The organism is Convivina praedatoris (genome assembly GCF_933208495.1).
Taxonomy (GTDB): domain Bacteria; phylum Bacillota; class Bacilli; order Lactobacillales; family Lactobacillaceae; genus Convivina; species Convivina praedatoris.
On the sequence record NZ_CAKOET010000007.1, the window covers coordinates 1 to 57671 of the forward strand.

50 protein-coding genes, 2 tRNA genes, 1 pseudogene and 1 riboswitch (1 of these 54 running past the window's edge) are annotated in these 57671 nt (G+C 40.4%); of the genes and pseudogenes, 18 read left to right on the forward strand and 35 right to left on the reverse strand.

Annotation, left to right across the window (positions count from 1 at the left end; genetic code table 11):
* Positions 1-110: 110 nt before the first annotated feature.
* The 4 genes from cysS to M4974_RS06600 form a co-directional block, all read right to left on the reverse strand.
* A complete protein-coding gene (gene cysS, locus M4974_RS06585) occupies positions 111-1526 on the reverse strand; it encodes a cysteine--tRNA ligase (RefSeq protein WP_248706563.1) in 1416 nt (471 codons plus the stop codon).
* Between the two features lie 77 nt (positions 1527-1603).
* Positions 1604-3100, reverse strand: coding sequence for a glutamate--tRNA ligase (gene gltX, locus M4974_RS06590; protein WP_248706564.1), 1497 nt, complete (start codon positions 3098-3100; stop codon positions 1604-1606).
* Between the two features lie 73 nt (positions 3101-3173).
* Complete coding sequence (gene radA, locus M4974_RS06595; protein WP_248706565.1) at positions 3174-4541, reverse strand: DNA repair protein RadA; 1368 nt, start codon at positions 4539-4541, stop codon at positions 3174-3176.
* Positions 4541-5086 carry a dCTP deaminase/dUTPase family protein gene (locus M4974_RS06600; RefSeq protein ID WP_248706566.1) on the reverse strand — a complete coding sequence of 182 codons (546 nt, stop codon included), beginning with the start codon at positions 5084-5086 and terminating at the stop codon, positions 4541-4543. The genes radA and M4974_RS06600 overlap by 1 nt, the downstream gene beginning before the upstream one ends.
* A gap of 102 nt (positions 5087-5188) precedes the next feature.
* On the opposite strand from M4974_RS06600, the gene M4974_RS06605 reads away from it, so the two are divergent.
* Complete coding sequence (locus M4974_RS06605) at positions 5189-5464, forward strand: GNAT family N-acetyltransferase (RefSeq protein WP_248706567.1); 276 nt, start codon at positions 5189-5191, stop codon at positions 5462-5464.
* Positions 5465-5514: 50 nt separating this feature from the next.
* Here M4974_RS06605 and M4974_RS06610 read toward each other — a convergent pair whose 3' ends face one another.
* Together M4974_RS06610 and M4974_RS06615 are read right to left on the reverse strand one after the other, a co-directional pair.
* Positions 5515-7653: an ATP-dependent Clp protease ATP-binding subunit gene (locus M4974_RS06610; RefSeq protein ID WP_248706568.1), complete on the reverse strand. Its 2139-nt coding sequence runs from the start codon at positions 7651-7653 to the stop codon at positions 5515-5517.
* Positions 7654-7701: 48 nt separating this feature from the next.
* Positions 7702-7953, reverse strand: a complete 252-nt coding sequence (locus tag M4974_RS06615) for a transcriptional regulator (protein ID WP_248706636.1) — start codon at positions 7951-7953, stop codon at positions 7702-7704.
* 158 nt (positions 7954-8111) lie between these two features.
* Here M4974_RS06615 and M4974_RS06620 point away from each other — a divergent pair, with 158 nt between their 5' ends.
* Both M4974_RS06620 and rlmD read left to right on the forward strand, forming a co-directional pair.
* Entirely contained in the window at positions 8112-9275 is a 1164-nt protein-coding gene (locus tag M4974_RS06620; protein ID WP_248706569.1) for an AbrB/MazE/SpoVT family DNA-binding domain-containing protein, read from the forward strand.
* A 21-nt stretch (positions 9276-9296) separates the two neighbouring features.
* On the forward strand, positions 9297-10724 hold the full coding sequence (gene rlmD, locus M4974_RS06625) for a 23S rRNA (uracil(1939)-C(5))-methyltransferase RlmD (protein WP_248706570.1): 1428 nt from the start codon (positions 9297-9299) through the stop codon (positions 10722-10724).
* A gap of 48 nt (positions 10725-10772) precedes the next feature.
* Here the strand turns inward: rlmD and essC are convergent, their stop codons facing one another.
* The 5 genes from essC to adhE form a co-directional block, all read right to left on the reverse strand.
* Entirely contained in the window at positions 10773-15209 is a 4437-nt protein-coding gene (gene essC, locus M4974_RS06630) for a type VII secretion protein EssC (RefSeq protein ID WP_248715868.1), read from the reverse strand.
* Positions 15193-16377 (reverse strand): type VII secretion protein EssB/YukC, encoded by a 1185-nt coding sequence (locus M4974_RS06635; protein ID WP_248706572.1) that lies wholly within the window; start codon positions 16375-16377, stop codon positions 15193-15195. The genes essC and M4974_RS06635 overlap by 17 nt, the downstream gene beginning before the upstream one ends.
* Before the next feature lies 1 nt (position 16378).
* Positions 16379-16630: a hypothetical protein gene (locus M4974_RS06640; protein WP_248706573.1), complete on the reverse strand. Its 252-nt coding sequence runs from the start codon at positions 16628-16630 to the stop codon at positions 16379-16381.
* A gap of 245 nt (positions 16631-16875) precedes the next feature.
* The gene (locus M4974_RS06645; protein ID WP_248706574.1) at positions 16876-17172 is read right to left on the reverse strand and encodes a WXG100 family type VII secretion target; all 297 of its coding nucleotides are present in this window, start codon (positions 17170-17172) and stop codon (positions 16876-16878) included.
* A 284-nt stretch (positions 17173-17456) separates the two neighbouring features.
* Positions 17457-20159 carry a bifunctional acetaldehyde-CoA/alcohol dehydrogenase gene (gene adhE, locus M4974_RS06650; protein WP_248706575.1) on the reverse strand — a complete coding sequence of 901 codons (2703 nt, stop codon included), beginning with the start codon at positions 20157-20159 and terminating at the stop codon, positions 17457-17459.
* A 272-nt stretch (positions 20160-20431) separates the two neighbouring features.
* Here adhE and M4974_RS06655 point away from each other — a divergent pair, with 272 nt between their 5' ends.
* On the forward strand, positions 20432-21136 hold the full coding sequence (locus M4974_RS06655) for a hypothetical protein (RefSeq protein ID WP_248706576.1): 705 nt from the start codon (positions 20432-20434) through the stop codon (positions 21134-21136).
* 17 nt (positions 21137-21153) lie between these two features.
* Here M4974_RS06655 and thiD read toward each other — a convergent pair whose 3' ends face one another.
* The 13 genes from thiD to M4974_RS06720 form a co-directional block, all read right to left on the reverse strand.
* The gene (thiD, locus tag M4974_RS06660) at positions 21154-21966 is read right to left on the reverse strand and encodes a bifunctional hydroxymethylpyrimidine kinase/phosphomethylpyrimidine kinase (protein WP_248706577.1); all 813 of its coding nucleotides are present in this window, start codon (positions 21964-21966) and stop codon (positions 21154-21156) included.
* A complete protein-coding gene (locus M4974_RS06665) occupies positions 21963-22544 on the reverse strand; it encodes a folate family ECF transporter S component (RefSeq protein ID WP_248706578.1) in 582 nt (193 codons plus the stop codon). The genes thiD and M4974_RS06665 overlap by 4 nt, the downstream gene beginning before the upstream one ends.
* A 34-nt stretch (positions 22545-22578) precedes the next feature.
* Positions 22579-22673: riboswitch (THF riboswitch) on the reverse strand.
* A 72-nt stretch (positions 22674-22745) separates the two neighbouring features.
* Positions 22746-24257: a peptide chain release factor 3 gene (prfC, locus tag M4974_RS06670; RefSeq protein ID WP_248706579.1), complete on the reverse strand. Its 1512-nt coding sequence runs from the start codon at positions 24255-24257 to the stop codon at positions 22746-22748.
* 56 nt (positions 24258-24313) lie between these two features.
* Positions 24314-25249: an ABC transporter ATP-binding protein gene (locus M4974_RS06675; RefSeq protein WP_248706580.1), complete on the reverse strand. Its 936-nt coding sequence runs from the start codon at positions 25247-25249 to the stop codon at positions 24314-24316.
* Between the two features lie 3 nt (positions 25250-25252).
* Positions 25253-26305 (reverse strand): ABC transporter ATP-binding protein, encoded by a 1053-nt coding sequence (locus tag M4974_RS06680; protein WP_248706581.1) that lies wholly within the window; start codon positions 26303-26305, stop codon positions 25253-25255.
* 7 nt (positions 26306-26312) lie between these two features.
* Positions 26313-27338 carry an ABC transporter permease gene (locus M4974_RS06685; RefSeq protein WP_248706582.1) on the reverse strand — a complete coding sequence of 342 codons (1026 nt, stop codon included), beginning with the start codon at positions 27336-27338 and terminating at the stop codon, positions 26313-26315.
* Positions 27339-27347: 9 nt separating this feature from the next.
* The gene (locus M4974_RS06690) at positions 27348-28265 is read right to left on the reverse strand and encodes an ABC transporter permease (RefSeq protein ID WP_248706583.1); all 918 of its coding nucleotides are present in this window, start codon (positions 28263-28265) and stop codon (positions 27348-27350) included.
* Positions 28266-28327: 62 nt separating this feature from the next.
* Positions 28328-29974 carry a peptide ABC transporter substrate-binding protein gene (locus tag M4974_RS06695; RefSeq protein ID WP_248706584.1) on the reverse strand — a complete coding sequence of 549 codons (1647 nt, stop codon included), beginning with the start codon at positions 29972-29974 and terminating at the stop codon, positions 28328-28330.
* Between the two features lie 111 nt (positions 29975-30085).
* Entirely contained in the window at positions 30086-30745 is a 660-nt protein-coding gene (locus M4974_RS06700) for an amino acid ABC transporter permease (protein ID WP_248706585.1), read from the reverse strand.
* 12 nt (positions 30746-30757) lie between these two features.
* A complete protein-coding gene (locus M4974_RS06705) occupies positions 30758-31399 on the reverse strand; it encodes an amino acid ABC transporter permease (protein ID WP_248706586.1) in 642 nt (213 codons plus the stop codon).
* 2 nt (positions 31400-31401) lie between these two features.
* Entirely contained in the window at positions 31402-32265 is an 864-nt protein-coding gene (locus M4974_RS06710; RefSeq protein WP_248706587.1) for a transporter substrate-binding domain-containing protein, read from the reverse strand.
* A 52-nt stretch (positions 32266-32317) separates the two neighbouring features.
* A complete protein-coding gene (locus M4974_RS06715) occupies positions 32318-33055 on the reverse strand; it encodes an amino acid ABC transporter ATP-binding protein (RefSeq protein ID WP_305883119.1) in 738 nt (245 codons plus the stop codon).
* A gap of 211 nt (positions 33056-33266) precedes the next feature.
* Positions 33267-34823: an ABC-F family ATP-binding cassette domain-containing protein gene (locus M4974_RS06720; protein WP_248706588.1), complete on the reverse strand. Its 1557-nt coding sequence runs from the start codon at positions 34821-34823 to the stop codon at positions 33267-33269.
* A gap of 89 nt (positions 34824-34912) precedes the next feature.
* Between M4974_RS06720 and M4974_RS06725 the strand changes: the two genes are divergently transcribed.
* The gene (locus M4974_RS06725; protein ID WP_248715869.1) at positions 34913-35242 is read left to right on the forward strand and encodes a lactoylglutathione lyase; all 330 of its coding nucleotides are present in this window, start codon (positions 34913-34915) and stop codon (positions 35240-35242) included.
* Positions 35243-35310: 68 nt separating this feature from the next.
* Positions 35311-35383, forward strand: a tRNA-Lys gene (locus M4974_RS06730).
* A gap of 86 nt (positions 35384-35469) precedes the next feature.
* Here M4974_RS06730 and M4974_RS06735 read toward each other — a convergent pair.
* Together M4974_RS06735 and rbsK are read right to left on the reverse strand one after the other, a co-directional pair.
* Positions 35470-36066, reverse strand: coding sequence for a helix-turn-helix transcriptional regulator (locus M4974_RS06735; RefSeq protein WP_248706590.1), 597 nt, complete (start codon positions 36064-36066; stop codon positions 35470-35472).
* Positions 36067-36206: 140 nt separating this feature from the next.
* Positions 36207-37145 carry a ribokinase gene (gene rbsK / locus M4974_RS06740; RefSeq protein WP_248706591.1) on the reverse strand — a complete coding sequence of 313 codons (939 nt, stop codon included), beginning with the start codon at positions 37143-37145 and terminating at the stop codon, positions 36207-36209.
* Positions 37146-37326: 181 nt separating this feature from the next.
* Here rbsK and rpiA point away from each other — a divergent pair, with 181 nt between their 5' ends.
* Together rpiA and M4974_RS06750 are read left to right on the forward strand one after the other, a co-directional pair.
* Positions 37327-37974 (forward strand): ribose-5-phosphate isomerase RpiA, encoded by a 648-nt coding sequence (gene rpiA / locus M4974_RS06745; protein WP_248706592.1) that lies wholly within the window; start codon positions 37327-37329, stop codon positions 37972-37974.
* A gap of 60 nt (positions 37975-38034) precedes the next feature.
* Entirely contained in the window at positions 38035-38520 is a 486-nt protein-coding gene (locus tag M4974_RS06750; RefSeq protein WP_248715870.1) for a DUF805 domain-containing protein, read from the forward strand.
* Between the two features lie 73 nt (positions 38521-38593).
* Here the strand turns inward: M4974_RS06750 and M4974_RS06755 are convergent, their stop codons facing one another.
* Positions 38594-38746 (reverse strand): hypothetical protein, encoded by a 153-nt coding sequence (locus M4974_RS06755; protein WP_248706594.1) that lies wholly within the window; start codon positions 38744-38746, stop codon positions 38594-38596.
* Positions 38747-38835: 89 nt separating this feature from the next.
* Here M4974_RS06755 and M4974_RS06760 point away from each other — a divergent pair, with 89 nt between their 5' ends.
* The gene (locus M4974_RS06760; protein ID WP_248706595.1) at positions 38836-40386 is read left to right on the forward strand and encodes a multicopper oxidase family protein; all 1551 of its coding nucleotides are present in this window, start codon (positions 38836-38838) and stop codon (positions 40384-40386) included.
* A gap of 66 nt (positions 40387-40452) precedes the next feature.
* Here M4974_RS06760 and M4974_RS06765 read toward each other — a convergent pair whose 3' ends face one another.
* Both M4974_RS06765 and M4974_RS06770 read right to left on the reverse strand, forming a co-directional pair.
* Positions 40453-40809 carry a DUF1304 domain-containing protein gene (locus tag M4974_RS06765; protein WP_248706638.1) on the reverse strand — a complete coding sequence of 119 codons (357 nt, stop codon included), beginning with the start codon at positions 40807-40809 and terminating at the stop codon, positions 40453-40455.
* Between the two features lie 81 nt (positions 40810-40890).
* Positions 40891-41400 (reverse strand): annotated as a pseudogene (locus tag M4974_RS06770) (restriction endonuclease subunit S); the annotation flags it as partial.
* A gap of 75 nt (positions 41401-41475) precedes the next feature.
* Between M4974_RS06770 and M4974_RS06775 the strand changes: the two are divergent.
* The 5 genes from M4974_RS06775 (at position 41476) to M4974_RS06795 (ending at position 49093) form a co-directional block, all read left to right on the forward strand.
* On the forward strand, positions 41476-43089 hold the full coding sequence (locus M4974_RS06775; protein ID WP_248706596.1) for a type I restriction-modification system subunit M: 1614 nt from the start codon (positions 41476-41478) through the stop codon (positions 43087-43089).
* Complete coding sequence (locus M4974_RS06780) at positions 43086-44333, forward strand: restriction endonuclease subunit S (protein WP_248715871.1); 1248 nt, start codon at positions 43086-43088, stop codon at positions 44331-44333. Before M4974_RS06775 ends, M4974_RS06780 begins: the two co-directional genes overlap by 4 nt.
* A gap of 147 nt (positions 44334-44480) precedes the next feature.
* Entirely contained in the window at positions 44481-45032 is a 552-nt protein-coding gene (locus M4974_RS06785; protein ID WP_248715877.1) for a restriction endonuclease subunit S, read from the forward strand.
* Positions 45033-45108: 76 nt separating this feature from the next.
* Positions 45109-48096: a type I restriction endonuclease subunit R gene (locus tag M4974_RS06790; protein ID WP_248706599.1), complete on the forward strand. Its 2988-nt coding sequence runs from the start codon at positions 45109-45111 to the stop codon at positions 48094-48096.
* A 67-nt stretch (positions 48097-48163) separates the two neighbouring features.
* The gene (locus M4974_RS06795; RefSeq protein WP_248706600.1) at positions 48164-49093 is read left to right on the forward strand and encodes a site-specific integrase; all 930 of its coding nucleotides are present in this window, start codon (positions 48164-48166) and stop codon (positions 49091-49093) included.
* Positions 49094-49195: 102 nt separating this feature from the next.
* On the opposite strand, the gene M4974_RS06800 is transcribed toward M4974_RS06795, so the two are convergent.
* Positions 49196-49283, reverse strand: a tRNA-Ser gene (locus tag M4974_RS06800).
* 45 nt (positions 49284-49328) lie between these two features.
* Positions 49329-49661 (reverse strand): hypothetical protein, encoded by a 333-nt coding sequence (locus tag M4974_RS06805; RefSeq protein WP_248706609.1) that lies wholly within the window; start codon positions 49659-49661, stop codon positions 49329-49331.
* Positions 49662-49749: 88 nt separating this feature from the next.
* Between M4974_RS06805 and M4974_RS06810 the strand changes: the two genes are divergently transcribed.
* From M4974_RS06810 to M4974_RS06825, 4 genes are read left to right on the forward strand one after another with little or no spacing between them, the layout of a single operon-like run.
* The gene (locus M4974_RS06810) at positions 49750-50394 is read left to right on the forward strand and encodes an NAD(P)H-hydrate epimerase (RefSeq protein WP_248706610.1); all 645 of its coding nucleotides are present in this window, start codon (positions 49750-49752) and stop codon (positions 50392-50394) included.
* Positions 50395-50428: 34 nt separating this feature from the next.
* Positions 50429-51208: a pyrroline-5-carboxylate reductase gene (proC, locus tag M4974_RS06815; protein WP_248706611.1), complete on the forward strand. Its 780-nt coding sequence runs from the start codon at positions 50429-50431 to the stop codon at positions 51206-51208.
* Positions 51171-52010 (forward strand): glutamate 5-kinase, encoded by an 840-nt coding sequence (gene proB, locus M4974_RS06820; RefSeq protein WP_248706612.1) that lies wholly within the window; start codon positions 51171-51173, stop codon positions 52008-52010. The genes proC and proB overlap by 38 nt, the downstream gene beginning before the upstream one ends.
* Positions 52011-53282: a glutamate-5-semialdehyde dehydrogenase gene (locus M4974_RS06825; protein WP_248715872.1), complete on the forward strand. Its 1272-nt coding sequence runs from the start codon at positions 52011-52013 to the stop codon at positions 53280-53282.
* A 43-nt stretch (positions 53283-53325) separates the two neighbouring features.
* Here M4974_RS06825 and gtfA read toward each other — a convergent pair whose 3' ends face one another.
* From gtfA to M4974_RS06845, 4 genes are all read right to left on the reverse strand, one after another.
* Complete coding sequence (gene gtfA, locus M4974_RS06830; RefSeq protein WP_248706614.1) at positions 53326-54780, reverse strand: sucrose phosphorylase; 1455 nt, start codon at positions 54778-54780, stop codon at positions 53326-53328.
* Between the two features lie 162 nt (positions 54781-54942).
* Positions 54943-55422 carry a 23S rRNA (pseudouridine(1915)-N(3))-methyltransferase RlmH gene (gene rlmH / locus M4974_RS06835; RefSeq protein ID WP_248715873.1) on the reverse strand — a complete coding sequence of 160 codons (480 nt, stop codon included), beginning with the start codon at positions 55420-55422 and terminating at the stop codon, positions 54943-54945.
* Positions 55423-55931: 509 nt separating this feature from the next.
* Positions 55932-57065, reverse strand: a complete 1134-nt coding sequence (locus tag M4974_RS06840) for a S1C family serine protease (protein WP_248715874.1) — start codon at positions 57063-57065, stop codon at positions 55932-55934.
* Positions 57066-57122: 57 nt separating this feature from the next.
* Positions 57123-57671 carry the end of a sensor histidine kinase gene (locus M4974_RS06845; RefSeq protein ID WP_248706617.1) on the reverse strand. It continues 636 nt past the right edge of the window, so only the last 549 of its 1185 coding nucleotides appear in the window; the start codon falls outside the window, past its right edge; its stop codon occupies positions 57123-57125.

The window sequence follows — 57671 nt, forward strand, 5'->3', positions numbered from 1 at the left end:
CTCGCTTGTCAACAACAACTTTTTTAAGTTGTTCATCTCGCTCGCCTCGCAACAGAACTTTATTACTATACCAAGTTTCTTTTTACTTCGCAAGCTCTTTTTTATATTTTTTATTTTCTCTCCCACTCTTGGCCTTGCACAGTATCTCTTACCACTACTCCTTTAGCCAGTAGTTCATCCCGTAGTCGGTCCGAAGCAGTAAAGTCTTTCATCAATCGTGCTTGAGCACGAGCATCCAGCAGCTGTTGTTCTTCCTCATTTAAGGATTCTTTTAGCTCCAAGTTATCAATGCCAAAAATACTCGTTAAAGTTTGGAGAGCATCTAGTAGATGGTGAGCAGTTGCTAGCTGTAATGAGTTTTGATCAGCGTACTGGTTAATTAGCGTAACTAACTCAAAAATTACTGCTAATCCGTTCTCAGTATTAAAATCATCATCCATCGCATCCATAAAATCAGCTTTAATTAATTTTAACTGTTCTTCAACAGCTGCGTCGGTACTATCTTTAATTGATTCTACGGCTACACGTTTAGCCAATCGGCGATAGGCCCGACGAATACGATCAAGTTCTATTTGGGCTTGTTCCAGCGTAGTGTCGCTATAATTAATTGGCCGACGATAGTGCGTTTTGGTCAACAAGAAGCGTAGGGTTTGAGCATCGGAATACTGGGAAAGTAATTCATGCACCGTCGTAAAATTTCCCAAAGACTTAGACATTTTTTCTTGATTAACATTTACGAACCCATTATGTAACCAATACCTTACAAATTCTTCACCACTATGAGTTTCTGATTGAGCAATTTCGTTAGTATGGTGTGGAAAAGCCAAGTCAATTCCACCACCGTGAAGATCAATGGCTGGGCCAAGATACTTATCAATCATGACCGAACATTCAATATGCCAACCGGGACGACCAAAGCCCCATGGTGAGGACCAAGCTTGAACTCCCGAACGATGTTCACCCTTCCACAGAGCAAAATCAATTGGATCTTCTTTGCGCAGTGCCTCTTGAGCGTTTAAGCGACCAGCTGCGTTTTCTTCCATTTCGTTTAAATTCTGGTGGGATAGAATACCATAATTAGAGAATTTTCGAGCCCGAAAATAAACATCCCCTTCAACCTCGTAGGCATAACCTTTTTCCAGCAAATCAGTTACAAAGTCAATAATTTCAGTCATTACCTCAGTTGCTTTGGAACGGACAGTGGCCGGTATAATATTTAATTTCGCCGTATCTTGATCAAAAGCCATTTCATATTTTTGCGCCAATTGAGCTTCAGTCAACCCCTCTTTTTGAGCTTGCTGAATAACCTTATCACCCAAATCAGTGAAATTAGAAACGTAGTCCACCTGATAACCACGGTATGTTAAGTAACGACGAATTGTATCAAAGGCACTTGCTGACCGTGCATTTCCCAAATGAATATAGTTATAGACCGTTGGACCACAGACATACATTTTAATGTGGCCTGGGGTTATCGGATTAAAGGTTTCTTTAGTTAGCGTATAAGTATTATAGACTTTTAACATGGTTGCTCTCCGTAAATAGTTCCTCTAATTATAACAAATAAAAAAAGATGCTTGAGCACCTTGCATCTTTTCAACCATTAACCTAAATATTTTTTAGCCACGGCATCCATAGTTGCCAAAACCTTATTTTTATCCAGTAATACTAACATCTCTGGTAAATTAGGACCTTGAATCTGGTGTGTAGTAGCAATTCGAATCGGATTCCACAAATTACGACCCTTAATCTCTAAATCGTTTTGAATTGAACGAATAGTCGCCATATATTCTTCAGCGCTAGCATCCGCTGGCAAAGCTTGATAGGCTTTTTTCCAAGCCTGATAAACTTTATGGCCATCTTCAGAAGTTAGATATGATAACATTTCATCAGAAATTTCACCTAACTCAAAGAATGGTTCCCGTACCAAATCAACAATTTGACGGGTATATGAAATACCATCCACTCCGGCTACCTCAATCACATTAGCTAGCCAATCTTTTTTCGTCTGGGCCTGTTCTTCAGTAATTAGGCCAGCATTAACTAGTTCTTGAATTAACTGTGGCATTACCTTCTCTTTATCACGGCGCATCCACTGGTTATTAATCCACTCTAGCTTCTTTTGATCGAACTTAGCATTGGCCTTCGTTAAACGCTTTTCGTCAAACATTTGTTTAAATTGATCAAGACTGAAAATTTCATCTTCACCTTTTGGTGACCAACCCAATAGGCCAATAAAATTATCCATGGCCTGGGGCTGATAACCCAATTCACGATACTGTTCGACAAACTGCAAAACATCGTTATCACGTTTGGATAGTTTTTTTCCGGTAGCAGCGTTAATAATCAAAGCCATGTGTCCAAAAGCAGGTACTGACCAACCCAAAGCCTCGTAAATCATCATTTGCTTAGGTGTGTTAGAAACGTGGTCATCCCCCCGTAAAACATGGGTGATTTTCATCAGATGGTCATCAACTACCACTGCAAAATTATAAGTTGGCATACCATCAGCTTTTTGGATGACCCAATCACCACCAACTTCTTTGGCACCAATTTCAATATGTCCCTTAACGATATCATCCCAAGCATAAACTTTATCTTCTGGCACACGGAAACGAATTACGGGTTTCAAACCTTGTGCTTCAAATTCAGCGTATTTTGCTTCCCGCTGACTGTCGGACAAACCTTCATATTCATAAACATAATGCGGCGCTTGTTTTGCTGCTTGCTGAGCTTCTCGCTCTTGAGCCAACTCTTCCGATGTCTTATAAGATTTATACGCCAAACCTTTTTTCAATAGATCATCGATGTAAGCTTGGTAAATGCCATCAGTATTCCGTTCTGATTGGCGGTAAGGGCCAAACTCACCACCCTTGTCAGGAGACTCATCCCAATCTAAGCCAAGCCAAGCCAAGTTTTCTAGCTGAGATTGTTCCCCATTAGCAATATTACGATTAGCATCAGTATCTTCAATTCGAATAATAAAGGTACCGTTGTAATGGCGGGCAAACAACCAATTAAATAGGGCAGTCCGAGCATTTCCGATGTGTAAATATCCAGTGGGTGATGGTGCATAACGAACGCGAACGTCGTCAGTCATTGTATTTTCTCCTATCTACTTCAATTTAATTAAAAAGTTCAAAAACTAGTATACAACAGATTCCGTCTAAAATTTACTCTAGTGCAATCTGCAGCGCTTCTTTTAAGGTAGTCACACCAAGGACTTGCAAACCTTCTGGCAACTCAGCACCGGATAGATTATTCTTGGGGACGATTGCGCGTTGAAAACCTAATTTTCGAGCTTCTTTTAGGCGGCTTTCAATATCAGCTACACTCCGAATTTCCCCAGTTAAACCGATTTCGCCAATAAAAACATCACTAGGCTGTGATTCTTTATCACGATATGAACTAGCAATTGCGACGGCCACTGCTAAATCAATGGCTGGTTCATCTAATTTAACACCACCAGCAGCTTTCAAATAAGCATCCTGATTTTGTAATAGTAATCCAGATCTTTTTTCTAAGACGGCCATGATTAACGAAACTCGATTACGATCTAAACCACTAGCCGTTCGCTGCGCATTCCCAAAAACTGAGGGCGTAACCAAAGCCTGCAGTTCTACTAAAATCGGACGGGAGCCTTCCAAAGCCACCACAATGGCCGAACCAGTGGCACCAGCCAATCGTTCTTCTAAGAAAATTTCGGATGGATTAGCCACTTCTACTAGGCCACGGTCTCGCATTTCAAAAATGCCCAACTCATTAGTTGCACCAAAACGATTTTTTACGGCACGCAAAATACGATACTTATAATGTCGATCCCCTTCAAAATAGAGGACCGTATCAACCATATGTTCTAAAATTTTCGGGCCAGCAATGGCGCCATCCTTAGTAACATGCCCCACAATAAAAATCGATATGTTATTAGTTTTAGCCAATTGAAGTAAATCAGCGGTCACCTCTCGAATTTGAGACACTGAGCCAATGGCCGAACTTAGGTCCGGTTCTTGCATTGTTTGTACGGAATCAATCACCAAAAAATCCGGTTTTAGTTCTTCCACCTGTTTTTTAATCGCGGTCATATCGGTTTCTGGATAAAGGTAAAAATCTTCACCGCCAACATGAAGCCGATCCGCCCGTAATTTAACCTGACTGGCACTTTCTTCTCCGGTCACATACAAAACTTTGCCGGCATGGGCTAATTGACCAGATACTTGGAGTAACAAGGTGGATTTACCAATTCCGGGATCACCACCAATCAAGATCAAAGTTCCCGCAACCACACCGCCACCCAAAACACGATTCAACTCTTGTAACTGCGTTGCTACCTTAGGTGTATTTTCCAAACTAATTTCATTTATTTTTTCAACCTTAGCCGCCCGGCCATCTAGACCAACTCTAGCTTTGCGATTGGTATTTTCAGGTTGGATTTTTTCTTCAACAAAGGTACCCCACTGTCCACAGTTTGGACAGCGTCCTAGATAACGGGCGGAATTGAATCCACACTGAGAACAAATAAATTGTGTTCTTGCTTTAGCCATTAATACTCCCCAGTGGAGCCGAATCCACCTTGACGTTGGGCTTTGGGGATCGTTTGATCGTTATCAGCTAACAAGTAAGGTAGGAAAATTCCTTGGCCAATCCGCTCCCCCTTCTTGATGTGAACGTCTTGTAAGCCAAAATTAATATATTGGAAAAAAATTTCACCCTCGTTGCTGGTATTATCATAATAATCAGCATCAACAACACCCACACCATTCGGCATCATCATTCGCTTTTTAATCGGTGCACTGGAACGAGCCACTAATTGCAAATACTCACCAGCCCCCATGTAAGCTTTAATCCCCGTGGGAATTAATACAGGCTTAAGCATTTCTTGCCAACTAGGGTCGGCTAACACTTTATCAAGGCGCGTCAAAGCTAATGGATTAAGTTTGCGAAATGCATCTTGATGAATAATGCTAGAAATTACGATATCTTGAGCCGCTTCAAAATCATATCCGGCAGCTTGAAAGGTACTGCGTTGTGGCAGTGTTAAATCCTCATTTTGATATTTACTAACAATTTCAAAACCCCGTGTTGTCATTTGTACCACCTCTTAATTTTATCCTTTCTATTATACGGCATTAAGTCGCCTTCCTCACAGTCCGATTTATCGTATAATGAAACCATCTAGGAGGAAAAAACTATGGAATTCCAACATGAACAAGGCCGCTATTACTATCTAGCTGCCAATACTTTATTAGCAGAAATAACCTATCAGGCCAACTCTGACAACACAATCTTAGCAATTGACCATACCTTTGTTGATCCAAGTTTACGTGGCCAGGGTGTAGCGCAGCAGTTAGTTCAAGCAGTCGTTAGCTTAGCTCGGGAAAATCATCAAAAAATCCAACCCCTTTGTTCCTACGCTATCGCTTTCTTTGAACGCTATCATGATGATTATCAAGATGTTTTAATTTAAAAAATCAGCACAAACAAAAAGGATCAAACCTAGGTTTGATCCTTTTTCTATTACTTATCATCTGTAATAACAGCTGAAATCACTACTTTACCATCAACCAAGTTAGCAGCTAATTGCTTTTCACCTGGATTATCAAGATAGAAATCAGTTACTTGATCACGAATCTGTTGTTCAATTACTCGACGAAGTGGACGAGCACCCAGAGCCTCGTCATAGCCTTCTTCAATCAAGTGATTCTTAACATCATCAGAAACTGCTAACGTTAAATCCTTCTTGGCCAAGGTCTTATTAACATCATTTAACATTAAATCAACAATTTGCCTTAAGTCTTCTTTAGTTAAAGCACTGAATTCAACTACGCCGTTGAACCGGTTTAAGAACTCTGGACGGAAGTATGGTGCCAAACGATCCATTAACTTCTTGTCACTTTCTTCATTACCGTTACCAAATCCAGCGTTAGAAGTAGCGATAATCACCGTGTTTTTAAAGTTAACAACGTTTCCTTGCCCATCTGTCAAACGACCATCGTCCATCACTTGCAAAAGCAAAGTCAATACTTGAGGGTTAGCCTTTTCAATTTCATCAAGAAGCACGATTGAGTAAGGATTACGACGAACCTTTTCAGTCAAAGTATTACTGTTGTCTTCATAGCCTACATAACCGGCGGTAGCACCAATCAACTTTGAAACAGCAGTCAAGTCAGAATACTCACTCATATCCAAACGAATGATATTTTCCTTACTACCAAACATATCAAGCGCCAATTGCTTAGCTAGCTCAGTCTTACCAACACCTGTAGGCCCAACGAAGAGGAAGGAACCAATTGGTCGATTACCTTCATCAAAACCAGCACGGTTACGACGGATTGCTCGGGCAACCATTTGAACAGCTTCATCTTGACCAATCACCTTACCAGCCAAACGCTCATCAATCTTCTTTAAGCGTTCGATATCTGAAGCACCCATCTGAGCAACTGGAATACCAGTCAAACGCTCAACTGCTTCAGCCACGTCATTTGGTGTTGCAGTAACCTTCTGATTCTTCTCAGCTTCAGCAATTTTCTTTTGCACATCAGCAATTTCATTTTTAACTTGCAAAGCCTTTTCGTAATCTTCACCGTTAACAGCATGATCACGTTGACTTTCTAACTCACTCAAGCGATTTTCCAAGCTAACCTTACTAGTTACTGGGTTTTTAGCACTCAAGTGAGCGGCAGTCATATCAATTAAATCAATCGCCTTATCTGGCAAACTACGCTGTGGAATATATTGTACTGAGTAATCCACCGCAGCCTTAAGCACAGATTCTGGCAAAGACACATTGTGGTGCTTCTCATAAAGTGGGGCAATTCCCTGCAAAATCTTCAACGTGTCAGCTGGACTTGGTGCATTAACTGTTACTTCGTTGAAACGACGAGCCAAAGCAGCATTCTTCAAAATGGTATTACGGTATTCATCTTGAGTTGTTGCACCAATCAAGGACAACTCACCACGACTTAAGGCGGGCTTCAAAATATCAGCCAAACCTTTACCACCATCTTCACCACCGGTACTTCCAGCACCAAGAATTTGATGGATTTCATCAAAGAACAACACCACATTACCAGCGGCCTTAACTTCTTCGACTAACTTTTGAACATTTTCTTCAAAAGCACCCCGGAACTGAGTTCCGGCTTCAATTGAAGAAATATCGATGGAATAAATTTCCTTACCTTTGATTGGAGCAGGAACATCCCCATTCACAATCGCCTGAGCTAATCCTTCCACAACCGCAGTCTTACCAACACCGGCATCACCGACTAAAACAGGATTGTTCTTAGTCCGCCGACTTAAAATTTCGGCAGTCTCTTGAATTTCGCGGTTACGACCAATAACAGGATCTAACAAACCGTCGCGAGCTTCTTTGGTTAAGTTACGACCCAACTTAGCTAACATACCGCCGTCTTTAACCTGACCAGGCTGTTGTGCGGCTGGCCGACCGTTACCGGCTACATTGGCACCAGCAGCTGCGTCTTGAGGTAATTTACCAGTTTGACGATATTGAGCGAACTCTTCCGGTGTAACCTCGCGGCCATTAATTAGGTAGCGACGGTTTTCTGAGTTCATGCCGTTCATACCACCCATCATGCTATTAAAAATACTATTCATGTCTGATCCAAATGGATCGTACATTCCGTTGTTGTTTGCCATAATATATATCTACCTTCCTTGTTAATTTTTAATATTTATAAAATAGAATTAATTATTCTGTTCGGATTCATCTTCGTCATTAAGATAATGATGTTCTAGCTCACGAAGCACCTGCCACATTTCCATATGTTGCGCTCGTGCTAGAGCATCTAAATCACGAAGATTAAGACTTGTAGCAGTCGTTTGAATCTTATTAAAAGAACGATGAATCGTGGTATAGCCATAGCCCGAGACCTTAGAGACTCGATAAATAGTTAACGCTCGATCATCTAAATACGCTTTGATATTGAAGCGTACCATCATCTTCACCTTCTTTCATATCTACCCTCGCCCTCCTTACGTTTATTATTATAGCACATATATGATATAACACAAGTGTGCTATATCTATTTTTCACTTTTTTTTATAAAATTAGGAAGCATTTAAACTTAAAGTACTGTACTTGGCCGGAGGCCTTCATGTCAAAAGATTATTATCAAATCAATGTTCCCAAACCACTCTTGGAGAAGATTGGTATTGCCCATGGGGAAGAGGTTGAAATCACCCTTAAAAACAAAGCTGTTAATATTACCCGTCCAAATCAGGAAAATCAATCAGAAGATATTTCAATCCGATGGTTCTTATTTCCTTCATTGATTAGCACGGCGATCTTCTTCCTGGTAGCGTACTATCAACAGCGTAGTATCATCCCACTGACAGGCAGCAATTCAATTGCAACTTCCGTGATTTTGCTGGGTGAAATCAGTGGAATGGTTGGTTTTATCTGGACCCATGTACAACAAACTCGCCAGTTATCTAGCCCTGAAGACCGGCGTGTGGCCTGGCGTTTAACACCGACGCTCATCATCGCCTTTGCTACCATGCAAGCCTTTATTACCATCGGTACTTTTTGGGCCATTGGTTATCTTTTTCAAAATGCAAGTTTTGATTTAATTACTGCTACCATTTTATTTTTTATGTTTATTAGTATCACCAATTTTTTGATGATTTATTCTGCCTTACTAGCCTCAACTACTTACATAACAGCTTTGTTAGTGCTAACTATCGTCGGTGGTGTGTTGGTTTCGATGGTGACCAATAGTCAATTATTATGGTGGCAGCATAACTTTAGTTTTTTAGGCACAAATCAAGCCCAATTTTCTTGGACATTTAATGCCACGCTCATGATTTCAGGCTTAATTTGGATTACTTTAATCGACTATTTATTTGTACCAATTCAACAGCGCTTCCCTAAAAATTGGCGATTAATTACGCTACGAGCCCTTTTAACTTTAGATGCGCTAAGCTTAGCCTGCATCGGCGCTATTCCAAACAATCAGGGTTTGTTTCATATTTTGCACGATTCAATTGCTAATTGTCTGATTCTTTTTACTGCCATTCCAATGATTGGTTTAAAAGTCCTTTTACCAAATGCCACTAAGGAATTCATCACTTTTTCTTATTTAACTGCCGGTGGTATGGCCATTTCCATGACCCTTTTTTACATCATCCGCTACCTATCACTGACTGCTTTTGAAATTATTGCCCTTGCATTAGCCATTAGTTGGTTACTATTGTTGATGCAGCACATCCATAAACTATTTCAAACCGATATCCATTCTTACTTTGTTCGGATTGAATAATAGCCACCATAAAGGAAAAATATGTCTTCAAATTATAAACAAGGTTCATATGCAAAGCGTCCCAACCGGAATCAAATTATGGTTAAAGTTGGCCAAAAGTTCCCCCTTACCATTAAACGCTTAGGAATAAATGGTGAAGGAATCGGCTATTTCAAGCACAAAATTGTCTTTATTCCTGGAGCTTTGCCTGGTGAAGTCGTGACTGCCAAGGTAACCGAGGTACAAGAAAAATATCTTCAGGCTCGTGTAGTAACAATTCGTACCGCCAGTCCAGATCGAGTAACCCCTGTTGATGAATTTGCTGATCAAGTCGGTGGTTTTGAACTTGAGCACCTAGCCTATCCAGCCCAACTCAAATACAAAGAAGATTTAATTCGCCAAGCGCTAGAAAAATTCCAACCCAAGGGCTGGCAAGACTATACTATTAAACCAGCCTTGGGTATGGACAATCCCTACCATTATCGTAATAAAGTTCAGTTTCCAGTCCGAAAATATCACGGAGATATTATTGTTGGTATGTTCCAGCGTGGTAGTCATGATTTAGTTGATCTTCCCGATGTACAGACCCAAGATCGTTTAACGATGAAAATCGTTCGTCAAGTCGCTAAAATCTTAGATGAATTATCCGTTTCAATTTATAACGAAGATAAGAATAAAGGGGTAGTTAAAACAATTGTGGTTCGTTCTTCAGCAACCACTGGACAGGCACAATTAACTCTCATTACCAATCAAGTTGATTTTCCTGGGTTACCAGCGCTATTAGAAAAAATTCAGACTAGTATGCCAGAAATAAACGGTATTTTCCAGAATGTTAATCCTGGCCGTCAAAGTTTAATTTGGGGTGAAGAGACCTTTAAACTCTGGGGATCTGATTATTTGGAGGAAGAAATTCTAGGACAAAATTTTGATTTATCCCCACGCGCCTTCTTGCAACTAAATTATGAACAGATGTTAGTTGCCTATGAAGAAGCCTTAACTGCCCTACATCCCCAAGCAACTGACCGATTAGTTGACGCTTACGCTGGTGTAGGAACCTTAGGCCTTTCGATTGCACGACAGGTCAAGGAAGTGCGCGGCATGGAAATTATTCCAGAAGCCGTTGCAGACGCCAATCACAACGCCGAAATAAATGATATTCAAAATGCCAGTTATGAGGCCGGAACGGCTGAACAAATTTTACCTAAATGGCAGGATGAAGGTTGGCTACCAACTGCTTTAATTGTTGACCCACCACGCTTAGGCTTAGATATCAGGCTAAAACGTGCTATTTTAAAATCTCAACCTAATAAAATGGTTTACCTATCATGTAATCCCTCTACACTCGCTCGCGATTTGGTTGATTTAAGTAAAATTTATCGAGTTGACTATATCCAGCCCATTGATATGTTCCCACAAACACCACGGTGGGAAGGCGTTGTCAAACTAAGCAAACGTTCAACATCTAATTAAACCAAAAAGGTCCCTCTAACGTTTATTAGAGGGGCCTTTTTTATATAGTTAAGTTGCTAATTTAATCCGTTGAACCTGGCGATGATTGATATAGTACATTTCATCATCGGCCAATTGAGTTAACTGGCCACTAAATGGTACAGATAGATAATTCTGATTAGACAGAACACCACCGTATAGGCCGACTGTAAAATTATTTTTCACCAACCTGCTAATAGGGTCATAGTTTGTGTTTAAATAAGTACTATTAACCATTAAGAGGAGATGAATTCCGAATTTTTTACCTTGTTGGAAAAGTAATTCTAATTGCTTAACTTGAATTCCTAACTGAATCAGTTCCTGTAAGTCAGTAATATAAATAACCCTGTAATAGTCAAAGTCATTTTTAACTAAACCTTGTTTTACGATTGCAATCAAATCTTGAATTTTAGCCACTATCCTCTGTCGAGCAATCCGTTGCTTTAAAGAGCAATCACGTAGCTCATCATTCACATCTAAAACAAGCCCTTGCCAGTTCTTAGGAAGACTAGTTAATGTTTGTAAAATGATTTGATGTAAGCTATCGCGCTGAAGTAGTCCATCATAAATTAATGAATACACCCCTTCCTGGGTTAAGGATAGTGAACAGATTTTTGCTTCTTCTAATTCTAAGCCAATTGGTAATTGTCCCTTTTTTAACATTAACTGGATTGCTGATTGTGTCCAAAACTTTTTAAAACTAAGATGTCGAGGGACCATGGGAATAGCTGCTGGAACAGCCCCAAACCAAGCATGTTCTAGCGATTTAACCATTGCCCGTATCGTCGATAAGCTATCTTTTCCTGTAGCCACCAGTCCCGTTTGAGCAGTCACTACCCGTCCTTTATATTTCAACTGCAGGCGACCCGGTATATTTTCGACTGGCAAGCGATCACCTCCCAGTAAATGATAGACACTGTGCTCATCATTTAAATAATAAATTAATTTATTGGAAACTAAACTACTCAGCGCGAGACGTAGGCTATTTTCACGCAAGCCAGTTAACAGGAGATACATACCTAATCGACTACCTGCTTTTAATAATTGGACTAATCCTTGCTCAAATTCCTGCTCAAAACCAGCACCATGCAAATTGTCATAACCATCAAATACAATCACTTGAATTACTTCGGGCTCTTTGACTTGCTGACAGTACTGTTGCCAATTAGTTGCCTGATGTTGTTGTAGTAGAGTTTGACGACGATTTAATTCCTGACATAAATAGCGCATAAATTTCAAACATTTTTCAGAATTTTCTAAGGAGCAGACATCACGCACATGCGGTAGTGAATTAAAAATATATAGCCCATTGTGACTAAAATCAAATAAATTAAACTGAAGCAGTCGAGGATTATTCTGTTGCGCTAAAGTCATAATTAAAGTCTGTAAAAAGGTACTTTTACCAGTACCAACACTCCCCAAGATGATTGTATGTCCGGCTCGTTGTATATCAAAATACCAGATAATCTGCTGTTGTTGATCTGGTAAATCAATCCACCCCATCGGAGCCTTTAAATTAAGGTTTTTTTGCCAATTTTGCTCATAATCGATACTATCCAAGTTGATTTTCCGTGGTAAAGGTGGTAACCACGGTTTATCAGGTAGTTGATACCGACTTTGGGTCTGTACTCGCTGAATTTCTCCTAAAATAGCATGCAATTGGCTACCACTAGCCTTCTTCCACAACTGAGTAGTATTTTTCAAAGGCGGAATTGCTTGATTTTGTCCAAAACGGTTAATCAACCAAATATCATCAGCTATTGACATGGGGTTCGATGCCTTGAACGTGTATTTAGCGCCACTCCAAGCTGATTGGAACAATTCATAGCGCTCATTATTTCCAACTTGAAGATAAGCTCGACCAGCTTCTACAATATCGGCTGCATCGGGCGTTTTTAATATTTCATTGGAATCGGCCTGATTTTGGACCTTTAAAGCGAGTTTACAATTCATATTAGACCAAATTTGTTCGTCCACAATCCCACTAGGCTTTTGAGTCGCTAACACTAAATGAATGCCCAAGGAACGCCCGATACGCGCGACTGAAATTAATTTCTGCATAAATTCCGGCTTTTGAGCCTTTAGCTCCGCAAATTCATCTGCTACTAAAAATAAATGAGGTAACGGTTTTTGCGGTGATGCTATTAAAGAAACTGAATTAGTCCCTTTTTGTTTTGCTCGATAGGACGCCATATAATCATTAATGTTGTTCACATGATACTTTTTAAATAACTTTTGACGCTTATGTAGTTCAGCCCGAATACTTAATAAAGTCCGGTTTAGAAGCGACCCATCTAAATTGGTAATGCTACCTAGTAAATGAGGACACTCAGCCAACAGATTGGCCAACCCACCCCCTTTAAAATCAATAGCAATAAAACCAACATCCTCAGGACTAAAATTTACCGCCAACGATAGTAGATAACTTTGCAGTAATTCAGATTTACCCGATCCTGTCGTCCCGGCGATTAAGCTATGAGGCCCGTGTTGACTTTCATGCAAATCAAGTTCGAGAACTTGATTAGATCTTCCAAGTCCCAATGGTACCGCTAAACTCTGACTTGGATTGGCTCTTTGCCAGCGTTGGGCAATGTTTAATTCTTTTACTTGACTTACCCGATAGATATCCAAAAAAGAAACCATTGCTGGTAAAGACTGCTGCTCTAATTGCGGATGGATTAAATTCGCTAAATTCCGAATAAACCGTCGTTGACAAAAACTATTAGTTAGCGATAAGGCCGCAAAGGACTGCTGATAAGCATCCCCCTTCGTCAGCATTTCGCCTACCAGAGTATTGTTGTAGGTTAGAACAGTATCAAGTTCAGATGGTAACTGTCCCTTGTTGCCTTGTACCCAAACAATGCTGATGCTTAAGGAGCTTAAATCCGACAATAATAATGGATAAATTGGATGCTGTAATAGCCATTTGTCTTCCAAAACCACTAATAAATAATGAATAGCAAACTTGACTTTATTTCCACTAGTTGCTTGAACCCGCGCTCGCCTTTGGTTTAATAGTTGGTGAAAAGTAGTTAAAACCAAATACTGGCTCTGCTCATCATAAACAAATCCACGTAAGTCTATTTCTGACAAATCGAGTTGTTTTAACCAGCGCAATGGCCACCAGAATTTTTGATCTTCCGAAGGTAGTAAAACTAAAAATTGAACATGTTGATAACTATGAAAAAAAGCAAGTTGTAGTAACCAATTTTTAACAATTAAACGAGCAATTGCATACTCAGCCACTAAACCGACATTGGTTTGCAAATTTAATGTTATGGGTGCCTGGAATAGATGTTGCTGAGGTTTCAACACCGCTTGCCGTATCTTTACCCAAATACCGGTTGTTTTCAACTCATCATCTTGATATTGAAAGCGATACTGGCTGGTAATTCTTCCCGTACCCACTCGAATTTTTAAAAAATCATCCTTATTTGGTACCCGTTCATAAATACGACTATCGTAAGTGTCAGCCATAGTCATTAGCTGCTTCAAATCCGGATAGCAATCAGCCAGGCGCCGGCTTTCCTGACGCTGTAAATAGCTTAACCGAGCACACTGACGATACAAATATTGCCAGTAATTTTTTTCATCAGCTTGTTGTCGGCGCTTTTGTTGACGTTTATTTTTAAAATATTCCGTCAAGCTCAGGCCAATCGTCACCACAGCCATGATAATCATGGTTATCATCATAACAGGGTTCTGGTGTGATACAAGTACCAACACCCCACTCGCTAAAAGCATCCCCAGCACTGGAATAATGGTTCGCCACAATCCAGTATTAGATTCAGCTGTCATTTGTTGGGGCGTCTTTAACTCAATATCATCACTACTCGGCGGGGCTAATACAAAACGGGAACTAGGATAATGATACGGAAAATCCTTTGGTGACCACTGCATTCCTTGTTGAGGAATTAAACATTTAGAATCATAACGACAACAACCACACACTACCATTATCTGCCAGTATGGTCCTTCATTGATGATTAAGAGCCCATTACAAAAAAGCGTATTTCCCGGCTCAAAGTCGATTTCATCGCCACCAACTGATATGGCCGACCCATTTAAATAAATCTGTTTATTCGCTGCTATTTCAGGAATTTGTAAGTGATAAGTGCCCACTTTTATAGCTGGCTTAACATAAACAATCTGATTAAAAAACTCATTAGTACCTACTAGGTGGCCTGGCACATTTTTCCCACTGATGAGTAGTCGTTGATTAGACGGTTGCACAAAGGATAATATCATTTGTTCATTAGCCACTAACACTACTAAATAACTAGTCGATAAGGAAATAACTTGTCCTAATTCAATCGGTCCGTCTTCATTTAGTTGGACTTGCCCCTGTTTCAGCCAAATTCGCTGGCCATTGGGTAATTTTTCTTCCCATTGTGCTACTGATAGCTCCCCTTGCCAAAAAACAGTATCCCAATAGTAAATTTTAAAAAGGCTAACTGTTTTTTGCACGACCATTTTCTCCCAATTTTTTGTTATATAAATCAATTTCCTTTTGATAAGTATTTAATCGTTTTTCCTTTTCTTCATCGTCTAGTTCTTCATTGCACTCCGTTTCCCGGACCAATTGCTGATAAGCTCTAACAATCAAATCCTGATTTCCAAGTCCCTTAGCTATAGAAATAGCTCGCTGTGATTGAGATCGCCCTAAATAAACCCAATACAATAAATATTGACGTGCTGATCCAGGCATAATATTTTGGCTATTTGACTGACGCTGATCATGATTAACATCTAAGTTAGCGTAAGCAAAGGCAGTAATATACAACAGTTGATGATCAAAACGCTGCGGGTCATCCTTCCTTAAAGTGGTCACGGTCGTTTGATAGTGTCCTTGTTGAAACTGGGATTGGGCCCTAATTACTCGCTGGTGAAATAAGCTTTCTTGATAGCCGTATCCTAAAACAGTTAACAACGTAATGACTAAGACCAGTAATCCCCCAAGTCCCCATTGATAAAAACGATGCTTAACTTTACTAATCTGTTGATATCGCTGGTTATTTTCTGATATTTGCTCAGCTAAACTATGATTTAAATATGTTGATAAGTCTTGTAAATCTTGAGCTTTTTCCAGAGCTAATATTAGTCCCTCCTTAGGCTCATATTCATACCGCAAGAGGCCTGCGTTAGCACTTAAAAGTTCGTAATCTAAATGGGGCATCATCAAATAAGTGACGAGCGCTCTTACCTGTCTAAATTGGTTATCATTGCTACAGTCGTGCCACTCAATTAAACCAACAACGCCCCGATGAGCCACTTGTAAATAATTATCCCCCGCCCACAACAAATTATCTGGATGCCAAAAAACTTGGTTTTGCCCTTGTTGATTTAAAGCTAAAGTTACCAGAGCAATAGCCATTTGTAGACGCTGAAATAGATTTTTTTGAAAAATAATTTGCGATAAAGTCGGCCAATGACAGGGATTATCGTAGGAAATCTGGAGCTCAGTGGCGTTTAAAATAACTCTTCCTTTTAAAAAAGTTGTAGAGGCATCCGCTAAAATTTCCTCCAAAAGCGCCATATCAGTCATAGATAAGGTAACCAATGGTAAGTTAACCTGAAAACCAGTCGTCACTTGGTTAAATTGTATTTTACTGTCCCCATTACTGATTTCAGCCATATTAGTTTGCCACCAACTCAACTATTAACCGCTCCCCATCGCCAATTGCTAAGGCCGATATTGGCCCTTCAAACGTTTGGCTCCTTTGCCAAAGTCGCAAACGATAGGCCGTTTGAATCCCAAACCGTTGTTGTAATAATGGTTTTAAACGTTCATGCAACTGAGCCACCGTAATTTGGCGACTAATTTTTAAATCTAGAGATTGCTCTTGATATATTAATTCTAATGCTATCCACTGCTCTTCAACTGTCATCGCTCATAACCCAGTGACCCTAAAAATCCCCAACCCCCTTTAGGCCATAATCCTTTCAACACTCTCCATATCGGTCCCCAAGTCAGTGATTGACTGCTAGTTACTTGTTGATAAGTCAATAAAAAATCCAGCAGTATCCCAGCTATTGCCCTTATTTTTTCTCGCATAAACACGTTCCTCTTCCATAGTTAAAATAAAAAACGATAGCATACCGCTATCGTCTGGCATTTAATTGAGTTTGCTAATTATTGCAAGCCAAAACGTTGCGCATCTTCTTGATCACGCTGCTCCACCGTGGTTGCATATTGCTTCAATTGGTTATTAATTGAAACCAGCAGCTCATTAAATTGATTTACTTGGCCTTTTAACTGATTATATTGCTCCAAATAGGCCCGAAAAGCGGCACCATTCCACTCTTGTTCAATGGCGCCATTAGTTTGTTCCACCTGGTTAATCGCATCTTGAACCATATCACGGGCAGTGATATAAGTTTGTGCTTGGGTCTGTAATTCTTCGGGGGTAACGGAAATTCTTCCAGCCATATTCATTGTTCTCCATTCTGATTGTCTTATTCAATTCACTACTACACTACTGCCGATGTTGAGTTAGTAAGCCAATGTGTCCCTCTTCAAAAAATGACCTTCCTGTCTCCATCAACAACACAACAATTTATAAGAAAACATCAAATACTAGTCGACGTCCTCAAAATGATTGTACGAACTGGCTTTAAAATTTTTATATCAAATAAAAACACCAGCTAGTTTTACCTAACTGGTGCTTAAATTCTACTTATTATCTTTTAATTATTTTAGTAATCGTCACTTAATTAGAATTGTTCTTCCAACAAAGCTTCAATTTCAGCCAAACTAGGTTGGCGTGGGTTACCAGGCGTGCACTGATCGTTATAAACCAAATCAACTAACTTGGACAAACTATCTTCAAAGTGCTTGCGATCAACCCCATTAGCGGACAGGCTTGGTACAACATCCAAATCCTTGAAGAGCTGATCAATCTTAGCCAACAAAGACTTAACTAATTCAACATCATCCTTACCTTCCAAGCACAAGTGACGCGCAATATTTGCGTAGTCGTGTTGGGCAGTGTATGTCTCATAACGTGGGAATGGCGTCCGCTTAACGTTACCGGTAACAGCGTTAAAGGCGATGGTCTTTGGCATAGCAATCGCAATCGCCAAACCGTGTGGCAAACCAAACTCTCCACCAGTCTTATGGGCAAGTGAATGGTTCATACCCAAGAAGGCGTTGGCAAAGGACATTCCAGCCAAAGTAGCCGCATAGTGCATCTTGATCCGAGCTTCTCGACCGGCATTAGTTGGGTGTTGTGGGTCATAGTGATAGGATTCAACCAAGTTATTAAAGATTAACTTAATGGCTTGCAAGGCCCAAGGGCGAGTCATTTCAGAGGACATAACTGAAACATAAGACTCCAAGGCGTGTGACAAAGTATCAATTCCAGACAATGCCACTGTGTGCTTTGGCACTGTCATAACAAATTCTGGATCAACAATAGCAACTTCTGGGGTCAACTCATAATCAGCCAAAGGATACTTAACATGGGTTTCATCATCAGTAATAACCGCAAATGGTGTTACTTCTGAACCAGTACCTGAGGTAGTTGGAATAGCTACCATTTGAGTAGCCTTGGCATGGCTGAACTTGACAATCCGCTTACGGATATCCATAAACTTCTGTGACAACTTAGCAAAGAGATTCTTAACTGCATCAGAATTTTCTAAAATGCCTGGGTTTGACAATGAATACTCATACATGAAACGAGCAATCTTACCAGCATCAAGGGCTGATCCACCACCAAGCAAAATCACTGTATCAGGCTTAAATTCAGCCATCCGCTGCGCAATTTCAGTGGTTTGTGAGAGAGTTGGGTCAGGGCGCACAGTGCCATAGATGCTAGTTTGGATTTGGTCTTCGTGTAATTCTAACTGACTCAAAACCTTATCAACAAAGCCAAACTGCAACATACCAGGATCAGCGACGATAAAGACCCGCTTAACATCTGGCAAATCTTGCAAATAGCTAATTGAGTTAGACTCGTAATAGATTTCCTTAGGCAAACGAATCCATTGTGGTCGACTCCGACGGCGAGCCACTGTTTTAACGTTAAGCAAATCGTATGTTGACAAGTTGTGAGACAATGAATTCTTCCCCCATGATCCAGTTCCAAGTGTCAATGATGGTCGCATTGCGTCGGTGTAGATATCCCCAACACCACCAATTGAATCGGGTTGGTTAACTAAGATACGCGAAGCACGAATCGCATCGGCATATTCCTTAACAAACGGATCATCTTGGGCACCAATTTGAATAGCGGCATTGTGTCCAGCTCCTTGATAGTCAAGCAAAGCACGGACAATGTCGATTCCTTGCTGGCGATCCTTAGCCTTATAAACCGAAAGTAATGGTGACAACTTTTCAGAGGATAGGGCTTCACCAATATTTTTAGGATCCAACTCGAAAAGCAAAACATCTTTACCGGCTGGTAACTTTACGCCAGCCTGTTCAGCAATCCAACGACCACTCATACCAGCCACTGGCCCAGCAACACCATACCCTTCTGCATTCTTTTTGAACACGAAATCCGCAATCTTTTGGGCATCTTTTTTAGGCACAACGTAGCCACCGTCGATTTGCATCCGTTCCATAAACTCGTCATAGATGCTAGCATCTACAACTGCTGAGTTTTCAGTGGCACAAATCATACCGTTATCAAAACGCTTTGAAAGCATCAAGTCAGAAACAGCTCGATGAACGTTAGCAGTCTTATCAATATAAACCGCTCCGTTACCAGCACCAACACCCATTGAAGGGTTACCAGAAGTCAAGGCCGCATGAACCATGGCCGGTCCACCAGTAGCCAAGATTGAGGCAATATGCGGATTTTGAATTAAAGCAGTTGTTCCTTCCAAAGAAGGCTTCTCCACCCATTGAATAAAGTTTTCAGGAGCACCGGCCTTAACGGCTGCATCATAAACAATCTTAGCAGCGTGAGCCGATGACTGCTGTGCTTGGGGGTGAAAGGCGAAAATAATTACATTACGAGTTTTGGCTGCCAACATTGACTTGAAAATAGTCGTTGATGTTGGGTTAGTGGTAGGCACAATCCCAGCCAAAATACCAAGGGGCGCAGCTACTTCAACCTTACCCAAAATTTTATCTTCAGAAATAACACCAACCGTCTTATCGTGACGGATTGCATTATAAACTGATTCTGAAGCAAAGCGATTCTTAGTATCCTTATCCTCAACAATACCTCGGCCAGTCTCGTCGTGGGCTTCGTGGGCTAACTCCAAAGAATGTTCAGACCCAGCTAAAGCCATCGCCGCCACAATATTATCAACTTGTTCTTGCGAATAGTTTAAGAATTCCTCAGCTGCCTTTTGAGCTTTGGTAATTAGTCCGGCCACCATTGTCTCAGCCGCTTGCTTACGAGCGGCTTTTTCTTCCGGTGTCAAGACTTTTTTAGCTGTCTTCTTTTCAGTGTCTTTTGCCATTTATTAAAATTCCTTTCGGTTAATACCTGTTCGATGGTCTAAGTGTACAACAGTCAATAATGAAAATCAAGAGATTTTGTGATTTATTTATCAAATTAAATTACTACTATTTTTTTTAAAAAAGCCTTTTTATTAGGATATAACATATAAAAAGTAAATTTTCATTATAATGGATTTTCATTTATCGCTTCACTCTGTGATTTTAATAACATTAATTATCATCCTAAATATTTGGTATAATGAGAGGGTCAGTTTATCAATTGGAGGGTAATATGTATTATCGTGATGGGGAGTATTATGAACTAAAACCCTCCCAAACTTTTTTCTACTTTATCGTGGCCTTAATGCTCAATGCTTTTGGAAATGGATTGAGCGTAGCTAGTAATATGGGCTCAGCCCCTTGGACAGCCGGAGCAGCCAACTTAGCTCACCTAACTAGCTGGCCTATTAGCCTTTTTCTAATGTTAATTAGTACTACCGTGGCTGTTGCCAATCTCTTTTTTGCCGATGATTTTGATTTACGACGGCTACTGGGTAATGTGTTCTTTGGCGTCGCCTTTTCCTTTTTAGTCGGATTTTTTACCAACTTCTTTACCCATTTGGGAGTGACAACCTTACCATTAGCTTGGCGAATTCCGATTGATTTATTTGCCGTGATGAATGTCGGTATTGGAATTTCAATTTATCAGCGAGTCAATCTGATTATGCATCCGATCGATGATTTAACCAATATTTTACGGTTTAAGTACTTTCGAGGAAATGCCAGCAAGGCTCAAATGAGTAACTTTGTAGTGGCCATTGCCATTTCATTAACTTGTTTTTTATTTAGCCATCAACTAGTAGCCCTCAACATCGGAACAGCTTTTTCCTTTTTCTTCCAGGGGAAAATTATTGCCATTGCCGATCAACGAATGTTCCCTCACCTAGTTCATGGTGATCTTAATCGAATTCATCGCATTAGAAAAACCAACGCTTAAAACGTTGGTTTTTTTACTTAAATATTTAAATCTTGACTAGCCCAGTGATTAATTGGACCAAATTTATGACCAACTTCAATGGACTTAGAAATAGCAGCCACCGTAACATCATGAGCAATCTTGATTGTATGCTTTAAAGGCTTCCCTTTAGCCAATTCAGCAGCAATCGTGGCCGAGAAGGTATCCCCAGTCCCGTTAATATGTTCCGTATCATAATAAGGATGGACTAACCATTCCTCACTTCCGTCAGCATAGACAACATAGTCATAGACTTGCTCTTGACCAGGACGATGCCAACCTTTCACTACCACATTATCTACACCTAGTGCCTGAATCGCTAAGGCAGCCGCCTTTTGGTCATCCCGATCCTTAATAGTTAAACCAGTTAACAATTGAGCCTCAAAAAAGTTCGGTGTTGCCACTGTAGCCAAGGGTAAAAGCTCTTGTTTTAAGCTGGTAAAGGCCTCATCTTCTAACAATTGAGCCCCGTGTTTGGTCGTAATAACTGGATCAACCACCAAAGGACCAAAATCAGCATTTTTATAAGCTGTCACTACGGTTTTAATTAAATCAGCCGTTCCTAACATACCAGTTTTAGCCGCTTTAATTTTAAAATCGGCCGCTAAAACTTCAAACTGTTTAGCCACAAAATCTAATGGCAGATTTTCGGCAGCCTGAATGCCATAAGAGTTACCAGCCACAGCGGCAACTAAAACGGACATCCCGTAGGTCTGTCGGACAAAAAATGTGTGTAAGTCAGCCTGCATACCGGCCGAGCCATCACAGTCTGAACCAGCAATTGTTAGCACCTGTGGAAAATCGTTAATCATCGTTCCCCTCTTTTCTCACTGAAAAACTGTTGTGTAACCCGGTTAACCAAGTTATTGTTCAGTAAATAATAGGTCATACCTACTTGAACTGGTAAAAACGGTACATTCTTTACTAGTCGTGGCGTTATAAAACTAACAAAAGTTTGCCAACTATGAATCCGGCTGTACATCATGTTTAACCACAAAGAATTCAATCCCACATTGACAATAACAATGACCAAACTAACAGTAATAATCACCCTTAGCCAACCAACCTGCTCTTGCTGATAGTAACCATCAGCGTATATCAGTGCGGCTAGAATGGCTGATACAGTGAATCCCAGGAAAAAACCAGCCCCCGTGGGAAACAAAAAAAACTTTAAAACATCCATCACCGCGGCAATTAGCATTGACCAAAGCGGACCATACCATTTAGCAATTAAAGACGTTGCTATGAAGGTAAAACCAATTTGCAATAGTGGCAAACTGAAGGTTAGTCGTCCTAAAACGATGCTTAGTGCCATTAACAAAGCCAATATCACTAGTTGACGTGTGTTGAGTAGTGGCAACTGCCACTTACTTCGTGTGAAATGTTTCATATTCTGAACCTCCGATGGGAGTGTTCACCGTTATACTGGTGAATGCGATACCTGCATCGCACAAAACTGTTTCGTCAGTGGCCCACATTCCGTTTCCACTGCACTTAACGCACAGGTATCTACCCCTAATTTTATTTTGTCCAAAGACAATCTCATTGTATCAAAAAAACCGTCCATAATTGGACGGTTTAGTAGTAAAACTTACATTTTTTCTTCTAAGTCAATATTAGGATACTTATCTTTAAACCAATTCAAGGCAAACTTATTTTCAAATAAAAATACCGGTTGGTCATAGCGATCACGAACCAACAAATTACGAGAAGAAGCCATCTTTTCATCCAACTGATCTGGATTAATCCAACGGGCAACTTTTGAACCAATCGGTTCAAAGGCAATTTCTACATTATATTCATTTTCCATCCGGAACTTGAAAACTTCAAACTGCAGCTGTCCGACCGCGCCAATGATGTACTCCGTACCACTCCAAGATTGATACAGTTGGATCGTTCCTTCTTGGACCAACTGAGCAATTCCCTTATGATAGGACTTTTGTTTCATGACATCCTTGGCGATTACCTTATTGAAATATTCCGGCGTAAATGTTGGTAAGTCAGGGAATTCAACTGACTTTTTACCAGAATAAATCGTATCACCAATCTGAAAATTACCTGTATCATATATACCAATAATATCTCCAGGTACCGCAGTCTGTACGTTTTCACGTTCCTCGGCCATAAACTGGGTCACATTGGATAACCGCATTTTCTTACCAGTCCGTTGTAAGGTAACGTCCATCCCGCGATCAAATTCACCGCTAACGATTCGCAAAAAGGCGATTCGATCACGATGACGGGGATCCATGTTAGCCTGAATTTTAAAGACGAAACCAGTAAATTGGGTATCACTGGGTTCGACCAAGGAACCATCAATCGTGGCCACCGGTACTGGCGCTGGCGCATATTTCAGATACTCCCGTAAAAATTCAGTGACTCCAAAGTTAGCTAAGGCTGAGCCAAAAAAGACTGGGGTTAACTTACCGTGTGCAATTGCGTCCTCGTCAAACTCGTTGCCAGCATCCTTGACCAACTCAACCTCGTCTTCGCCTTCAGCCACCACTTCAGGATTACTGCTGGCGTTTTTAAAGGGAATTAATTCGTCTTTTTGTAAGTCATAAATTCCTTGTAAAATCTGACCAGAACCAATCGGCCAGTTCATAGGATAAGCCTGAATACCTAGAACTGTCTCTAATTCATCAACCAAATCCAAAGGAGAGCGAGCATCACGATCAATTTTGTTAAAGAAAGTAAAGACTGGAATACCACGTTGCGAGACAATCTCAAATAACTTTTTAGTCTGTGGCTCAATTCCCTTGGCCGCATCCACGACCATGACAACTGAGTCAACCGCCATTAAAGTTCGATAGGTATCTTCAGAAAAATCCTCATGACCAGGAGTATCCAAAATGTTAATTCGCTTACCATCATAGTCAAATTGCAAAACTGATGAAGTAACCGAGATTCCGCGTTGCTGTTCAATGGCCATCCAATCAGATGAAGCTAACTTTTTAGCCCCACGGCCTTTAACAGTACCAGCCTCACGAATCACGCCTCCATGAAGTAATAACTGCTCCGTTAAGGTTGTTTTACCTGCATCGGGGTGAGAAATAATGGCGAATGTTCGCCGATTTTTTAGTTGCTCTTGAAAATTATCCATAGTGCCTTTATTCTACCTGAAAAAAGCTTTAACTGCTAGCAGTTAAAGCTTTTTCTTTATTTTTGATCTTTCCTATATTCTTCAGCTTCGACTGGGGTCGCCAAAACAAAGTGACCATCACCAACCTCAACCATACTACGCTCCTGCCCATCACTTTCTCGACTAGGATTATAAGTGATAGCCTGACGCTGACGTTCAGCTTCAGGATCAGGTACCGGAATCGCTGACAGCAAACTTTTGGTATAAGGATGTAAAGGATGATTATAAACGGCATCAGCTGGGCCAATTTCTAACAACTTACCCCAGTGCATTACCCCAATTCGATCTGAAATATATTTCACCATCGAAAGATCATGAGCAATAAAAAGGTAGGTTAAGGAATGTTTCTTTTGCAAATCTTTCATCAAATTGACAACTTGGGCTTGCACCGATACGTCCAAAGCTGAGATAGGTTCGTCAGCAATGATAAATTTTGGATCCACGGCTAGCGCACGAGCAATCCCGATTCGTTGCCGCTGTCCACCGGAAAATTCATGAGGATAACGACTGGCGTGATCTTTATTTAAACCAACCAAATCTAATAAATGCAAAACTTGAGCATCTCGATCTGCTTTGGATTTAGCTAGATGATGAATATCAATTCCCTCGGCAATGATGTCTTCAACCTTCATCCGGCTGTTCAAGCTAGCATGCGGGTCTTGGAAAATCATTTGACTATCCTTACGGAAATCAGACAAAGCACGCCCTTTTAACTTAGTAACGTCTTGCCCATCAAACAGAATCTGACCGCCACTGGCTTGGTAAAGTTTGAGAATAGTACGCCCCAAAGTTGTTTTACCAGAACCAGATTCACCCACGAGGCCAAACACTTCGCCTTCATAAATATCAAAACTGATGTTTTCTAGCGCATGCACGGCATTTGAACGTCCTTGATTAAAGGTTAAATCAAGATTTTTTATTTCAACTAGTTTAGAAGTTTTATCAGTTGTCATTATTTAAACTCCTTGTGCCTGCATATCGTGCCAGTGCTGCCAACGTTGCAAAATTGGTGCTGGTGGCGTCACTTTGGGTGCGCGTTCATCAAGTAACCAAGTGGCTGCATAATGACTGTCACTGACCTTAAAGAACGGTGGCTGCTGTTCATGGTCAATTGCTAAGGCGAATTGATTCCGGTTAGCAAAAGCATCCCCCTTAGGTGGATACAGCAAATCCGGTGGGGTTCCAGGAATAGCTTCCAAACTTCCCTGCTTAGTATCAGTCGTTGGCATGGAATCTAACAAACCCCAAGTATAAGGGTGCTGTGGATTAAAGTAAATCTCATCAACGGTTCCATATTCAACAATTTTACCGGCATACATTACCGCCACACGGTCAGCAATCCCAGCTACGACACCCAAATCGTGGGTGATAAAAATAATTGAGGAATGGTACTTGGCCTGTTGATCCTTCATCATTCTTAGAATTTGCGCCTGAATAGTAACATCCAAGGCAGTTGTCGGTTCATCAGCAATCAAAATATCTGGATTAGCTGCTAGAGCAATCGCAATCACTGCTCGTTGACGCATCCCCCCTGACCATTGGTGAGGATAATCATTGATGTGCTCCTTGGGCTCAGGAATACCAACCCCGACCATCAACTTTAAGGCCTGTTCCATGGCTTCAGCTTTACTAACATTTTGGTGCTTTAAAATCGGTTCAGCAATTTGTTGTCCAATCTTCATGGTAGGATCCAAGCTGGTCATCGGGTCTTGGAAAACCATGGCAATTTCATTACCACGAATTTTTTGCCAACCTTTAGCATCCAACTTAGACAAATCATTACCCTTAAAAATTAATTGACTATCCTCAGCAATTCGAGCATTTTCAGCATTCAAACCCATTAAGGTTTTGGTAGTGACCGACTTACCCGAACCAGACTCCCCAACAATTGCTAAGGTTTCCCCTTTTTTTAAATCAAAGGAAATATTACGAATAGCTTGGACTTTACCAGCGTAGGTGTTGAAATCAACTACTAAATCTTTTACTTGTAAAATTGTATCATTCATCATCGTCGCTTTACTCCTCACTCGATCGTGGATCAAATGCATCCCGCAACCCGTCACCTAATAAGATAAAGGCCAATGAAACAATCACCAAAATTGCTGATGGAATCAAAATTTGGTAGGGATAGAATTGTAGCATATTTTGGGCATCCGAAATTAATGAACCCAATGAAGCAGTTGGTGGCTTAACGCCCAAACCAATGGCTGACAAAACTGCTTCAAAGATAATGGCACTAGGAACAGTCATCATAATTTGCACAATAATTGTCCCCGTCATATTGGGAATTAAGTGTTTCAAGGCAATTTTAACGGGACTCTCACCTAAGTTTTGGGCGGCTAAGACAAAGTCTTGTTCCTTCAAGGATAGGGTCATACTCCGAACTAACCGAGCCATGTTAACCCAGTTAGTCAAAGCAATCGCAATAATAATGGAAGTAACCCCACTGCCCAAAACCAAGGCTAGCATCGTCACAACAACCAGGTTGGGAATAGAAGAGATAATTTCAATGATCCGTTGCATAACCATATCAACCCAACCACCGCGCCAGGCCGAAAAGACCCCGTAGGAAACACCGATTAACAAATCAATAAAGGTGGCTGCAATCGCAACTAATAAGGAAATCCGTAAACCAACAACCACTCGTTTAGCAATCGAACGACCCAAAGTATCAGTTCCAAAAATATAGTGTTGGCTCACATCATTTTGCTCGTAGGGATTAGTGGTATCACTAGCACCGGGTTGCTTACTTTGACCATTCCAACCCGGAATTGGCAGTCCAACATTAGGGGGTAAATTTTTATAACGCGTGACTTCATTGGTATTAAAGGCATTAGCTTGATTTTGACTTACAAAGAAACTGGAAACCATGGCAAAAAGCAACATACCAATCAAAAGCCACATCGAAACTACGGCAACTTTATTCTTCTTCAAACGACGCCAAGCATCCTGCCAAAAGGACAAGGTCGGCTTATTAATGTTTTCTCCGGCATGGTGATTTAGAATACCAACTACGGCAAATGCTTCATTCATTTTTGTCATGTTGGCCTCCTATTGCAAACGAACGCGCGGATCAACAACCGCCGTCAAAACATCAGTAACTAAAATCATAAACATCAACATAGCAGCATAGACAATCGTGGTACCCATAATCACTGGAAAATCCTTTGTCGGAATCGAGCTAACAAACTGCTGCCCAATACCCGGAATAGAAAAGATATTTTCAACCAAGACCGACCCAGTTAATAAGTTAGCTGCCATGGGCCCAATCAGAGTCAAAACTGGAATCAAAGAGTTCCGATAAGCATGATGATTAACTAATTCCTTATCGCTTAAACCTTTAGCTCGAGCTAACTCAATATAATCAGAATGTAGCGATTCAATCATTTCCGATCGCACAAATCGTGCCGTTACCGCCGCAGGTGCTGCAGCTAGGGCTAAGGTAGGCAAAACTGTTTCTGAAAAAGAATCTCCCCAACCTGAAACAGGGAACAACTGCCACTCGTATCCAAATAAGTAGAGCAAGGCAATGGCAATAATAAAACTTGGCATTGCAATTCCTAAGGTTGAAAAAACACCTAAGGTTCCATCTAATTTACTATTTTGATGGCGGGCTGATACTGATCCGAGCCACAATCCAACAACCAAACCAACAACCAAGGCCTGCAAACCCAATTGAGCCGAGATTGGCAAGCGCTGCCCAATCAACATACTAACGGACTGGTTTTGATATTGGAAAGACGTACCTAAATCACCATGAAGCGCATTGACCAAGTAAGTTAGATACTGTTGCCACAAGGGCTTATCCAAACCATACGTTTCATTCATCTGAGCAATTGCTTGGGCGGATAGATGCGGATTATTAAAGGGGGTTCCTGGCATAATTTGCATCAGGAAGAAGGTTAGTGTGATAACAATCCATAAGGTAAATAGTAAGATTATTAATCGTTTTAAAATATATTTAGTCATTGATTAAGTCCCTAATTGAAATAAGAATTGACGGGCGTCAATTCTTATTTCACTATTTATAATTACTTGTCAGTCCGATAAGCGTGGGTCAAATCAATTGGCAAACCAGTTGAATTCATAACCACATTCTTAACATTTGGACGAACTAGATAATAAGCATTCCATGAACCCAAAGGATTAATGTTGGCTTGATCCTTCAAAGCCGCTTCAGCGGTCTTGAAATCGTTACTACGGGCTACCGGATCATTAGCATCACTACCATCAGCCTTAGTGATAGCATCAATGTAAGCTTGGTTCTTAAACTGACCATCATTGTTTCCAGCAGTAGGAGACTTAAAGAGATCATAGAAAGTTGACCCATCAGGATAATCACCCGTCCAGTTATTCAGAACAATATCAAAGTTTTGGCTTTGCTGATCTTGCAAGCGTTGTTTAAATGGCACAAACTTTTCGGTCACGCTAATGCCCTTTAAGTTCGATTCCCAAGCTTGCTTTAGATAATCAATATAGTTCTTAGTGATTGGGGTATCGGCATCACCTAACAAGGTTACATCCATCTTGGTTTCGCCGACTTCCTTCAAGCCTTCAGCAAAGAGCTGGCTAGCCTTATCTTTATCATACTCATATCCCGGATTAACAAAGGTAGCTAAATCTTGGCCATTGGCAGCTTTCGTCAAATTATTTGATACAAGACCAGTCGCTGTGTCAAAGATTCCACCGGAAGCCTGCTTAGTGGCTTCTGCCCTGTTAGTAGCCATATTCAAAGCCTGACGAATTTTTTCGTTGGCCAAGAATTTATTTTTACCAGTTTGGTTGTACTCAAGATAAGTACTGGCAGCTTGTGGTACCTTGGTTACATCCTTGTTATTCTTGTTAGCCTTATAAATTTCTGGTGAATTATAAATACCAGCGCGGTCGATTTCACCCTTTTTATAAAGTTCAACGGCTGTTTCCGGCTTCTTAACTACCTGCCAGTTAACCGTCTTAGTCTTAACATTTTTGGCATCCCAATAATTATCGTTTTTGACCGTCTTGAACTTGTTGTTAGTACCATTCCAGCCTTCTAACTTATAAGGACCAGAATAGATTTGCTTTTCAGCTGTAGTTCCGTACTTAGATCCTTGCTTTTCCACAAAACTTTGTTTTTGTGGCATAAAGTTAGTGAAAGTTAAGAGAGACTTAAATTGTGGCATAGGATTATCTAGCTTAAAAGTAATCGTATCCCCATCAGCACTAACACCCAAATCACTGACTGGCTTTTTACCGGCAGTAATATCATCAGCATTTTGCACACCCGAAGCTAGATAAGCATATTGAGAGGCAGTCTTAGGATCGACAATCCGTTGCCAAGAGTAAACAAAGTCTTTGGCCGTTAGGCTGGAACCATCCGACCACTTCAGACCACTACGTAGATGCGCTATATAAGTTTTCCCATCCTCGGAAACATCAACTGATTTAGCCAAATCGGGCACAGGCTTACCATCGGCATCCATGCGCAATAGATTAGCACCCGTATTACCAGCAATAGTAGAAGAATACTGATCAACTTGTTTTGACAAATCCATCGTTTGAATTTCAGTTACCAAAGCATAGTTCAAAGTATTTTTATCTTTACTCTTATCAGCGCCCCACCAGCCAGCGGCCCGCGTTCCCCCAGCCACAACTAACACTGCAGCAGCAGCCAAGGTCCATTTCTTCCATGTTTCCATTGCGAATCCCCCTCGCTTATCATTTCATGTTTACAACTTTATCACATCATTTTACCATTTTCAAATTTTTCTATAATAAAAAAGCGATAGATGCTAATCTATCGCTTTTCTTTAGGCTAATTTTTTATCAAACCACTTGGCAATTAGAGATAAACCATAATTCAACAAAAAGTACACAACGGTTAGCATGACTAAGACCGGTACGATATAAGTTGAATTTTGGGCGTAAACAATTTGTCCTCGATAAGTCATTTCAGCCAAGACAATTCCAGATGCCAAACTCGTATCCTTAACCAAAGAAATTAACTGAGAAATAATCGGTGGAATCATTTTTTTATAAGCCTGAGGCAAAATAATATACCACATCGTTTCCATATTGTTTAAACCGTTGGCTCGAGCGCCTTCAAATTGACCAATATCAATTGAAGCTAAACCACCTCGAACAATTTCAGCCAACATGGCCGACTCAAAGGTACTCATGGCAATCACCGTTGCCAAAAAGATTGGTAGGTGAATACCAATTCGTGGCAAAGCAAAGTAAACAAAGAAGATAATCAACAAAAGTGGTAGATTACGAATAATATTGTTAATTGTACCCACAAAACTCGAAAAGTATGGAATCTCTTCAAATTGAATAATACCGATAATAGAACCCACAATTAAGCTAATAATAACTGAAATCACGGAAACACCGACAGTAATTACAAGGCCACCCAGAAGATAGTTAATGTTGTCGCCAGAAAAAGCGCTTAAAATTCCTAATGTCACCATTTTCTCTCCTCCTTATGCCTTGGCCTTCAAGTGTTGTTCAAGATATTGCATATAGTAGCTCAGTGGTAAAGTCAAGACTAAATAGAAAATCCCAACGATAATGTAAGCTGTAAAGGTATCAAAAGAGTTGGCTGCCACCATATTCCCTTGATACATCAAATCCAACCCCCCCACAAAGGCCAAAATTGAGGAGTTCTTGACTAAATTGATGAACTGATTTCCCAATGAGGGCAAAGCCACTCGAAAGGCTTGGGGCAAAACGATATAGCGCATGGCCTGACCAAATTTTAGCCCATTGGCTCGAGCACCTTCCATTTGACCTGAGTCAACCGATAGAATACCGGCTCGAACTGTTTCAGCAATAAAAGCCGAAGTATATAGCGTTAAGGCAATTGTCCCAGCCGTAAAACCATTCATTTTAACGACCTTAGCCACCGCTAGATATAAGAAAAGCGTAATAATCAATAAGGGAATATTACGAAAAATTTGGACATAGATGTTGCCGACAATCTGCATCCAGCGTGTTGGCAAAACTTGCATAATTGCAAAGAGAGTTCCTAATAGCATTGAACCAACTAAGGCAACCACGCTAGATAACAATGTATAGCCGAAACCTTGTAAAAACGTTGAAAAATAATTTTGTAATAATCCCATGCTTAGACCTCCAAATCGCGCCAGTCTAATCCGGGCACCTGACTGAACCACTTCTCAATTAATTGGTTATATATACCATTTTCTTTAATTGTTGCCAAGGCCCGGTTCGCTTGATCAACCATTGGTTTTTGATCATGGTCAAAAGCAATACCATAAGGGCCATTGGTGAAATTACCACCAACAATTTGATAATCTGGATTTTCATTAGCAAAACCATACAAAATCGCATTATCAGTTGACATAGCTTGTCCTTGACCGGCTTTCAAAGCCTGCATAGCCGAAGCATAATCTTGTAAAGCTACTACATTTGCCTTAGGCGCAAACTTTTTAGTTTCCTTAGCAGCGGTGGTTCCAACCACGACAAGAACTGTATATTTAGGATCGTTCATGTCTTGAATGCTGTGGATTTCTGACCCCTTCTTAACTAAAATAGACTGTCCCGCATTAAAGTATGAGTCAGTGTAATCAACCACTTTAGCTCGTTCAGGTGTGATGGTCATCGTCGAAACTGTCCCATCAATGTTAGTATTCTTTAATAGTTGAATTTTAGAAGCAGATGAAACCGGTACATATTCAGCTGACATTGGCACCCCAGTTTGCTTTGAAATTTGAACTGTAAGCGCCTTAGCGATATCAACATCAAATCCAACCGGCGTAGCTGTTTTAGTATTCATCAAACCGAATAATTTTGTATCAGCTTTGACGCCCCAAATAATTTTCCCCTGCTTTTCCACCCGGCTCAATGTATCTTGGTGTTTAGCATTTTTTTCGGCGGTTGCTGTTGCCCATAAAAGGCCTAAAATCAGTGTCGCCGCCAAAATAATCGTGGCGATAATTCCAAATCGCCTTTTTTTAGCTTTTTCCATTATTTATTCCCTCAAGCACATTTGATTACTGTTGCAACATTCTCAAAAGGCGTTAGTGATTAGCCACTTGACTCAAGAACTTCTGAGCACGTGGTTCACTTGGGTTCTTAAAGAAGGAATCGGTGGAACTATCCTCCAAAATTTGACCATCAGCCATAAAGATAACACGATCAGCCACTGCTTTAGCGAAACTCATTTCGTGCGTCACAACCAACATGGTCATCGAAGAATCAGCCGCAATATCACGCATGACATCCAAAACATCCCCAATCATTTCTGGATCCAAGGCTGAAGTTGGCTCATCAAAAAGTAAAGCCTTAGGCTTCATGGCTAATGAACGAGCAATCGCAATTCGTTGTTTTTGTCCACCAGATAATTCACTAGGCATATTGGCTGCCTTATCAGCCAAACCAACTTTTTCCAACAACTCCATAGCAATCCTTTTATTCTCAGCCTCATCACGCTTTAATACCAAGCGAGGAGCTAACATAATGTTTTCGATTGCCGACTTATTGTTATAGAGATTAAAGTGCTGGAAAACCATCCCCACGTTCTTACGAATTTTATTCATATCCGTTTTAGGATCATGTAGATCAAAGCCATCTACTAAGAGCTGACCTTGTTGAATCTCTTCCAACCCATTAACCGTTCGAATTAAGGTCGACTTTCCTGATCCAGAGGGGCCAATCAAAACAACCGTTTCACCGGCATCAATTTCCAAGTTGACGTTCTTTAAAGCGTGAAAATCACCGTAGTACTTCTCCACGTCCTTGAATTCAATCATTGACATATGTATTCTCCTCAATATTCCGTTAATAACAGCAGAATCTTTTCGTACCATTCTACTGAAGCATAACCGACCAAATTAATTATCGGTCATGTTTTATGACATGATACCACTAAAGTGCCCATTAAAATCTAATCTAACCTTAATTTTATAATTTAAAATAAAAAAACCACCTATTAGAATGGCGGTTAAAATCAAAGAAATATCACATTAATCAGTCATCTTCTTTTTGATGGCTTAGTGCCGCCACATCTAAGGTTTGGTCGGCTAGATTAGTCGTAAAACTACTTTCGTGGGAAACAATAATTGCATTCCCAGGAAAGGCAGTAATGGCTCGGTGTAGGGCCTGTTTAGTAGTTTCATCCAAGTGATTGGTCGGCTCATCCAGAATCAAGAAATTACTAGGCTTCATTTCCATAATCGCTAGCTTAACCTTGGTCTGCTCTCCTCCAGATAGCTGGAAGAGCGGTTTTTGAGCATTTTCAGCGTTAATACCGGCACCAGCTAAGCGAGTCCGAAGTTCTTTGGGTTGGATGGTTGGAAAAAGGTCTTGCATAACTTGCAAGGGCGTTTGTTGATCATTATCCCATTCCAAATCTTGGTCAAAATAGTTAACTACAGCAGAAGGTGAAAAATCTGCCTTTCCATTCAAAGATGGAATCAAACCCAAAATAGATTTAATCAAAGTTGACTTACCAGCACCATTAAAGCCACGGAAGACTAACTTTTCCTCAGTCGTAATTGAAAAAGTTACCGGCTCCAAAATTGGTTGTTCGTAACCCACCGATAGATCGGTTACAGTCAAGGCATTGGCCGACTGTGTTTCTATATAAGGGAAGTTGAATTTAGCAACTGGATTTCCAGACGGCGGATCAACCCGATCCATTCGAGCTAGCATTTTCTCGCGTGACTTAGCCTGTTTAGAAGTTGAAGCTCGAGCTTTATTCTTAGCAATAAACTTTTCAGCTTTTTCAATTTCAACTTGTTGCTTTTCGTACTGACGCAACTGTTGTTCCGCCCGCTCTTCCTTCTGGTGCATGGCCTTTTTGAAGGAACCACGATATTTGGTGATTTTACCAAAGGAAACGTCGATAATCGCATTGGTAACCCGATCTAAGAAATCAAAATCATGCGAAATAATCATAGCGGCACCGGGAAAATCTTGTAAGAAATCCTGTAACCATTCAATATGGGCCACATCCAGATAGTTGGTTGGCTCATCTAAAATGATGACATCATCATTTTCCAACAAGAGTTTAGCTAAGATAACTTTAGCACGCTGTCCACCCGACATTTGCTCCAATTCACGATCCCGGCCAATTGCCTCAAGACCCAAACCAGTAATGACCCGCTCAATCTCGGTATCCAGTCCGTAAAAGTCAGCCGCATCCAATTCTTCTTGCATGCGCCCAGCTCGTTCCAACAGCTTATCATCCATAGTTTCAGCGTACTTCTCGTATAACTGAGTCGCCCGCTTTTGCTTATCATATAGATCCTGATAAGCTGTATGCAAAAAGTCAACCAGCGTCATACCCTCTGGAATTTCTGCATACTGGTCCAAATAGCCGATCTTAAGGCCTTTCGCCCAATCAATCCGACCAGCTAAAGGTAAGACCTGTTGGGTCAAAATTTTAATCAGGGTTGATTTACCGGCCCCGTTTTGACCAACAATTCCCATATGCTCACCGACTTGGAGTTCAAAATCAGCGTCTTCGTATAAAGTTTTTTCTGCGTAGGCCATTGTGAGCCCACTTACTTCTAATAATGCCATAAGTACTAGTCTATCACAGTTTTTTGAAAGTCACATGACAAGCCGTTACAATAGGGGTAATCTCATATTAAATATTAAAGGTATAACTCATGAAACCACGCAAATTAAATCATAAAGTCATTCCAACCCAAGACCCTGACCGAGCCTATCGCTTTTGGCGCGATGTATTTGATATTCCCCAAGCAGGACCCAGTAATCAACGCCACTTACGCTTGGATCAGGAGGACTTAACTTTTGTAGTTGGTCCAACTCAAAAGAATTTTGAATTATTAGCTCGTGACCATCAAGCTAGTCTCCGTCAGCATTTAGCCAATAATTTTGTACCAATTTTAAGAACCGAAGAACGCTATGGTAACAAAATCGCCTTTATAGTAAATGATTCAGAAGGAAATCAAATTACCATCGGAGTCAATCAATAGCAAATTTTAATAAAAAGTTATTGCATGTAGGCTATTTGCATGATATAATATTTTCTGTTGTAAAAGCTGGTCAGCTAGCTCAGTTGGTAGAGCAACGGACTCTTAATCCGTGGGTCCAGGGTTCGAGCCCCTGGCTGACCACTAATAAAAAGGACATCCTAGGATGTCCTTTTTTGCTGTCTTGTTTTTGAACACCAACTCCCTTAAATTCAGGGAACTTTTTATTTTTACCAAGGCAATAACCAAACTAATAATAAAATCAGCGTATATTGCAATAAATACAAACCTAAGCCACCAATATTACGCGGGTTCAAGTTAACCCCAAAGCGAATCGAACTTCCCTTATGACTTGGCACTCGCTGTAGCCATAACGGCTCTGGATATTGGGGCCGAATTAATAAATAATTATTAACCATTGGTACAAAAATCATCAATAGAAACAAAAACGTCAGTAAGCAGCGCAGCCACAATGCTCCCTGCCATTTGAATATGAAATTAGCTATTATGAGGCCGATTAAGCTCACCAGCGTCGCCAAGCTAATAGCCTGCATAACATTGCTAATCCGCTGTTTGCTGGCCTGCAAATCTTGTGCCTCCTGCTTAAATTCTTCCAAAATACGCGGATCCTGTTTTAATAAGTTATCCAATGAAAGTTGATACATTTCACTGATTTTAATAATACTCACTAAGTCCGGCATCCGCTGGTTATTTTCCCAATACGAAATAGCCTGTCGACTAAGATGTAAATGTTGTGCTAAAGCTTCCTGGGTCATCCCCCGCTCTACTCGCCGGCTCTTAATAATTTCGCCAATTGATTGTGACATATCGGTCACTCCTTTCATAAGTTCATTTTTATTATGATAATTAGCGCTAAATTTTGCTGTCACAATCCGTTGCAACGGTGATATTCTAACCTTTTCCAATAAAAAAAGTCCGTAAACGGACTTAAATCGAATGCAGTAAATTAATCTCGATGTGCCTCTAAAACAACTCGGACTTCATCTTCAACTGGGATACTACCTTGGGCACCCGGACGACTAACCGTTACTGAAGAGGCAGCAGCACCATAGGTCATGGCTTCAACCAAATTATCCAAGGTCGGATTTAGCCGTGTTACCAATGCCCCAATGAAGGTATCACCGGCTGCGGTCGTATCAACAGCATGGGTTTTAAAGGCGGGCACGATGTCGCATTGACCTTCTTTATTCATATAAAAGGAACCTTGCGACCCTAAAGTAATAATAACCGTTTTTAGACCACGCTCGGCATAGTATTTAGCATTGGCTTCCATTGAAGCACGGTCGCTAATTTCAATGCCAGTCAATAGGTAACTCTCATGCTCGTTAGGAGCAATGATGTCAGTCAAAGCTAGCAACTCTTCGGGCAAACCACCCTTTTCTGGCATAGGAGCTGGATTCAAAACCGTGATTACCCCATGCTGACGGGCAATCTTAAAGGCTTCAATCGTGGTGGCAATTGGTGTCTCCAACTGGGCAACCACAAAGGCTGATTCAGTAATTGCTTGTTCTTGAGCGTGAACATCTTCCACCGATAGTTCTGCATTAGCACCAGCATAAATATAAATAATATTATCACCAGTTTCCTCTGAAACCGTGATATAAGCTTGCCCGGTCTGACTTTCTTCAGAAATTACCACACAACTGGTATCCAAATTAGGACTTTTCATATTTTTTTCAATATCAAATTCAGGTCCAACCTTGGTAATCATGTGAGTCGTTGCACCGGAACGAGCTGCAGCTACCCCTTGATTCAGTCCCTTACCACCCATCATGGTTACCACATGTTGGTCAGTAGTTAAGGTTTCCCCGCTGGTCGCAAAACGCGGTACTTTTACAACTCGATCAATATTTGTTGATCCTAAAATGGTCACTATCTTAGGCATGCAATTGCCTCCTTGATTAATTTCTGCTTGTGAAAAATAATTTTAACAGCTTTATTATATCAAATTAGCCATTATCCAGCTATCAGACAGCAGTGACTTGTACAGCTAGTATGGTCATATTTTCACTTAATTTCTGCTATACTGTCAAAGTAAACTACCATCAATGGGGGACTTTTTAAAAATGGATAATGGCAAATTAGCAGCAGCCAAACAAGCATTGGATTATATGCCAAACCAAGGTGTCATCGGACTCGGATCAGGATCAACCGCTTCAATATTTATTGAATTGTTAGCTCAAAAAGTTCAAGCAGAACAACTAGATATCATTTGTGTAGCAACCTCAACCCAATCACAAAAACTAGGTGCCCAGCTAGGGCTCAACGTGGTTGATATTGATGAAGTGGAGCGGATTGATATTACCGTTGACGGTGCTGATGAAGTTGATCCCGATTTAAACGGCATTAAGGGGGGCGGAGCCGCATTATTGTTTGAAAAAATTGTGGCCTTAAACTCTGATCGGAATATTTGGGTCGTTGATCCCAGCAAAGAACACGAGCGCTTGGGTCAGTTCAAACTACCCATCGAAGTCATTAAGTTTGGTTCTCACCATCTCTATCGCCACTTTGAAAAGTTGGGCCTATCCCCAAGCTATCGTCAAACCAATGGAGAATACCTACTAACCGATTCCAACAACTACATCATCGATGTTGATGTTAGCGGAATTGACGATTTAACAGCGCTAGCAACTCAATTAGACCAATTAACTGGCGTGGTTGAACACGGTCTCTTCTTAAACATTTGCGATGAACTAATCGTAGGCGGTCAATAAACCACCTAACCTTTTAGGCCTATATTTTAAAAAATAAGATTGGATTATCTCATGATTTCAATGACAACAGCATTTAAAAACTATTGGAAAAATTACTTTAATTTCAGTGGAGATGCCACTCGTGCTGAGTATTGGTGGATGGTGATTTGGAGTTTCCTCTTTACCATCTTTTGGTCAGCAGCTGGAACCGCAGTGGCCTATCATCATACTAGCGCCGCTAAAAAATTGATTAGCGCCACCGACTACACCCGACTCAACTTACCTCCAGCCGTCATGGCTTGGATGGGCATCACCGTCTTTGTTGGTTTACTACTAGTCATCCCTTCCCTAAGCTTGGAAGTTCGACGCTTACACAACACTGGCCTGGCGTCATTTTGGGTCTGGCTATTAGTCTTAGCTGACTTATCAACTAAAATTGCGACCGAATTTGTCAATAGCATGCCTTTAACCATCGCGACGGCCGTTTTATCACTAATTATTTTCATCTTGATTTTGATACCATCTAATTTCTTTGAATATGCCCACATCATTGGCCGTGATCGATAATAAAAACCAAAAATGCTATGAACCCCGAGATTTAATTCCAACAAACTTCGGCGTTCATAGCATTTTTAGTGACTTAATTTTTTGAAAATAGACAGTAGACCGATTCCACTAACATTCCAATGGACATCAGGTACATGGCATTCATTCCCTGATTATTCATCAACAAATATAAGGTATACACCCACAGCAAGGCCAAAATGGCATGTAAAATTTTATTAAATTTCATCATTTCCTCCTCTCACTAAGATAAATGATAGCACAAGCATTTATTCAACCCAAACTGTTGTATACTACAGGCGTAGAAGGAGGAGAATTATGTCAACAAAATCTACACCAATTTATGATAAGTACTTTTTCAATGAGAGTGCCTACGACTATCACGATGGCGGCTATGTACCCCTGGAAGTTTACGATTCACCGGCAGTGCCCCTGAATATTCCAGCACTACTCAAGCCAGATAGAGAGACCGATACTGACGTCTGGATGACAGTCCACGCTCAACCGGGAGAAACCCAAATTTTGCCGGGTGAAAAGACCAAAACCTGGGGGTATAACCAGAGTTTATTGGGGCAAACTATTGTCTTTCGTAGCGGGAAAACCTACCACGTTACGCTAAAGAACAGTCTACCTGAATTGACTACCTTCCATTGGCATGGCTTGGATGTCCCCGGTCCCTTTATTGATGGTGGCTGTCATGCCCCAATTTATCCTGGTCAACCCAAAGAAATCACTTTTAAAGTTGATCAACCAGCTGCAACAACCTGGTTGCACGCCCATCCTTGTCCTTTAACCGGCTGGGATGTTTGGCATGGTTTGGCTGCCATGGTTTATGTCAAAGATGCCCATGAGGACAGTCTACCATTACCTCGTAATTATGGTGTCGATGACATTCCCGTTGTTTTACAGGATCGTCGTTTCCACGAGGATAACCAGTGGAATTATGACGCTGATTATGATCCTGATGGTACCGCTGGACCAACGGCCTTGATTAATGGAACGGTTAATCCGGTGTTTGACGTGACTACCCAAAAATTACGTTTACGGTTCTTAGATGGTGCTAACCGGCGTGAATGGCGCTTGCACCTCTCAGATGATTTGATTATGACCCAAATTGCTTCGGACGGTGGTTTATTGCCCGAACCAGTTAAATTAACCAAATTAATGATTACTTGTGCTGAACGAGCTGAAGTTATTTTGGACTTTAAAGATTATAAAGCCGGTGACCAAGTTGTCCTCTATTCGGATGACACACCGATTTTAACCTTTAATATTAAGGACTTTGCTCCTGACAATACCGTTTTGCCGGATCAATTAGCTGAAATCACTTATCCTGATGTTGATCCAAATGCCAATATTCACCAAGTAGTTCTGGCTGGAACCGATGAAGAAATCACCATTAACGGTCGTAAATTTGGCATGATGCGGATTGATGACCGCCAGCAATTAGGCGTCACTGAGTACTGGGATATTACCAATACCAATGATTGCTGCGGTGGTATGTTGCACCCTTACCACATGCACGGTGGCTCTTTCCAAATTGTTTCTCGTAATGGTCAAGCACCTTATCCCAACGAAATGGGTTATAAGGATACGGTCAGTGTCAATCCTGGTGAAACTGTCCGGATTAAAATGCGCTTTAATTATGCTGGAGTCTTCATGTATCACTGCCACATCATTGAACACGAAGATGGTGGTATGATGGCTCAAATGCAAGTTTGGACACCAGATGATCCTCATAAGAAGTATGATTTGATGGAGATGGATACCCTCATGAATGCTTTGGCCGACGAACGAGGCTGCAAAGTTGATGAATTAGTAATTAAGAGCCTAGATTCCTACAAGAAGATGGGCATGGATATGTGTTAAGACATGAATTGATTTCTTAATATTATAAAAAGGCACCCCAGCTAAGCTGGTGGTACCTTTTTATGTTCAATGTAATAGCAATAATAACGTCACGACCATGGCTAGTCCGGCTTGTTTAAATACAATGCTTTTATTACCACTTGAAAAGCTACCATACAATGCCACGGCAATAATATAAATCATGATGGGTAATAACATACTAGGTAAAAGAAACATACTATAAATAATACCAATACCTAACAATCCATTGTAAATCCCTTGATTTTTAAATAACGTCTGGATATTCTTATCTGCCAACTTCTCAGATGACATGTCAAAAACGCGGCCAGTCCTTTTTGATTGAGTCGCAAAAGTTTCCAGATACATAATATAAAAAAATTCAATCGCAACTACTATACTCAAAATATTTATCAAATAAGTCATATTTAACATCCTTTTTAAATTAAAAAATTTAACACTAATTATACAAGTTCCCGGGTTCAATAATCTACGCAACGTTTTTAATTCACGCTGATTGACTGTGATGAGGTTGTTGATGGATTGGAAGAAGGTGCCGATTTGGGTTTGTTCCATTAATGATGGAACTATAATATTGAATTTTTCAAAAGTACTTTTATTTATCATTGCAGTTGCTGTTTGACCAGCAATTGACTTCAGTCTATTTGTTTCTCTTGTCATAACTGCAAGTATAAAAAAAGAATCGTGTTGTACAGGAATAATGGCATTTATTTGTTGATTAAATGCAACAGGAACGGTATTAATAGTATTTTTTCCAATGGAGGCTATACAAGTAATTAGAACGGAATAAGCTGGAACATTACGTGATTTAGACCATCCAACATCTGTCAAGTGTTTAAATGACTGGTGAATGGTTAATTTATCTATATCAGTTGGAGTGACCCATATATGTCCAGATTGACTTGTACTCCAATTACTCTCATTAGCTGTGGGGGGCGTATTCCCTGTATATATTTTTCCCATCTCTTTGAGATCACGCTTTTGCCAAGCTATCAGATTTTCTACGTCCTTTACGCTCTATCTCTGTATAATTAAATCTAAATGGATTTAAAAAATAGGGGATGATTAATCATGGCGTTAAAAGCAACTGAACAAGCAATGATTTGGAAAACATTAAATGATACACGTGGAAAGATTGAACCAGCTGAATATAAAAACTATATTTTCGGCATTATGTTCTACAAATTCTTATCTGAAAAAGCACAATCTTGGTTAAAAAGTATACCTGGTAATCAAGAATGGGCTGAAATTTGGGCGCAAAACCCTGAAAAAGCTTCCGAATTTATGCAATCCAAAATCGGTTATAGTATCCGGCCTGGAGAGATGTTCTCTGATTGGGAATCAGATATTAACACCAGTAATTTTAATATTTCTAATATCTCAGATTCGCTGGCCCACTTTAAGCAAAGTATCAGTCCTGATGCCAAAATTGAGTTTGAGGGTATTTTTGACGACATGGATCTTACTTCTAGTCGGCTAGGTAACAACGATCAAATGCGAACTGCCACGATGATTGATATGATCAGCCTCATGTCCCAAATCGAACTTAAAGATGATGCCGATGTATTGGGTGACTTATATGAATACTTGATTGGTATGTTTGCAGCCAATTCCGGTGCCAAGGCCGGTGAATTTTATACGCCCCACCAAGTTTCCGATATTATGGCCCAAATTTTAACCTATGGTCGCGAAGACATGAAAAACTATAGTCTCTATGATCCAGCCATGGGCTCTGGTTCTTTACTATTAACCACTGCTTCTTATATGAAAAATGATCATGTCCGTGGTGCCATTAAATATTACGGTCAAGAATTAATCACAACAACCTTTAACCTGGCCCGGATGAACCTGATGATGCACGGCGTTGAATACAACGATATTAACCTCCGAAACGCTGATACTTTAAATAACGATTGGCCAGATGGAATCGTAGACGGCAGTGACAATCCGCGGATGTTTGACGCCGTTATGGCTAACCCTCCCTACTCATTGAAATGGAATAATAAGGATCGGGAAGATGACCCTCGCTTCCGTGATGGTGTTGCTCCAGCTTCAAAAGCCGATTATGCCTTTCTTCTCCACTCCCTATACCACCTAAAACAAGACGGTCGGATGGCGATTGTGTTACCCCACGGCGTACTATTCCGTGGGGCAGCCGAGGGAAAAATCCGCAAAAACTTACTAACAAATCGGAATATCACAGCGATCATTGGTTTACCAGAGAAGATTTTTACTAACACTGGTATTCCGACCATCATTATGGTGCTAGAAAAGAATCGTGAAAATGATGATGTGCTCTTCATTGATGCCTCAAAAGGCTTTGAAAAGCAGAAAAACAGTAACAAACTACGACCAGAAGATATTGAAAAGATTGTCTCAACCTTTAAAAACTATAAAGAAGCTGTAGCCACTGGTACGACCATGGAAGACGTCGATAAGTATGCCCACGTTGCCTCAATGGATGAAATTAAGGAAAACGATTTTAATTTAAACATTCCTCGCTATGTTGATACTTTTGAAGAGGAAGCACTAGTTGATGCCGAACAGCTTTTCAAAGATATGCAGGAATTAAATGCTGAGGAAAAAAAGCTTGAAAATGAGCTGAAAACCATGATGGCTGATCTAAATGGTACCGATGAAGAGAGCCAAAAGTACCTAGAATTCCTAAAGGGGGTTCTAAAATGACGAATGTTCGTGATTCAGATAGGTCATATCCCCGAATTCGGTTCAATGGGTATAGCGATGCTTGGCAAAAGCGTAAGTTAGGTGACATTGTAACGAAATTAAAGTCTTATTCGCTTTCACGTGATGTTGAATCTCAAACTGTTACAGGATATAGATACATTCATTATGGTGATATTCATACTGGTATTGCTGATATTGTAAATGGTAAAACAAACTTACCTAATATTAAACCAGGTGATTATTCAGATTTACATATGGGAGATCTGGTAGTTGCTGATGCATCAGAAGATTATCAAGGTATTGCTGAACCAAGCATAATACTTGAATTGCCATCAGAGAAATTGGTTGCCGGCCTCCATACAATTGCACTACAACCCAAATTATCCGATGGCTTATTTTTATACTATTTGTTACATACGGATTCGTTTAAACACTTCGGATATAAAAATGGTACTGGTTTAAAAATTTTTGGTATTAGTTGGAATTCACTTTCTAATTTTGAGGTTGAATTCCCAGGAGTTCTTGAACAAAAACAAATATCTAAATTATTGTTGCGCTTAGAACAGCTGATCACAGTCAATCAGCGTAAAGTTGAAAAGTATCAAGCTCTGAAAAAAGCACTTTTACAAAGAATGTTCGTGTCAGGTGATAGTGATATACCCCAGATTCGGTTCAATGGGTATAGTGAAGCTTGGCAAAAGCGTAAATTGGGTAGTTTTACAGAAACCTATTCTGGAGGAACACCTAGTGCTGATAACTCAAAATATTATGGTGGTGATATTCCATTTATACGGTCTGCTGAAATCAATTTGGATAAAACAAAGCTTTATTTAACTGAAGCAGGTTTAAATAATTCATCAGCTAAACTAGTTGCAGTCGGTGATATTCTGTACGCAATGTATGGAGCTACAAGTGGAGAAGTTGGTGTATCACGTATTAACGGAGCAATCAACCAAGCTATTTTAGCCATTAAACCAACACAAAATGATGACCCACAGTTTATTATGCAATGGTTGAGAAATCAAAAAGAACATATTGTTAATATTTACTTGCAAGGCGGGCAAGGAAATCTTTCCGGTACAATAGTTAAAAAATTAGAAATAGAGACCCCTGTTGAAAATTCAGAAGAACTTAGGATTGGAATAATTTCTCAATCCCTCGACAACCTCATCACAGTCAATCAGCGTAAGGTTGAAACTTACAAAGAGCTTAAAAAAGCTCTTTTACAGCAAATGTTCGTATAAAAAATTCAATATTTCAACTTAATTAAGGATATATTCTAAAAAATATATCCTTTTTCTTATTTTTTCTTTTTATTTTTATAGAGATTATCGTTTTCTTTATGTTTTTTTCTATAAAATCAAAAGAAAAACATAAAGAAAGCTAAAAATATAACAGCTTGGCAAAAGCGTAAGCTAGGGAATCTTGGTAGTACTTTTACTGGACTCTCAGGAAAAACAAAAGACGATTTTGGACACGGTGCTGGTCGATTCATAACTTATATGAATGTATGCTCCAATCCTATTACCAAAATAGAAGGTACAGAGGCCATTGAAATTGATAATAAACAACATCAGATAAAAAAGGGCGATGTATTTTTTACAACCTCTTCTGAAACACCTGAAGATGTTGGAATGTCTAGTGTTTGGACATTTAATACTCCTAATATATATTTAAATAGTTTTACGTTTGGATACCGACCTAATGTAAAATTTGATTTAAATTATTTAGCATTTATGTTGCGAAGCCCCTCTATACGAAAAAATTTTATGTTATTGGCACAGGGAGTCTCACGATTCAATATTTCAAAAACTAAAGCAATGGATATTGAAGTGCCAGTACCAGAAGTTGAAGAACAGAAAATGATTGGTGAGGTATTAGTAAGCATTAACAACCTCATCACAGTCAATCAGCGTAAAAACTTTTATCATCTTCTTTGTTAAAATAAAAATAATTAAAAATATTGTTTTACATTCAAATCCTAAATAAAAAATAACGCAATCAACAAAGGATACTAAAATGGCTGAAGAAAAATTTGAACTAGCTGTAATCGAAAAATTAACCCAAGAAGGCTGGACTTACCGAGATGATCTGTCTGGAAAAACAGACGATGTTCTCTACGAACATTGGCGCGAAATTCTAAACCGGAATAATCGCACCAAACTTGAAGGAAAAGAATTATCCGAAAACGAGTTTCGGCGCTTAGTTGAACAAGTAAATCAGAATAAAAGCCCCTATGCTGCCCAATTGCTTTTAGCAGGTGCTGGTGGCAAAGGGACTTTACCATTAATCCGTGATGATGGTAGCCAGCTTTCTATCGAAATCTTTTACGGAGATGAGGTGGCCGGCGGACATTCGGAATATGAGGTTGTCCGTCAAATTACCTTTAATCATTTAACCAATAGTTTAAGTAAAAACCGTCGCATTGATCTTTTACTGCTAATTAACGGCCTTCCTGTCGCCCACGTTGAAGAAAAAGATGAACACTTGCAGAATCAATGGGGCGCCTTTGAACAGCTCCATAAATACAACAATGATGGCATGTACACCGGACTGATGTCCTTTGTCCAAGTACAATTCATCCTTACTCAGAATTCAGCCCACTATCTCGCCCGGCCGAAAAATAGCGAGTCTTATAATCACGACTTTGTCTTTGGCTGGCGAGATGATAATGGCAGAGACGTGACTGATACCATGGAATTTATTCACCAAGTGATGGGCATCCCCGCTCTTCACCGTTTGGTGACCGTTAACATGATCCCAGATGCCTCCAATGATAATTTAATGGTGATGCGTTCCTACCAGATTCAAGCCACCCGGGCAATTATGGACCGGATGCGGACCATGAAGAATAATCATTTAATAGAAAAAGAAGGTGGTTATATCTGGCATACGACTGGATCAGGTAAAACAGTCACCTCCTTTAAGGTTGCCCAACTGTTAGCTTCCATGGACGATGTTAAGCATGTAATTTTCATCGTTGATCGAGTGGATTTGGTTAACCAGACCGCTGAAAACTTTAAAAACTTTGCCTATGTCACCTTTAAAGATCGAATCAAAGTCGTCAATGGTAACCAGTTAAAAAGAGAGCTGAAGAAAAAACAAGCACCTAACATCTTCTTAATCACTGTTCAAGGCCTAAGTGATGCCGTCAAGCGCGGTTGGACTGACGACCAACGCTTAGTTATTTTAATGGATGAAGCCCACCGCTCAGCCAGCGGCGATTCGGTAAAACGCATTAAACAGGCTCTTCCCAACACAACGTGGTTTGGCTTTACCGGAACCCCTAATTTTTATTCCGATGAGGTCAATGATGTGAAAACTACCCGCGAGGTTTCGACCCATGATGTTTTTGGTCCACGCTTGCACCGCTACACTATTAAAGATGCGATTGGTGATGGTAACGTTCTTGGTTTTGATGTTACTTACTATGAGACTGATATTGAACATGAGGCTGGCGCTGACCTAGATGAAAAGCAGTTAGAAAAAGAAGTCTATGCTTCCCATGCTTTCCGTCAGTCAGTGGCCGAAGACATCGTCCAACACTGGCAAGATAATGCCGCCGGGCCAATTGAAATGGGACACCGAGCCCCTAATCAATTCCAGGGAATGTTGGCTGTCTCAGGTAAACAGGCCGTGGCCGATTACTACAATATTTTTAAAGAGATTGCGCCCGATTTACGCGTAGCCATGACCTACTCGCGTGATGAAAGTAATGGTGCCGGATCGTCTGATTCTCAAGAAGGCCTTAAACAAGCCATGGCTGATTATGTTAAACGTTATCAAACGGCTAACTTTATTGAACATGACGACCCAGGACGCGACTATTTGAACGATATTACCAAACGACTGGCTCGTAAAAAACCCTATAATCGTGGTAATGATGATGATCGTTTAGACTTAGTCATTGTCTCTGATCAACTCTTAACCGGTTTTGATTCTAAATATTTGAATATTATTTATTTAGATAAGTTGCTCCAAGAAGGTCTCTTAATCCAGGCCATGTCCCGAACGAATCGAACCATTGACAAAAATGCTAAACCCCACGGTAAGGTGCGTTTTTACCGGAAGGGCCAAGTCATGGAGGATCATGTTCGCGAAGCCTTAGTTATCTATACCAAGGGTGGTAACGATACACAAGCGGATGCCGAAAAGCACCCTTCCTTGGATGACCAACAAGAGCTGTTTAATGATGATATTCTAGCGCCTAACCAGGCCAGCCAGATTCAAGATTTAGCACCCAAGATTGAACAATTAAAGGAAATAGCCGGCGATGATTTTTCACAAATGCCTCTGGGGGCTAAAGCTCAGATAAAATTCGCTCACTTAGCTGCTGACGTCAATCAAAAGGTGCAACGCTTAGTCCAACAAGGCTATGCCTTTGGCGAAGCGGTACCTGTTTTTGATGGTACTGGCCATATCACTGATGAAAAGGTCACCCTTAGTATTACTTCTGAAAATGATTTCTCAGCTCTCCAAGCTCGATTAAACGATGTTAATCAGGTACTGCCTGATGATAAGAAGTTAGACTTAACCAACATTAAAATTGCTTTGGATAAATATGCCAGTGAAATCATTGATTATGACCTATTGGTTGACCTACTGAACCAATATATGGATGATATGGTACCTGCCAAACGCCAGGCTGTTGAAGAGCACATCACACCGATGGATCAGGATGGTCAAGATGAAATTAGTGAGATTTTGGATGGCATTGAGCGTGGAGATTATCAGAAGCACTTTGATGTGGAAAGTTTAAAAGTTGAACGAACCAAAATTCGTTCGAAAAACACCGAACTAGCCTTGTATAAATGGGCTGCTAACCACAACTTCAATGGCAATCAGATTATCGAAGCTTATGACTTATATCAACCGGGTTTTAAGTTAAACGATACACCCGAACTTAATGCTAAGTTGGAAGAAATTGAAAGACAGAACGACATGAATTTCTTTGAGTCTGTTGATTTTGAAGACGCTATCATAAAATTCTTTGGCAATCTTCAATAAAATTTCACAGATACTAGGATAGTACTCACCGTTTGGTGGGTGCTATTTTTTTATGGAGGTGACCAAGATGTCACAGGAAGAATCAATGTTGTTACACGTGTATTACCGCCGTTGGCTGGATTTATATAAGAAAGGCGCCGTGCGACCAATTACTTATGAAAAGTATGAACGGACCCTCAAACATATCCGCCTACTAGTCCCAGAATTAAGGCTAATTGATTTAAACCGTCAAAGTTATCAAGCGATGATGAATCAATTTGCTAAAAATCACGAAAAACAAACCGTTTTAGATTTTCACCATCAATTAAAATCAGCCATTATTGATGCAGTCGAAGAAGGCTGGGTTCGCATTGACCCCACCCGTAAAATTGTTATTAAGGGAGTCGTTACCCAGCGCCACAAAACCAAGTTTTTAAACCAACAGCAACTAACTAAGCTCTTGGCTCAGTTGACTTTAGGGGATGAATTAAGCTGGGATTACATGATTTTATTAATTGCCAAAACTGGTTTGCGTTACAGTGAAGCACTGGGCGTAACGCCCAACGATTTTGACCTGTCGCGGTTGTCATTATCAGTCAATAAAACCTGGAATTATAAAGCTGAGCAAGAAGATTTTGATGCAACTAAAAATACTGCTTCCATACGTAAAATCCCGTTAGATTGGCAAGTGGCAATGCAATTTGGTCAAATGATTAAAGATCGCCCAGGTGATCGGCCAATTTTTGTTCGAGAAGGTAAGAAGACCTATAATGCTGTCCTCAATGAGCGCTTAGAACGCTATTGTAAGCGAGCCGGTATTCCAGCAATCTCAGTACACGGTTTAAGACATACCCATGCCTCATTATTACTATATGCTGGCGTTTCAATTGGCTCGGTTGCCCGACGATTAGGACATTCTAATATGAATACAACGCAAAAAACTTATCTGCACGTGATTCAGGAGTTAGAGAATTCTGATACCGATAAAATCATGCGGTATCTAACAACGTTAATGTAATGCTGGAAGATGGCCGATGGCCATCTTTTTCAATAGTCATTAAAAACAAAAAAGACGTCCACCAAGATTTAATAATCTCAATGAACGTCTTATATTTATCAGTGGAGAAGAAGGGATTCGAACCCTCGCACGCTTTAACACGTCTACACCCTTAGCAAGGGCGCCTCTTCAGCCGCTTGAGTACTTCTCCATAACAGATAATACTATAACAGATTTTAAGATTATCTGCAATATTTTATCGACTAATTAATTGACGCAAAACAATATCAAATCGATTCCAGACCAACTGATCATTATTTTGAAAGTCTTGAACCAAACTATCACTTTCCGACTCTACATGGCCAATCCGGTCCCGGTAAATGTCAAAGACTTCTAATTGCTTACCATCCGCCGACCATTTGACTGTGTAGTAAGAACCGTCAGTGCGGTGGTCAATCATTTCCTGCAAACCACGCTTCAACGTACTGGCAATCGCTTCATCAAGGGTCACATTGTATCCCCGTGCGCCTAAAATAGCGACCTGATCTTTAACCTGCTGTAAATCTTCAGCAATATCTAACTGGTCCATCTTTCCTCCTACTACCGACTGAGTGGCAATTTAACGTATCTCTATATATAATAAACTAGGAATATTATACTCAATAATGAGGGACAAGATGACACAATTTGTAACGACAACTGAAATGCTAACTTTAGAAGATTATACGATGAATGACTTTGATATCCCCCAAGAAGTACTGATTGAACGGGCCGCCATCGCTGTTCAAGAAGTTATTGGTGCGGGAAGTTTTAACCTCAGTCACATCTTAGTCCTCGTTGGCTTGGGAAATAATGGTGCTGATGGCATTGCGCTTGGTCGTTTATTACACCAACAAGGGCTTTCAGTGTCTTTACAATTTGTCGGGAACCTAAATCGTGCCAAAGCTTCCGTACATAAACAACTAGAAATCGCCAAACACTGTGGCCTCCATCCTTCTGAAAAAAGTGATTTCAAGGAAGCTACATTAATAGTCGACGCTATTTTTGGTACTGGGTTAAATAATCCGCTACCCGAAGGGCTGCAAAAAATGATGAAAGCTGCCAACCACATTGATAACGACGTCATCGCCATTGATACCCCAACTGGGATCAATCCCAATACCGGTGAAGTCATGGGCGCCGCCCTTAAGGCCCACACTACTGTTGCTTTAGGCTACCCCAAGGTTGGCCTACGTAAAAATCAAGGCCGCAAATACTGTGGCGATTTGGTGGTAAAAGACATCGGTGTTTTAACGCCCGATACTTTTGCATTTAGCCTCTGATTGTTTGAAGTCACACCCATTAAAGGAGTTATTCATGATACGTTATGGTTTTTTAGGCGCCGGTAACATGGCCCAAGCAATGATTAAAGGTCTATTAAATGCTGGTATTTCTGCTCAAGATATTCTAGTAGCATCCCCCCACTCAGCCGCTAAATTAGCTGAAGAACTAGGCATTCAGGCTATAGAAACTACCGAGTTATTTCAAACTGCTGATTTAGTGACCCTGGCTTTTTTACCGAAACAACTAACAACCATTAGTCAAAGTCTCCCTGCTAATCTTTATCAAAAAAAATTGTTAGTATCAGTCATCGGTGATGTTAGTCTCAATTCCTTAGAAAACGCCTTTCCTGGTGCTCAAATCGTTCGTACCCTTCCCAACGTGAACGTTAGTATCAACCGAGGCATGACCTCCTATGCTTTGGCCCCTAGTCTTACGGATGAAAGCCAAACTACTGCACTAGCCTTTTTAGATCTATTAGGTAGTCGAATTCAATTACCAGAATCAAATTTTGCGGTGTTTTCAGCCTTGGCTGGTTCGAGTCCGGCCTACGTTTTTGCCTTTATTCAAGCTCTGGCACAAGCCGGGCAGCAAAATGGCTTATTAGCTGAAGATGCCCTAACCATTGCCGCTCAAACGGTTCTAGGATCAGCACAAACTCTCTTAGCTAGTGATAGTGATCCCGCCAGTTTAATTGCTTCAGTTGCTTCCCCTGGCGGTTCAACCGAAGCTGGCTTAAAGGCTTTATCAGCGGATAAATTTAACGAGGTAGTAATCAATGGTATCCAAGCAACCGTCGACCACCAACACGAATAAAACAATTAATCCTGCCTGGCAACGAGTAGTCATTAAGGTCGGTACTTCCACGATTGTTGACTCTGATGGTCGGGTCAAATACCCAGTAATTAATCAACTCAGCCAGGTAATTTCCACCCTCTCTCGTGATGGTTATCAAGTTATCCTGGTAACCTCAGGAGCAATTGGTGTCGCCTTGGATCAATTAGGCCTAACTAAGCGCCCTACCGACATTCCTAGTCAGCAAGCCCTAGCCGCCCTGGGACAGGGTTATTTAATGACCATTTACAATCAGTCGATGGCGCTTTATCGTCAAAAAACCGGTCAGGTCCTATTAACCTATGATGTTTTCAACAATCCTCAGATGCTCAGACACATGCAAGAGGCTCTAGAAGTCATGTTGGACAATCACATCGTCCCTATTGTGAATGAGAACGACGTAATTGCCGTTGATGAGATGGATCATCAGCATTCATTTGGCGACAATGATAAACTAGCTGCCATGTTGGCACTAGCCGTCAAGGCCCAAGGTTTAATTATTCTTTCTGATGTTGATGGCCTATATACCGCCAATCCCAATCTTGATTCTAATGCCCAACAAATCACTCGAGTTACCAAAATTGATCAAGTCATTCGTAAGTTGGCCGGTGGCTCTGAATCTGGTCTAGGTACCGGTGGGATGATTACTAAACTAAACGCTGCTGAACTCATGGTTAATCACAAAGCCAAAATGGTCTTAATTGATGGACAGTTCCCTGAACGTATTATGCAAGTAATAGCTGATGAACCAATTGGGACACGTTTTCAAGCCGAGGAAAAATAAATGACAGACACCCAATCATTGCATGAACAAATGCTCAATTTAGGTAAACGGGCCCAAGCAACTACTAACCAAGTAGCCAATCTAACATTAAATCAGCGAAACCAAATTTTAACTAACATTGCTCAAACACTAGTCAAGCAAAGTGATGCCATTCTAGCTGCAAATCAATTAGATTTAGACCAATATGGTTCAACTTTAAGTGGACCGATGGTGAAACGCCTTACGCTAACTAAAGCAATCCTAGCCGAAATAGCTGATTCGTTATATAGCTTGGTTCAACTGGCCGACCCACTGGCCGGTCCCTATGAAAACTGGACTAACCAAGCTGGCTTAAAAATCAATGTCGTGACTGTCCCTCTAGGCGTTGTGGCTATGATTTATGAAGCTCGGCCCAACGTTACCGTTGATGCAGCTAGTTTGGCCATTAAATCCGGTAATGCCGTGATTTTACGTGGTGGTAAGGAAGCCATTCATACTAATCGATATTTGGTACAATTAATGCGCCAAATTCTCAGTGATCTAGGTTACAATCCAGATATTATCCAACTCGTAACCGACACTAGCCACGCTTCCGTCGATGAATTATTACACTTACGTTCTTACATTGACGTGTTAATTCCCCGTGGTTCAGCCGCCTTCATTAACCATGTCGTCACAAATGCCACGGTACCAGTCATTGAAACTGGTGCTGGGAATACCCACATTTTCGTTGATGAATCAGCTGATTTTGACCAAGCGCTAAGCATCATTGAAAACGCCAAAACGCAAAAGCCTGCCGTTTGCAATGCTGCGGAAAAATTGCTAATTCACCAAAATATTGCTGATGAATTTTTACCCTTGGTCATTGAACGTTTGCAAACTCAAGACCAGGTTGAACTTCGGGGCGATGTGGCTAGTTGTGAATTAGCACCTAATCAACTGACAGCAGCTACAGCAGCAGATTGGGACACTGAATATAATGATTTAATCATGGGCGTTAAGATTGTTGATGATATCCAGGAAGCAATTAATTGGATTAATCAACATACAACTCACCACTCCGAAACAATCCTAACTGAAGAAGCTGATCACGCCCAACTATTCATGCGTGAGATTGATGCTGCCGTTGTCTATCAAAATGCTTCTAGCCGATTTACCGACGGTTTCCAATTTGGTTTTGGCGCAGAAATTGGGATTTCCACTCAAAAATTACATGCTCGAGGGCCCATGGGTCTTAAAGCCTTAACAACAATTAAATACGAAATTTTTGGTCAGGGACAAATTCGACCATAAAAAAATCCACTTTCAATGAAAGTGGATTTTTTGCTAATTTTAATTACTTAGACATAATCACGTTACCGTCAGCAGTAACAGTAAAGGTCTTATTAGCTGCATCAGCTTCTAAGACAGCTACATGGTCACCAGCCTTGTTTTGACGAGTAATCTTAATAGTAGTTGCTGAAGGTGTTTCAACTTCAATGCTACCATCCAAGTCAAAGGCAGCAAAATCATTACGCCATGCTAACAAGGCCAACAAATCCTTAACAACTGGACGTTGTACTTCTTTGGCCACTTCTTCCTTAGTGTAGTAATGACGGTTAATATTACGACCTTCCTTAGAAGATTCCAAAAGGGCAATATCATTTTCACCAGCCAACAAACCAACATAATAAATTTGTGGAATACCAGGGGCAAAGATTTGGAAGGCACGACTCAGTAGGTAAGCCGCATCATCATTTCCAAGAGCAGAGTAGTAAGTTGAGTTAATTTGGTAAATATCAAGGTTATTGTAGGCTGCTGAAGAATAAGTCTTCTTCACATTAGCCCCCACCTTATATAGCTGATCCGAAGCGTAATCGATTTCATCATCAGTTAGCACGTCACGTGCATCAACAACCCCAATACCATCGTGAGTATCTAAAGTTGTAAACTGTTTCATTGGTGACTTCTTCAACCAGTCAGCCAAACGTTCTGTTTTACCAGAGTACAAAGTGTACAAGGTAGTCATTGGCAAAGCAAAGTCATAGGTAAAGTAACCATGCTCATTAATCTTGGCTGGAATTGTGTAATGTTCGTGAATTTCAGGCAAAATTTCAGCTTGAAGTGGTGTCAAAATGTCACGAACAGATTCTAATAGTTCCCAAATATCAGGTTCGATAAAGAAATCATTTGTATCAACCTTCTTAATCGCATAAGCAAAGGCATCCAAACGAATCAAGTCCGCGCCATGCTTAACCATTGATTCCAAAGTATCCTTAAAGAACTTCTTAGCTACTTCAGACTTAACGTTGATGTCGATTTGTTCATCACCAAAGGTATTCCAAAGGTGTTCCTTGCTACCATCAGCAAAATCTATTTCTTGAATTGGAGCCTTATCTTTACGCTTGTAAATCAAGTCAACATCGGCTTGAGTTGGACGGTTTGATCCAGCAGCTTGCCAGAACTTTTCCCAACGGATAAAGAAGTCCTGGTATTCAGAATCATTATGTTTGGCTTTGAAGTCTTGGTACATTACTGATTCACGGGAGATATGGTTAATCATGAAATCAAACATTAGGTAGTAATCTTCACCCAATGCTTCCACATCATTCCAATCACCAAAGGCACTGTCAACCTTCGTGTAATCAGAAGGTGCAAAACCGCGGTCCCCAGTCGATGGGAAGAATGGTAGCAAATGAACACCACCAATGGCATCCCCAACATGATCCTTCAGAACTTGATGAACCTCTTTGATGTTCTTACCAAAAGAGTCCGAGTAGGTAATTAACATCGCTTTGTTTTGTACTGGCATTGTCTATTAGACCTTTCATATTGTGTATTAGACTAGTCAAAAAAGTGAGTAAGCCACCGTAATTGTGATAGGTTACACTCACTAACTCTTTCAGGATACTATCATTCTATAGCTGTTGTCAACGTATTTACCCCAATTAAATGAGAAAAATTGAAACCGGTTCTACTTATGGTAGGGTGAGCCAGCTTGGATCATAAAGGCCCGGTAAATTTGCTCAATTAAAACCAATCGCATCAGTTGATGGGGCAAAGTCAATTTCCCAAAACTTAAAAGCAAATCCGCCCTTTTTTTAATAGCTGGCGTTAAACCTAAGGATCCACCAATAACAAAAGTTAAGGTACCATGCCCGGCCAACATGGCCTGGCCTAATTGTTTAGAAAACTGCTCAGAAGGTAATTGTTGACCCTCAATTGCTAAGATAACCAAATAGTCGCGTGGACCAATTTTATCCTCAATCCGTTCCCCTTCAGTGGCAATAATTTGTTGATTTTCAGCTAAGCTGGCATTTTCAGGGGTTTTTTCATCCTTAACCTCAATTAATTCCAATTTAGCAAAACGACTCAAGCGCTTTTGGTACTCGGCCATCCCCTCCTTTAAATACTTTTCTTTTAATTTACCAACCGTTATAATTTTAATCTTCATTTCCTAACCATTTTCTATTTTTATTCATTTTTTTAAGAGGAGATAATTGATTTTCCCGACTGTTTATCCACAGTTATCCACAAATACCTCACAACAAATTAACCCCTATAAACGCTATAATATCAGTGTTTTATATAAAAAAATAAAATTTGTTGTTGATTTTGTGGATAAAATCAAGTAATTGTGGATAACTTTTTCCACGGCCAAAATCCTTGGTTTAATCAATTTTATATTAATACTGACTAAGCTTTCCACAGTTATCCACAATTTTATCAACATCTGTTGAAAAAGCGTTTATTCAGACCTGTTCATTCTACCTTATTCGGATTTTTTATTTATGAAAATTACTTAATCAGGCCTTATAAGCCAAAATATTTTTCTTATTGTCAATACTTCCAAAAAATATGAGTAAAAGACGAACAAACAATTTAAGTAACTGATTTAACAATTATGAGCACTTTATCAGACTAATTTAAAATAAAACTATACCAAAAAAGCCAACCAACTGGTTAGCTTGCTAATTGCTGCGTTAATGTAATTGTAACGCTCTTTTTGGTATTCCCGTGATAATAGTCCAACTTAATCTTATCCCCGACACTATGCTTATACAAAGCTTCACGTAGGTCAGCCAAAGTGTTTACCTTCTGACCATCCAAACCAACAACCACATCATATTGCTTCAAGCCAGCTTTGCTTGCACTACCACCATTATTAACTTTCATGATTACCACACCACCTGTTACACTGGTTGGAATCTTTAAAGTCTTTTGCTGTTCATCCGCTGGTATTTGAGACAAATTAACCATTTCAATTCCTAGTGCAGGACGAGCTACCTTACCGTCTTTAGCCAACTTATTAACGATATCTACCACTTGATCAGCCGGAATGGCAAAACCCATCCCCTCCACGGATGTCCCATTGGTCGCCGTGGAAAGTTTCATCGAATTAATTCCAATTACCTGACCAGCTAAGTTAATCAAGGGTCCACCAGAATTACCAGGGTTGATTGCTGCATCGGTTTGAATAACAGTGGAACCGCCATTACCTTGGCCGTTTTCACTGCTGGTTTCTACTAGACGTTTCGTTGCTGAAATAATACCTTCCGTGACAGAGGAAGCATACTGTGATCCTAAGGGTGAGCCGATGGCTAATACCTGTTGGCCGACCGAAATTTTATTTGAATCGCCAAATTCAGCAGTAGCGCTAATGGCACTGGCATCAACTTTTAAGACGGCCAAATCCGTTAAAGCATCCTTACCAACCAAAGTTGCCATAACCTTGTTACCACTATTGGTGATGACCTGAATTTTAGCAGCACCATCAATTACGTGATTATTAGTCACAATAAAAGCAGAGCCATCAGCCTTTTTATAGGCTACGCCTGACCCTTCCGAAGCTTCCTGATATTGGCCATTAGCTTGCTTAAAATTCAACACCGAAACTACGGCATTAGCCACCTTATTATAGGCCGATGTCGCTGTGTCATTACTTGATAGTTTAGTTGTGTTTTCGGCTTTAATCCGAGCTGGGCTATTGCTATTTTGGATATTTTGATAAACTTCCTGGCCAACCAGGACGCCACCACCACCAACTAATCCAGCCACTGCGCCGATAACAATCACATTTGTTAGGTCTTTTTGCATGCTACAAACTCCAATGAGATATTATCTTGATTTTATTAATCTATTCTTAATTATATATTAAAGCTTGACACTCTTCTCAGCTATCCGGACATTTTTTGATACCTGGGGAAGTTTAATTGAAAAAATTGTCCCTTCTCCCAAAGTTGATGCCACACTAATCTGCCCGTCCATTTGTTCCACTAAACTTTTCACCAAAGATAAGCCAATGCCACTGCCCAATTGCTTTTGCACAGCTGGTTCTGAGACACGAAAATACCGATCAAAAATATGGGGCAAATCCGTAGCTGCAATGCCCAATCCATGGTCTTGAATGACTAACCAACCCTGCCCTTGCTTAGCAAATACTTTTACTTTGATGGTACCGCCGGCTGGTGAATATTTAAGCGCATTTTGAAGGAGATTATCTACTACCTGCGTTAACTGCTGCGCATTCGCTTGAATCCATAAATCTCTTTGATCTAGCTGTCGAATTAATTGATGCGGTAAGTTCTGCTGGCTAATGACTGTTTGAAAGCGATCCAAGATAGAATTAACTAAACTGATCATATTAATCGCAGTCAATTTAACGGGTTCAACCTCGGAATTAGACAGCTCAGTTAACATGTC

Excerpts from the sequence above, each read along its gene's own strand:
- proB (WP_248706612.1), top strand. The coding sequence starts at position 51,171 with ATGGTATCCAAGCAACCGTCGACCACCAACACGAATAAAACAATTAAT.
- M4974_RS06665 (WP_248706578.1), bottom strand. The coding sequence starts at position 22,544 with ATGAAACATTTCACACGAAGTAAGTGGCAGTTGCCACTACTCAACACA.
- M4974_RS06805 (WP_248706609.1), bottom strand. The coding sequence starts at position 49,661 with ATGGACCAGTTAGATATTGCTGAAGATTTACAGCAGGTTAAAGATCAG.
- M4974_RS06675 (WP_248706580.1), bottom strand. The coding sequence starts at position 25,249 with ATGACAACTGATAAAACTTCTAAACTAGTTGAAATAAAAAATCTTGAT.
- M4974_RS06620 (WP_248706569.1), top strand. The coding sequence starts at position 8,112 with ATGTCAAAAGATTATTATCAAATCAATGTTCCCAAACCACTCTTGGAG.
- M4974_RS06710 (WP_248706587.1), bottom strand. The coding sequence starts at position 32,265 with ATGGAAAAAGCTAAAAAAAGGCGATTTGGAATTATCGCCACGATTATT.
- M4974_RS06810 (WP_248706610.1), top strand. The coding sequence starts at position 49,750 with ATGACACAATTTGTAACGACAACTGAAATGCTAACTTTAGAAGATTAT.
- M4974_RS06795 (WP_248706600.1), top strand. The coding sequence starts at position 48,164 with ATGTCACAGGAAGAATCAATGTTGTTACACGTGTATTACCGCCGTTGG.
- M4974_RS06735 (WP_248706590.1), bottom strand. The coding sequence starts at position 36,066 with ATGTCACAATCAATTGGCGAAATTATTAAGAGCCGGCGAGTAGAGCGG.
- M4974_RS06725 (WP_248715869.1), top strand. The coding sequence starts at position 34,913 with ATGAAACCACGCAAATTAAATCATAAAGTCATTCCAACCCAAGACCCT.
- M4974_RS06700 (WP_248706585.1), bottom strand. The coding sequence starts at position 30,745 with ATGGTGACATTAGGAATTTTAAGCGCTTTTTCTGGCGACAACATTAAC.
- radA (WP_248706565.1), bottom strand. The coding sequence starts at position 4,541 with ATGGCTAAAGCAAGAACACAATTTATTTGTTCTCAGTGTGGATTCAAT.
- M4974_RS06750 (WP_248715870.1), top strand. The coding sequence starts at position 38,035 with ATGACAACAGCATTTAAAAACTATTGGAAAAATTACTTTAATTTCAGT.
- M4974_RS06765 (WP_248706638.1), bottom strand. The coding sequence starts at position 40,809 with ATGACTTATTTGATAAATATTTTGAGTATAGTAGTTGCGATTGAATTT.
- rlmH (WP_248715873.1), bottom strand. The coding sequence starts at position 55,422 with ATGAAGATTAAAATTATAACGGTTGGTAAATTAAAAGAAAAGTATTTA.
- M4974_RS06610 (WP_248706568.1), bottom strand. The coding sequence starts at position 7,653 with ATGGCAAACAACAACGGAATGTACGATCCATTTGGATCAGACATGAAT.
- M4974_RS06715 (WP_305883119.1), bottom strand. The coding sequence starts at position 33,055 with ATGTCAATGATTGAATTCAAGGACGTGGAGAAGTACTACGGTGATTTT.
- M4974_RS06780 (WP_248715871.1), top strand. The coding sequence starts at position 43,086 with ATGACGAATGTTCGTGATTCAGATAGGTCATATCCCCGAATTCGGTTC.
- M4974_RS06640 (WP_248706573.1), bottom strand. The coding sequence starts at position 16,630 with ATGACAGTTGAAGAGCAGTGGATAGCATTAGAATTAATATATCAAGAG.
- M4974_RS06685 (WP_248706582.1), bottom strand. The coding sequence starts at position 27,338 with ATGACAAAAATGAATGAAGCATTTGCCGTAGTTGGTATTCTAAATCAC.
- M4974_RS06775 (WP_248706596.1), top strand. The coding sequence starts at position 41,476 with ATGGCGTTAAAAGCAACTGAACAAGCAATGATTTGGAAAACATTAAAT.
- M4974_RS06655 (WP_248706576.1), top strand. The coding sequence starts at position 20,432 with ATGTATTATCGTGATGGGGAGTATTATGAACTAAAACCCTCCCAAACT.
- gtfA (WP_248706614.1), bottom strand. The coding sequence starts at position 54,780 with ATGCCAGTACAAAACAAAGCGATGTTAATTACCTACTCGGACTCTTTT.
- M4974_RS06825 (WP_248715872.1), top strand. The coding sequence starts at position 52,011 with ATGACAGACACCCAATCATTGCATGAACAAATGCTCAATTTAGGTAAA.
- cysS (WP_248706563.1), bottom strand. The coding sequence starts at position 1,526 with ATGTTAAAAGTCTATAATACTTATACGCTAACTAAAGAAACCTTTAAT.
- M4974_RS06695 (WP_248706584.1), bottom strand. The coding sequence starts at position 29,974 with ATGGAAACATGGAAGAAATGGACCTTGGCTGCTGCTGCAGTGTTAGTT.
- gltX (WP_248706564.1), bottom strand. The coding sequence starts at position 3,100 with ATGACTGACGACGTTCGCGTTCGTTATGCACCATCACCCACTGGATAT.
- M4974_RS06840 (WP_248715874.1), bottom strand. The coding sequence starts at position 57,065 with ATGCAAAAAGACCTAACAAATGTGATTGTTATCGGCGCAGTGGCTGGA.
- adhE (WP_248706575.1), bottom strand. The coding sequence starts at position 20,159 with ATGGCAAAAGACACTGAAAAGAAGACAGCTAAAAAAGTCTTGACACCG.
- prfC (WP_248706579.1), bottom strand. The coding sequence starts at position 24,257 with ATGGATAATTTTCAAGAGCAACTAAAAAATCGGCGAACATTCGCCATT.
- thiD (WP_248706577.1), bottom strand. The coding sequence starts at position 21,966 with ATGATTAACGATTTTCCACAGGTGCTAACAATTGCTGGTTCAGACTGT.
- M4974_RS06645 (WP_248706574.1), bottom strand. The coding sequence starts at position 17,172 with ATGGCTGGAAGAATTTCCGTTACCCCCGAAGAATTACAGACCCAAGCA.
- M4974_RS06605 (WP_248706567.1), top strand. The coding sequence starts at position 5,189 with ATGGAATTCCAACATGAACAAGGCCGCTATTACTATCTAGCTGCCAAT.
- M4974_RS06720 (WP_248706588.1), bottom strand. The coding sequence starts at position 34,823 with ATGGCATTATTAGAAGTAAGTGGGCTCACAATGGCCTACGCAGAAAAA.
- M4974_RS06600 (WP_248706566.1), bottom strand. The coding sequence starts at position 5,086 with ATGACAACACGGGGTTTTGAAATTGTTAGTAAATATCAAAATGAGGAT.
- proC (WP_248706611.1), top strand. The coding sequence starts at position 50,429 with ATGATACGTTATGGTTTTTTAGGCGCCGGTAACATGGCCCAAGCAATG.
- M4974_RS06635 (WP_248706572.1), bottom strand. The coding sequence starts at position 16,377 with ATGGCTGAAATCAGTAATGGGGACAGTAAAATACAATTTAACCAAGTG.
- rbsK (WP_248706591.1), bottom strand. The coding sequence starts at position 37,145 with ATGCCTAAGATAGTGACCATTTTAGGATCAACAAATATTGATCGAGTT.
- M4974_RS06680 (WP_248706581.1), bottom strand. The coding sequence starts at position 26,305 with ATGATGAATGATACAATTTTACAAGTAAAAGATTTAGTAGTTGATTTC.
- M4974_RS06790 (WP_248706599.1), top strand. The coding sequence starts at position 45,109 with ATGGCTGAAGAAAAATTTGAACTAGCTGTAATCGAAAAATTAACCCAA.
- M4974_RS06690 (WP_248706583.1), bottom strand. The coding sequence starts at position 28,265 with ATGACTAAATATATTTTAAAACGATTAATAATCTTACTATTTACCTTA.
- M4974_RS06755 (WP_248706594.1), bottom strand. The coding sequence starts at position 38,746 with ATGAAATTTAATAAAATTTTACATGCCATTTTGGCCTTGCTGTGGGTG.
- rlmD (WP_248706570.1), top strand. The coding sequence starts at position 9,297 with ATGTCTTCAAATTATAAACAAGGTTCATATGCAAAGCGTCCCAACCGG.
- rpiA (WP_248706592.1), top strand. The coding sequence starts at position 37,327 with ATGGATAATGGCAAATTAGCAGCAGCCAAACAAGCATTGGATTATATG.
- M4974_RS06760 (WP_248706595.1), top strand. The coding sequence starts at position 38,836 with ATGTCAACAAAATCTACACCAATTTATGATAAGTACTTTTTCAATGAG.
- M4974_RS06705 (WP_248706586.1), bottom strand. The coding sequence starts at position 31,399 with ATGGGATTATTACAAAATTATTTTTCAACGTTTTTACAAGGTTTCGGC.
- M4974_RS06615 (WP_248706636.1), bottom strand. The coding sequence starts at position 7,953 with ATGGTACGCTTCAATATCAAAGCGTATTTAGATGATCGAGCGTTAACT.